Here is a 57,671-nt window from a genome sequence, read left to right as displayed (position 1 = left end):
TACCCGTTTGAGATCGCCTTTTTGCATCCGGTTCAATATATGTCCATACGTTACAGTCGCTGAGCAGCCGCAGCCGCTGCCGCCTGCTACAACGAATGGCTGCTTCTCCCGATCATAAATCATGAGTCCACAGTCATTAAACGTCGTTTGTTCCATGGGGATGCCTTCCTTTTGCAACAGTTCTTTCGTGATGGGGAGTCCAACGGAAGCCAAATCGCCAGTGACGATCAGATCATAATATCCTGGTTCAAGCCCTGTATCCCGGAAATGAGACACGATGGTATCTGCCGCTGCTGGTGCCATGGCTGCCCCCATGTTAAACGGATCCTTGATTCCAAGATCCATAACCCGTCCAATCGTTGCCCGCGTGACAACAGGGCCTTCCCCTGAGCGGGAGACTACGCCGCAACCGGATCCGGTCACGGTGTACTGTGCATAAGGAGGTTTCTGGGATCCATACTCGGTCGGGTAGCGGAACTGCTTCTCCACTGTGCAGTTATGGCTGACCGTACCAGCGAGGACATAGTCACCTCCACCTGAATCGACAATCAGGGATGCTAATGCAAGGCTCTCCATGGAGGTCGAACAAGCCCCAAATACACCGAGGTAAGGAGCTCCCAGTTTCCGAGCCGAAAAAGAACTGCTGATGATCTGGTTGAGGAGATCGCCACCAATGAAAAACTGCAGCTCTTCCTTTGTGATGTTTGCATTGATGAGTGCCAGCTGTGTAGCTTGTTCAAGCAGCTTGCGCTCCCCTTTTTCCCATGTTTTCTCACCAATCTCCAGATTGTCATAGACGTAATCGAAATCGGCGGACAGTGGTCCAGCTCCCTCCTCTGGCCCAACAACCGCAGCCCTGCCGATAATTCGAGGGCGATTCTCAAACTGCCAGGTTTGGCGACCGACAAGCTTCATAGATGCCCACCTCCTAAGCCAAGGAAGGCGTAAATGATACCTATAATAAAGGCTGCCACGACGCCGAATACGATAACCGAGCCGGCTAGCTTAAACATATTGGCTCCAACGCCAAGGACAAGTCCCTCCGCACGGTGCTCCAATGCTGCTGAACACATCGAGTTGGCAAAGCCGGTAACCGGGACCGCTGTTCCTGCTCCGGCCCATTGGGCGATTTTATCGTAGACCCCAAGGCAGGTGAGGATAACCGAGATCAGGATCATGACCGCAACCGTAGGGCTGGCCGCTTCCTTGGAAGTCATATCGAAGCCTGCCTTGAATGCTTCCTGGATAGCCTGTCCAATGATGCAAATGAATCCCCCGACAAAGAAAGCCTTAATGCAGTTCGCAAGGATCGGACGAGCGGGCTCATGCTTTTTGGCTACTTTCTTGTAATCCTGTTCGCTGATGGACAGGGATGATGATTTTTTTCCGTTACCGGATCCTTTGGTTTGAGCTGGCAAGATTCAGAACCTCCTTAGAAATTGAATGGGTCGCACAGCTTGTCGCTGTATCTCGTGTGGAATCCTATGTTCATTGTTTGTTAATCGTGGGAAGGTTATGTATCCGGCGAATTGCATCAATTGTTTCCAGTTGGGAGGAAGAGCAGCTTGGCATCCTAAAATCCAATACGCCGGATCAGAGAGAAGTTGAGCTAATCGTACAACAGTCAGGTGTGAAGCATTTCCCTATAAATAAAGAAGTACAATGACGAGCAAAATAAAAAGGACGATAAAAAGGATATCTTCATAACCTTCATGAGGTGGCTTCATCTGGTGTCCCAACTCCTTCCTGCCGTCAAGCAAAACGAGTAAAAAATCCCTGTTTATGGGAATGCAAGAGCGTCTCAAGTCATGCATATTCAATCATGCTGTGAAAAGCGTGAGGGGAAAGCCCAATTTAAAAGACAACTTCCCGTTCATTGTATTAACGTTCCCTCAGATACGTGACACAGACATGGACAATTAGGTGCGCAAGGTTCATACTATAATGTGACCAGTGGTTAATAATGTCCTTTATGAATGGAGGACAACAGTCCGCAGCCGTTCTGTCGAGACTGTCATACATACAAGCAGAGGAGTTGTCGACACATGAATGAAAAAACAATGGAGATGTTTCGTACGTTAACGGAATTCCCTTCCGCTTCCGGATTCGAACGCGAGCTCCGAGGATGGATGAAGGAGCAGCTCTCCCAATATACAGAGGAATTCGTTCAGGATCGTCTTGGAAGTCTTTTTGGCGTACTACGCGGTGAAGAATCAGGCCCCAAAGTTATGGTGGCCGGACACTTTGATGAAGTGGGCTTCATGACTACAGGCATTACGGAAACAGGCATGGTTAAATTCCGACCGCTGGGTGGATGGTGGAGCCAGGCAGTTCTGTCCCAGCGCCTTCAGATCATTACTCCAGATCGTCGTATTACGGGCGTTGTAGGTTCTACGCCTACTCACTTGCTGGATGAGTCCCAACGGAGCAAACCGGTTGATCTGAACCACATGTACCTGGATATCGGTGCAGATAACCGTGCGGAAGCCGAATCTTGGGGGATTCACCCAGGCATGCAAATCGTGCCAATCTGTGAATTCACACCCATGGCTAACCCGAAAAAAATCATGGCAAAAGCCTGGGATAACCGCTACGGAGTCGGACTTGCCCTTGAGCTCGTTGAGGCACTCCACCAAGAGAAGCTTCCAAACACGCTGTATTGCGGTGCAACAGTTCAAGAGGAATTGGGTCTTCGCGGTGCGCGTACAGCTGCCAATCTGATTGAACCAGACATCTTCTTCGCACTGGACTGCAGTGCAGCCAATGACATGACAGGTGACAAACAATCCTTTGGACATATTGGACAAGGGGCTCTGCTTCGAATTTTCGATCCAAGCATGTTCACTCACCGCGGCATGGTGGAATATGTGCAGGATACAGCTTCTTCGAACCAGATCAAGATGCAATACTTTATCTCACCTGGTGGCACGGATGCTGGACAAGTTCACTTGAGCGGTATTGGTGTACCTTCAACGGTCATTGGGATCTGTGCCCGTTACATCCATACTTCATCTTCCATCATTCACACCGATGACTATGATGCTGCCAAGGCACTGCTTGTTAAATTGGTGAAGGGTTTGGATCGTACAACCATGAACACCATTATTGAAAATGCGTAAATGCTGGAGCGAGTGACAGGATTGAAAAACTCTGCTTGACCTCCCTCCAGATAAAGAGGCATTCCGACTTTGGTTGGAGTGTCTCTTTTTTTTGCGTAAAAATAGATTAATAGTTCGAACATTACAGGAAATAACACATAAGATACAACAACGAAAGAGAACAAAACACCAAGCAGTGGGGGAACTGTTATGGCAGTGAGAAGGAATGGAAAATCGAATAAAGGCTCCAAAAAAACAAATGCTGCAAACTCCCTTCTCAATGGCAATCTTAAAGGTAGAAACCTGGAACTCATCGTTGCAGCATTGCTTGTTAGCGGTAAATTAAGAGTTGATGCGGTCACCTTGTTTCGTGAGGCCACTCTGGTCGTAGAGCTGGTTGGACAGTATAAAACACTAACAAACATTAATCCTTCGAATGCCGATAAACTGGTCCAATTTCTTGACGAGATGGGCGACGTGACTCTGGATGATGTGATGCGAGCTTTCCAAAAAAGAATGAATTCCTAAATGAATGGAATGAAATGAGGCTGGGATGATGTCTGACTTTGACTTTGATGGAACTGGATTTGCAGAGCTATTAATTGTAGTTATCCTTGTTGTGTTATTTGTATTTGGCTCTTCGGATATTGATACACTTACCGGCTCACCTACATCTACCTGATTATGTATTCACCCGCAGACCATTTTATAAAAGTGATTCCATATAACATACCGCAATCAATCCATTATAAAACTAAGAATCGAATAGAAACGCCAGTCCTTATTCCGGACTGGCGTTTTTGAAATTCATGTTGCTGTTCAGCACGTTAGCATGGTCTGATTCAAACTACGATGCCAATTGCTCAAAGTTACAGGAATAACGGCGAAAATGCGATCCATGCCAAAATAAGCGTAAGCACAATACATACATTCTCAACCACGGCTCCATGTTTGGTCCCCGTGCTCATCAAATTCACCCTGATCCTCCACTTGAGTGGCGGAAGCGGACGAATGCCGCGATTCGTCAATGAGTCTGCAAGCAGATGCATGGCATAGGCTACTCCTCCGGCAACCCAAATCTCCGGTCCCTGCTCATGCGTTGTGCTGTACAGCAGTCCTCCCCAAACTGCAGTTCCATAGACCGTATGGGTTAGACCTCTGTGGGTCAGCGTAGTACATAACATGAGCAGACTCCCTGCAATCAGGTTCCATGGTGCAAGGGCGTGACCATAGAATACAAGACCCAGTCCGATGGCAAACATCAACACTTTGCGGAGCGAACGCGATGGCAGGAAAGATACCAGCCCGACCAAAATGGCCAGCAGCAGATTCCAAGGCTTCGCCTGCACGTAAAAATACACAAATACGGCTGTAGGCAGCAAAATGGTTTGCAGCAGCCTGATCAAACTATTGGGCAGCGCCTTGGATACCAACAAGGAATTCGGCTCATCAATGTCCGGCAGCAGCGAGCCAATGAGCGCAACCGTAACAGCCGGTGCCGTGACTTGCTCACCCATCAGCTGCAGTACTGAAAGTGAAACGCCTGTTCCGATAATCAGGTGGGATCTTCCCATCATGATGCGAAAACTTCCTTTCGAAGAAATAGGGAACATCATATCCCATTCTCGATGTTACAACGAAAATAAAAAGAGAACAATAGTTCGTATTTCTTATTTTAGATAAGAGCCCCGACCTCATTACCTCCATTCTTCATGCTCATCTAAAAAAACAGTTTCCATGACCGGGCTCACACTTTTTAATTTGTGCTACTTATCTCTTTCTTAGTGAAATAAATCACATTAAGTGTTAGCAAATCACGGTATGATTCAAATATAAACCACTAAAAATGTTGATATTGTCCAGTGTTAAACCAAGGAGGCTTACACACATGAACGGAAACAGAGAAAAACTCGTCGTGATCGGTAACGGTATGGCCGGCATTAGTACAGTTGAACAAATTTTGAAATTAACTTCACGCTATGACATTACGGTCTTCGGCACGGAGCCCTATCCCAACTATAACCGAATCATGTTGTCCTATGTTCTGGAGGGCAGCAAAACCATTGATGATATCGTGCTGAATGATCTGCACTGGTATGAAGACAATGGCATTACGCTTCATACCGGGACAACCGTGTCCCGTATCGATGCAGATACCAGGGAAGTCGTTACAAGCGAAGGCACACGGGTGCCCTACGACAAAGTCATTATCGCTACAGGTTCCAGCTCCTTTATCCTGCCTGTTCCGGGTCATGATAAAGAAGGCGTTGTTGGATTTCGGGATATTGCCGATTGCAATATGATGCTGGAAGCAGCGAAGCAATATAAAAAAGCGGCTGTTATCGGGGGAGGTCTTCTCGGACTGGAAGCAGCCAAAGGTCTGGTACAGCTCGGCATGGACGTCACCGTAGTTCATCTTATGCAAGACTTGATGGAACGCCAGCTCGATCCACAAGCTTCAGCCATGCTAAAAGCGGAACTGGAGCGTCAGGGCATTCGTTTCAAGATGGGCGCACAGACAGCTGAATTGATCGGCGGGGAACGTGTGGAAGGCCTCCGATTTGCCGATGATACCGTGCTGGATGCAGACTTTGTCGTTATGGCTGTAGGCATTAAACCGAACACGATTGTAGCCCGCGAAAGCGGCATGGAAGTTAACCGGGGGATCATCGTGGATGACTACATGCAGACCTCACTCGAAGGCGTATATTCCGTCGGGGAATGTACCGAACACCGGGGAGTATGCTACGGCCTCGTTGCCCCATTATTCGAACAAGGCATGATTCTCGCCAAGCATATCTGCGGCGTGGAAACTGCTCCGTATGAAGGCTCTGTCGTATCTACCAAATTAAAAATTTCAGGTGTGGACGTCTTCTCCACTGGTGAATTTCTCGATAGTCCGGACCATACGGTGATCAGCCATAAAGATGACTGGAAACGGACCTACAAAAAAATTCTGCTGCGGGACAACATCATGGTCGGTGCCGTGCTCTTTGGAGATGTGACGGATTCTGCCGAATTGCAGAAGTTAATCAAACAGAAAACCGAAATGACGGATGAGCTGTATGCCTCCCTGATGGGTACGGGCTGTGGGGGTCACAAAAAAGCCGCTTCTGTTGAAACGATGGCTGAGGACGAAATCGTATGTGGATGTAATGGTGTAACCAAAGGAACCATTGTTGATGCCATCACGAATCAAGGTCTGAGCAGCGTGGATGAGATCAAAGCCTGCACAGGCGCAACCCGTTCATGCGGCGGATGTAAACCGGTAGTAGAGCAAATTTTACAATACGTACTGGGAGACAGCTTCACAAGCGGCGCCAAACAGGGCATTTGTGGATGCACCTCGCTCAGCCGGGATGAAATTGTAGCCGAGATCAAGCAAAAAGGATTGCAGACGACCAAAGAAGTGATGAATGTCCTAGGCTGGAGCCAGCCTGAAGGCTGTTCCAAATGCCGTCCGGCAATTAACTACTACCTCGGCATGATTGCACCGGATACGCATGAAGACGAGAAGGAATCTCGGTTTGTCAATGAACGTATGAACGCCAATATTCAGAAAGACGGCACGTATACGGTAGTACCACGCATGTACGGCGGCGTTACCACACCGGAAGAATTGAAACGTATTGCGGACATTTCGGTCAAATACGACGTAAAAGCGGTCAAGGTTACCGGCGGACAGCGTCTTGATCTGATCGGGGTCAAAAAAGAGGATCTGCCGCAGGTATGGGCGGAGCTGGATATGCCTTCCGGTTATGCCTATGCCAAATCGCTGCGTACGGTCAAAACCTGTGTTGGTTCCCAGTTCTGCCGTTTCGGTACCCAGGATTCCATGGCGATGGGTGCCCTGCTTGAACGCAAATTCGAGCGTCTTGATCTGCCTGCCAAATTCAAAATGGCGGTCAATGGCTGCCCGCGGAACTGCGCGGAATCATGTACAAAAGATATCGGGATTGTTGGTAACGATGGAGGTTGGGAGTTGTTTATTGGCGGTAACGGGGGGATCAAAGCCAGACTTGCTGACTCCTTATGCAAAGTGAAAACAGATGCAGAACTCATCGAACTCTGCGGTGCAATTATTCAATACTACCGGGAAACAGGCAACTATCTGGAGCGTACCTCGGAATGGGTCGAACGGATGGGACTTGAGCAGATTCGTTCGGTTGTGGTGGATAATCTGGAGGAACGCAAAGCACTGATGGAACGCATCGAATTTGCCCTAAACCATGTGGAAGATCCATGGAAAAAAGTACTGCGTAACGAAGAAGGCCAGACCAAACTATTCCAGGGAATTGAAGTTTCTGCTCGCCCTTAAGCTTAAATCCTTAAAATAGTAACGTTCTTTACTGGATCAATATGATATTCAATTTGCAGGGTGAACCTGCCATAGAAAAGGAGCAGTCCAAATGACAACCAAACAATCGGGCACCTATTTTCCGGCTGGAGAGATTGAAGAATTTCTCCCCCGGATCGGGAGAGTGGTAGAAATTGAAGGCCGACAGCTGGCTGTCTTCCGCGCCTCCGACGGTACCGTATTTGCGGCCGATAACCATAATCCCCACCCCAAGGGTGGTCCGCTCGCCGAAGGCATCGTATCCGGACATTATCTCTATGATCCGCTGTATGATTGGAAAATCGACTTAAGTACGGGTCAAGTGCAGGCACCAGATCAGGGCCAGGTTCAGATGTTTCCGGTGAAACTCGAGAACGGGCAGGTCTGGATTGCTGTATAGCTAGCTCCATGAGCCGGAACGAGATAGATCCACAATAATGGAGGAAACCAAGATGTTTACACCAGGTGTTGAAGGAATTATTGAAGCTGCCGTTAAAAAGCGGGATCAGATGAATGCCAGCTTGCCGCGTTACATGGTGGCTGCCTTAATGGCAGGAGCTTACGTAGGGCTTGGAATTATTCTGATCTTTAGTATCGGTGCACCGCTGCTTGCAGCCAAGTCACCCTTGCAAATGATGCTGATGGGTATGTCCTTCGGGCTCGCCCTCACGCTCGTCATTTTTGCAGGCTCGGAATTGTTCACAGGCAACAACATGTTTTTTACCATGAGCACGCTGGCGGGCCGGACCACGGTTCGGGAAACCTTGAAAAACTGGGGACTTGTTTTCCTCGGCAATCTGATCGGAGCCATTCTGCTCAGTCTGCTTATTGTAGGCAGTGGCTTGTTTAAAACAGCTACACCGGAGCACCTACTATTTGCCGTATCGGCCAAAAAGATGGCTGCACCCGTTACCGAATTGTTCTTCCGCGGTATTCTCTGTAACTGGCTCGTCTGTCTGGCCATCTGGATGGCGGCCCGTTCCAAAGAGGATATTGCCAAACTGGTACTAATTTGGTGGTGTCTGTACGCGTTTATCGCCAGCGGATATGAGCACAGTGTCGCCAACATGACACTCTTATCCCTGTCCTGGCTGCTGCCCAACCATCCCGATACGATCACGCTGGCAGGTTGGCTGCACAATATGATTCCCGTCACGCTGGGCAATATTATTGGTGGTGCATTGTTTGTCGGTATGGCGTATTGGTTTGTTTCCCCGGTTCGGAAGAAAGCCTGATCGGACATCGTACACATTTCATTCGTCGTGAATCATTAAAAATCTAAAAAAGCCACCATGAGTCAGCTGAATAAAAGTTCAGTCGACATGGTGGTTTTTTGGTTTTGTCCGTGGATATCCCTCCCTTTTGTCTCTTTATCCCTATGCTTATGTCCTTTCCCTTTCAAGGTTTATTTTTACCTTTCTCGCATACATCGTTAATCCGTGGTTAACATAATTAAAGTATAGTCGGATCATACTCAACCAACAAAGGATGATAGCTTAGATGGGAATTCATACGTACTTTAGGTCACTGAACGATCTTGAACGCATTATTCGGACGCCTGGCAAGTTCAAGTTTGAAGAACACTGTGTGTCTGCCCATTCCTGGAAAGTAGTACAGTATGCCAAGACACTGGCCGATATTGAAGAACAGCACGGAGTAAGCATCGATTGGAAAAAGTTATACGAAATCACCAGCAGCCATGATTATGGCGAAATCTTCATCGGTGATATTAAGACACCCGTCAAACATTACTCGTTGGAACTGCGTTCCATGCTGCTCCATGTGGAAGAAGCCATGGTTGAGCATTTTATCAACGAAAATATCCCTGAGGAATTTAAGGACATTTTCCGCAGGCAGCTGCGAGAAGGCAAAGACGATTCCGTAGAAGGCCTGATTCTTGAAGTGGCGGATAAAATGGACCAGGTCTATGAAGCCTTTGCAGAACTGCAGCGTGGCAATACGGAGAAGGAATTTATCGTCATGTATCGCTACGCATTGATCAAAATCAAAAATATCGACCTTCACTGTGTACGTTATTTCTTAGATAACATTCTGCCTGACATGATTGAAGAAGGCATTCGCTCCCCCTTCGATATCCGCAAAATCACCGAAGAAGCTCTGTCCCAATAATCAGCGCTGGCCATCTTGGTTCACCTGATCCGGGGACATGGCTTCTTTTCATTATGGATGGTGATCTGGAACTTGGATTTGACAACCTAACAATTTGTAACTATTATAGTTACAACGGTGGTGATCATCCATGAAACAAATCAGCAGCCGCTTTTCCATTGCGGTTCACACCCTGTCCTTGATCGCTGTTGCACCCCATGAGTGCACTGGGGATTTTATTGCTTCCAGCGTAAATACAAATCCCGTGATTATCCGGCGGATCATGTCCAAGCTGAAACAGGCCCGTTTGATCGAGGTCAGACCTGGTGTCGGCGGTGCTTCCTTATTAAAGGACCCGGCAGACATCACCCTTCTGGATGTATACCGGGCACTCGAAGTGGTCCAGGAAGGGGAGCTATTCAACTTTCACAAACATCCGAATCCGGATTGTCCCGTGGGCAGTATGATCGAACGTACCTTGCGTGCCGAGCTCATTGAGGCTCAGACAGCGATGGAACAGCGCTTGAACCGCGTAACCATACAGCAGATGATGGATCAGGTTCATGTGTCTGAATAAAAGAAGCTCATAGCGAGCTTTTTTTAACCCTTCGGTTGTAATCACATCTGTTATAACGGACTTGATTACATCCAAACTTTTTTTAAAATACTTAAACCATTGGAGGAATATCTCATGAAAATTTTGGTTACTGGCGCAACAGGTCATTTGGGTTCACTGGTCGTAGAAGCTTTATTAAAAACGGTATCCGCCGGGGATCTGGCTGTAAGTGTACGAAACCCGGAGAAAGCGGAAGCACTGCGTGCTCAAGGCGTCGACGTTCGTCATGGTGATTTCGATCAACCGGGTACACTTGCCAAAGCTTTTGCTGGTGTAGATCGCCTGCTGCTCATCTCCACAGATGGCGACAATGAGACACGTATCCGCCAACATCAAGCTGCAGTTCATGCTGCCAAGAGTGCAGGTGTTGGATTTATCGCGTATACCAGCGTGGTAAATGCCGAGAATAACACCCTTTCCCTGGCTGAAGTGCACCGTGCCACAGAACAGGCGATCCGCGAATCCGACATTCCCTATTCCTTCCTGCGTAACAACTGGTATCTGGAAAATGAAGCAGGCAGCGTACAAGCTGCTACCCAAGGTGCCCCATGGGTTCATGCAACCAACGACAGTCAAGTAGGCTGGGCTACGCGCAGCGATTATGCACAGGCCGCTGCAGCAGTCCTTACAGGTGAGGGACATGAGAATTCGGTATATGAATTGTCTGGTAAACTCCGCACGCAAGCTGAACTTGCAGCTATCGTTGGCGAAGTGCTCGGACAGGACATCAATGTGCAAAACGTGGGCGATGCCGCTTATGCCGACATCATGAAAGGTGCAGGTCTGCCTGACTTTGTGGTCTCCATGCTGGTTGATATGCAGAGTGCCATCCGTGAAGGCGCACTGGCTGTAGAGAGCGACACATTGGAGAAGCTGCTTGGCCGTCCGGCTCAACCACTGAGCGAAGGTGTTAAAGCGATTTTGGGCAAGTAAAACGTTCTTCAAATAAATATCCGCTATTAGAACGAAATTCTATTAGCTGGGTATCCAAAAGGGACACACCAACAAATGTTGATGTGCCCCTTTTTCTTTAACATGCTCTCATATTGAATCAATCATTGAATACATAACAGAATAACAAAATGATGATAATCTATTTCACTCGCGGGCAATATTCTTGTCAGCGGTCGATATAGCGTGCAGGTATGTGATCAGCGAGCCAGATATTTTCGTTACCATGATAAAAGAGGATCCCATCATTGGCTGCCTGCGCGGCATTAATTTTCAGGATTACAGGCTGATCATCACGTCTGCGTCCTACCTGTTCGGCCGTATTCATATCTGCCGACAAGTGCACATACTGCCGCTGTCGCGGCTGCAATCCCTGCTCCATAATCGAAGGCACCGCGCGAACCGGTGTACCATGATACAGCGTTGCCGGTGGGTCCGCAGGGGTTTTGGATATCTTCTGCGGAGTGGAATGACCATATAATGCCCGGATGCGACCGGAACGGATTTCATGTCGCTTTTTCTCCGATGTCTCAATCATCTGCTCCAGATCCGCTTCCGTTACTTCTTTCCACTGCGGACTTTCATGCAGTGCCACGAGCAACTGCGAGATCTCCACCCAGCCCTCTTCATCCAGCTCCAGCTCATATTCCCAGGGGGCATGCCGCAGTGCATAAGAGAGCTCTTTGCTTAGTTTCATCAAATCCATCCCGATCATCTCCCGAATCTAGTAACTCTCTTCTATCTCTCCGGTTGTACCGCAGTCAAAATCTCCTGAATATTGCGAGCCAGTCCTTCATCGTCTTCCTGGTTAAATTGACGGTGGCCGTCAATCCCACGATGAATAATCGTGTTCATTACTGGATGCGCCTCCCGGTCCGAGGCTACCCGGATCAGATCGTCGGCAAAGTCCACTGCCTGCTGCTCACTGTAGTTAAATGGCTTGATCAACATACGAATGCTCAGTGCGTGAGCCTGGGACTCTCCTAGTTGATCCCGATGAGTGATGCCGTATACAGCTCCAAAACCGAATGCAGCGATAACCTGCCGCTCCAGCTCTGTTGTCTGCCCCAAGGGCGTGCCGATCAATTCGCAAATCCGGTCCACCATCTGCTCCAGCTCGGAGGCAGCCGCTGCCAGAATGACGTCGTTAATATCTTCTGCGTTAATAAAATCAGTCATATTGTAGTTCTCCATTTCTCAGCCTTATTTGAGCCAACTCTCTCAGACTTTCTGACCACATTGTATCGGAGGTATAGTGCTCGTTTCAAATCATTAAAGTATAATCTGTCTTCTAATCTAGCGTTCAAACTTAAAATAGCTGCATTACCTCGTCTTTGTTGGTCTTGCGATTGGTTCAGCTTCCATATCTCCATTATAAATAAATATAAAAGCCAAATCTCCACGTTTCCGAGTCGGTTTGGCTTTTTGCTGTCCTAAATATACAAATTCCATATCTATAAAATCACTTTGTATCTTCTTGTATTTCACGCCGTCTCGTGCTTTTTGCCCGTTTCCAGGTCATAGACTTGAGTATGTTCATTCTCTGCGAGTGTCCATTCCAACGTGCCTGGTTTGCGTAATTTCCACATTAGCGCCTGAACCCGCAGAGATCTTCTCACCCAGGCGAGCGAAGCACAGCGTTTCTCGGAGCGGACCGTCAGTCCCCAGTGAATGACACGGGCAAGCCATGGGTTCACATAGGTATTGTGACTGCGAACAGATGGTAATTCATCCTGGAACAGCCGCTTTTTCACGTCCAATGGAGGCTGTCCGCATGTCCAATAGTGAAGAAGAGCTGACAGACTATAGATGTCTGACATCGGCCCCTGACTGGATTTTTCGGAATAGAATTCAAGTGGTGAATATCCGGAAGATGTGAAAATGGCCTGTTTATCCCCAGATTGCATCGGCCAGCGAGCAGCCGAACCGAAATCCAGCAGCTTCGGCGTTCCGTCCTCCATAATCATAATGTTGGAAGGCTTCACATCCCGGTGAAGAATGCCTTGTTTATGAATGTAATCCAGCGTATCGACCAGAGGTAGCAGTGTCCCTTGAATAAATGCAGGGTCCAGGGCATGATCATTTTCTTGCAAATACTCGTTCAGCATCATCCCACTGCAGTATTCGGTAATCAGATACCCTGTATCATTTTCTTCAAAGTGGTCTATGTACGTAATGATATGAGGATGACTCAGGCCGGACAACAATTCGCCTTCTACCAGAAAGGAAGCAAGCAGTTCCTGATACTGCCCGCCGAAACCGCGCGAAGAACAGTACACTCCCCGCTTGTCCGATTGCCGCGAAGCCAGCCTCTGCGGGAAAAATTCCTTAATGGCGATCTTTGCCCCTGTATTTTTGTCTCTTCCCGCATATACAATAGCCAGCTCGCTGCTGGCGAGTACCTGTCTTACCTGATATGTATCGTTTAGAATGACATTGCGCTGCAGTGCCATTTTGTAATTGTCTTTTCTCATAACAGACCCTCTTTTCAACCTTGTCAATCGGAAGACTTGCCTCATGTTGCATTACTCTGTTCTAATCAGCAGGCGTTTCATCGCCAACCATCTATATAAACCAATCATAGCCATTTGAAACACACTTATGTGGAAATATAAAATGAATTACGATACCCTACTCAATACTAGTATATACCTGATAGAATTACAAAATTTCAGTTGAATCTTAAACTACTTATCTCATTCTGTTATCGACAGATCGGGCGGATTATTTCAATAGACTTGAAACCTTTGATCCGCCCGTGCCTGTGCTATATTAATAGTTTTGTAGTAAAAACTTGCGAATCTCCTCGTTCATCTGAATGAGCACATCCTGTGAAGGAAAATGACCCGTGTCGTACTTGATCGCTTGTACATTCGGAATAATTTTCTGAGCTCGTTCAATGACCTTATCCCCAGGGAAAAAGACATCCTTCTCTCCGACCAGCAGCAGCGTTGGCGACGTATAATTCACCAGCTCTTCCCGTTCCGTAAGCTTAGGGTTATCCTGCTCCATGCTGACGTATTTGAAGATTTTGCCCATGATATTTTTATCCATTTCCTTCATGCAGTTGCATGACATGGTGCCTGTAATTTTTTGCAAAGAAGATGGCGAAGAAGTCATCCGGTATTTCACAAGTGGAAGAACAATGTCCTGAGCTGTTTTAAATTTCGAACCCACAGCCAATCCCGCAGGCGATACCAAAACGGAACATGCAATACGCTCCGGAATATAGGTAGCCAGTCTAAGGATAATCCCACCGCCAAAAGAAGGCCCGATAAACGCACTTTTTTCAATCTTATAGTGGTCCAGCAAGTCGGAAACCCAAAAGGCCAAACTGTCAAACCTCGCCGAGATTCGTGTCTCTTCACTGTAACCGGGGTGACCGATCGTATCGGGAGCAATAATTCGGTAATCCTTGAATAAGGAAGAAAACCAAGACAACGTCATCGGATTCACACAGTTTCCGCCTTGGAGAATAAACAGCGGTTTCCCGTTTTCCGGTCCTGTCAGCAATACATGCGTTTGACCAAAACGTGTCTCGACATATTCCCGCTCAACGCCCTCGCCCAGATTCTCCAGATAGGCTTCATAATCCTCCAGAATACTGCTCTTGCCTTCTTCACTTCTATAAATGGAACTCATGTCTGCCTCCTGCAATGTGTACTCTACCCTCTAATTTGACAAAAAGGGATGGACCAAAAAGATAAAGAGGGCCTGCAGATGACAGGCTCCTCCATATGTGTAACTTAACGTATTCAGATGATTATAGAATGGAAACTGGAAATTGTAAATATCGTTTCTAATAGACTACATATAATGGAACATACGTACAGGATCTTTACTTATTTCCGCCCATAATCCGCCTTGATTTCGCCCCACTGTTTCGTCTGCCATTTCAACACTTTATTGCTGTACGTATTCGTACGCAGCCATTGCTCCGCACGGTCTATCATGAGCCAGATCTCTTCCGTTGAGTTATCCCGAGCTAGCGTGGTGGATACTTTCTTTTGCTTCAGCCACTTCATGGCATTCACCGAATCGGTATACACGGTCTTGTTGCTTCCTTCTTTTTTGAGATGCGCCAAGGCATGGACGATAGCCAAAAACTCACCCAGGTTGTTCGTTCCCTTGGAAATCGGTCCTACGGAGAAAATAATCTCTCCCGTGCGTGTATCCACACCTTTATATTCTACAGGTCCCGGATTTCCGCGTGTGCCCACGTCAACCGAAATACTGTCGTAGTCCACTTCCTCCGATGTCTCCATCCCTGCGCTTCTGCCGCTGCTGACCGATTTGCTTTTGGAAGAACCACCTGCTCCACTCGAGCCCGTTCCCCAGTTCCCTTTCCACCCGGCACGATAGGCCTCTTCGGCTGCTGATCTGGATTCGTATGATTTATATTTTGCTCCGGTAAAATGATCCGTCTGTGCTTTGCATTCTGCCCACGTGTTATACACACCTGGCTTCTTGCCTTCCCAGACGACATAGTATTTCTGTTTCGCCATCGTTACCCGCTCCTTCGTTTGCTGCAATCAATACCCTATTGTAAACGAAAGGAAGGGGTGAATGAAAGCATTGGACAGACAATCGTTCAGTTCACCGTCACTTTTACTTCCAGCTCCGCACCATGTCCAAGGCTACGACGAGAAGCTTTCTTTCATTATGTCTGATTTGTTGCTCAATGACTTGCTCACACGTAAGTATTTGCTCGTCGGATAGCTTATTCTTTAGCTGCTCCAACAGCATAAATGATTGTGCACACACTTCTAGATTGGTATCACCTATAAACGGAATAATGTGCTCTATATGTAATATGTAATCCAAATGTTCAAGAGCGTATAAGAATGTTCCCCTGCTTCCCGATGTTCCGGGGTCCATGATCGCTTGAATCAAAGTCTCGACGGCTCTATCATCTTGTAACGCCTCTTCGGAATCTTCCTCGGAAAGAAGTTCCTGTATTATCTTCGTATGCATCGTACGTTGTATCACTCCTCGTTTGTTAGCAGAAAGGAACCTCCTTAATAACATCGGTCGTTTTCCTCATTTGAAACGTAGTATAATGGTCCTTTTGTTTTTGGGACTATTTTCCCCACCATCTGTGAATTCCTATTAACTGTATAATCCTTCCCTATCTCGAACAGGCTAAGCACAAAGCAGATACACGAGCTACTCCACTGATATATTTGAAGAAGTCAGCAAGGGCATTCACTCCAAACCTATCGACCCCAAATTGCAGTAACCCATTCTCGCAGCTCCACAAAAAGACCGTTCCTGCCAGCAACACAACATTGCTCATGCAGAATACGGTCTGTTTTTTATCCACTCATCTGTGGATCTACTCTTGTTTTACTTTTTTTGCATTAGCGTGTACTCAGATAGGCTATGCCCAATCCACCCGTAACCGGATTTTCGTAAATTTCACAATCTACTTCGAACACTTCCCCGATCATCTCACGTGTCAATATATCAGCGGGTTTACCATGAACCACGATCTGTCCCCGCTTCACCACATACAGATAATCGCAGTATTCGGCTGCCAGTTCGAGATCATGTAGTGCTGCGAGGATACCAATATCCAAGCCTCGTACAATATTAAGAATTTGAAGCTGGTACTTGATGTCCAGATGATTGGTCGGCTCGTCCAAAATGAGAAATTCAGGCTGCTGTGCCAGTACACGGGCCAGGATGACACGCTGCTTCTCTCCACCGGACAAAGACACGTAATTGCGGTCCGCATGTCCGGACAGATGTACCTTTTCAAGCGCCTGCTCCACAATCTCGACATCCTGCTGATTATCGGTTTCCAGCAGCTTTTTGTGTGGTGTCCTGCCCATCATGACCATCTCACGCACCGTAAAATCAAAGCTCAGTTCGTTGAACTGCCCCACAACACCCATATGCCGGGAGACGATCTTCGGACTGGATTTGAGAATGTCCTTATCGCCGAGTAATACGCTTCCCTGCTGTGGTTTGATCACTTTATAGATGCTCTTGAGCAGCGTTGACTTGCCGCAACCGTTCGGTCCAATGATTCCGACAAATTGCTTGTCGTTTACCTGTAACGAAATATTTCGGATGATGTCCGTATTCAGCACCGATATGGATACATTTTCTACGTTCAGTTTCATGGTTATTTTCCTCCAAAACCGTAGCCTTTTTTGACCAGCATATACATAAACATCGGTGCACCAATCATGGCCGTAATAATTCCAATCGGCAGTTCAACGCTGGATATCAGAGATCTTGCGATGACATCCGTCCAAATGAGAAAAATGGCCCCGAATAATACCGACACAGGCATGACTTTGCGATGGTCTGAGCCAACCATACCTCTTACGATATGCGGAATAATGAGTCCCACAAAACCGATCATCCCGCAGCTCGATACCATAACCCCCGTTACAAGTGCCGTTAACAGCATGTACAGTCTGCGATATACACTAAGATTAATGCCCAGCGTCACAGCCGCCTCATCCCCGAGCAGCATCGTATTAAGCACACGCGATTGCAGCAGGAAGAACAGAATCGCTACCAGAACGACAATACTGATCAGCGGGAGCTTGTTCCAGCCCGAAGCCGCGAGGCTGCCCATCGTCCAGAAGGTGACGGTTCGAATGCCTTCAGCATTGTTTGCAAAGTAAATGATAAAGTTCGAGAACGCACTGCACAGTGCGTTAATGACCATCCCGGCAAGTACCAGCTTGACGGATGTCATTTTGCCCCGGATCCCTGCAAGTGTAAGTACCAGCAAGGATGCACCCATGGCACCGGCAAAGGCCCAAAAGGCTACACCCGTTTGACCTAGCCAGCTAATGGAGCCGAATCCGATCAAAATCGCAAACGTTGCTCCGAGTGAAGCTCCTGAGGATATACCTAATATGTAAGGATCAGCGAGTGGATTCTGCACAGCAGCCTGCATGACGGCACCACAGAGCGCCAGGCCTGCTCCGATAAACATGGCCATTAATACACGCGGAAAACGAATCTGCCAGATGATATCGGTAAAGGAACCGGCTTCAATTGGCGCTGCTCCAAGCTGAAAGCCCGTTATTTTGTAGAGCAGAATACGATAGGACTCGGCCAGCGGAATATGCACCTGACCTATGGATACCGCTATCCCCACCGATACAAGCATGAATACAACCAGTGCTGCAAGAAGTAATGCGAAACCGGATTTGCTGTGAATCAAAGACTTGGGTTTACCCACGTGCTGTGTCTGCATCTGAACTGTTTGTGCCATTTCTTCCCCCATCACTTCCACGAAAATGTAAGATCTCAAAATGTAGCTATTTACAGTGCTTTTGATCGGATTATAATTGAGAATGATTATCTTTGTCAATTATAAAAACACAACAAATCCCTTGACAATGGTTTGATATAAAACTATATTGGGTTTATGAAAACAAGAGATGCTATATCACTCATATCCAAAATTAAAGAGAGTTCCAACCGTTTTATCGTATCCGAGATGACCAAGCACGGGGTTCAGGATATTGCCACTTCACACGGCGACATTATCTATGCTCTGTACCACCGACCTCAGATGACCATGGCGGAGATCGCCAAAAAAATTGGCAAGGACAAATCTACCGTCACAGCACTTGTCGACAAGCTGGTTCGCATGGGATACGTCATCAAGGAGAGAAGTGACGAAGATACGCGTGTTGTTCATGTTGCCTTGACATCTAAAGGCGAGGATCTCAAGCCCGTCTTCGAAGAGATCTCCCAGAACCTGCTGAATGTCTTTTACGCGGATATCACAGAAACAGAGAAAGAGGAACTGCTTCGAATTTTGATGAAAATTCACAGCAACTTCTAAATTTTTTTGGATAAATAGTTTGATATAAAACTAAATTGAAGGAGGAATTATACATGAAGGACTACACCAAGTCCCTGCCTGACCATACCGTACAATACATTGGGGAACAGGATTTGTATCTAGAGATCTTTGAGGGAGCTGAAATTAAAGGGAGAAGCAATCACAGACCCCCTCTCCTATTCGTTCACGGTGCCTATACAGGCAGCTGGATGTGGAGCAAATACATCCCTCATTTCGTTCAACAGGGCTGGACCTGTTATGTGATGAATCTGAGAAGTCACTACAAGAGCAGGGTGCAGGACATGACCCGGGTGACCTTCGAGGATTACCTGGAGGATATTCAGGAAATCATTACTGAGTGCGGGGAGCCGCCTATCCTCATCGGATTCAGCATGGGTGGCATTCTTAGTCAAAAGCTTGCAGAAAGCTCTCCCCTTCGAGGGTTGGTCGTGATCGATTCCAGTCTGAGCCAGGAGGTTCTTCGCTCCGTGCCATATGCTGAAGTGGATCGCATAACGCCTGGCCTCGTCGTTCCTGCGCCCGTTCATCATGAGCTGACCAGCATAGATGAATCGGCAGAGGACATCGCTTTCCAACGCAAATATTTGGCCATGGAATCGTCACTGGCCTTCAGCACATTCTCCGCGTTCTTTGGTGGTGAGGACGTGGTATCCATTAACGGTGAGTCCATTACATGCCCTAGTCTCGTAATCAAGGCCGTGTCCAGTGAGGAAGAGGACCTGCGAGGCAGATTAACTGCAGAGCAGCTTCGTGCGGAATATGCCGGTCTATGGCACACGACACATACCGGTTTGCTCGTCGGTCAAAGGTATATTGAAGCAGTCGAGATTATCCTAGAGTGGCTTCAGCGGAAAAAGAGTGATTTCTCCAGTTAACATTGGCGAAATATCCTTCGCCCCATTAGTGACTAGACTATGTATATGTTTTGGATAATAAACACAAAAGTTTCTCTTTTACATCTGCCCATTCATTGTCTATGATGCTGTAAAAAATATTGTCATGAACCGAACCGTCCTCCTTTATTCTGTGCTTACGGAATATGCCTTCTTTCTTGGCTCCGATTCGTTCAACGGCTCGTTGCGATCGGACATTTTGTCCGCTTACGGAGAACTGTACCCGCATTAAATTCAGTTCATCAAAGCAATATTGCAGCAAAAGATATTTACACTCTGTATTTACTCCCGTCCGCCAATAGTCAGGTGCAAGCCAGGTCCATCCAATCTCAGCATTTCGGTTCCCCATGTCAAGATCGCCTATTCGGGTAGTTCCAATGATCGCTCCTGTCGCTTGATCCACAATGGTGAAGGGAAGCTGTGATCCGTTCTCTTTATTGTCCAGTGCAAGCGTCAGTACTTGATCAAGTTCTTCAGGTGTATGGATCGTTCGCCAGGTGAATTCCCACACTTCTGGTGTGAATAAGACACGAAATTAATTCCGCCTTGTGGCTGTTTTCCATAGGTACAAGAGTTACCCTTTTCCCTTCCAGAACAACAACTTTTTCTTGCATGATCACTGTCCACCTCCTTCTGGTTTATATAAAACATATTACAAGTTAATGAGCTATCGGTATAGACTCCTTTTGGTGCAAAACGTAATCATTTTTACCGGGCAGTTGTAGGTGCTTCTGCATCCGATTCATCTCAAAATATGGCTACTAACTTCATTCAGATGAGAAATGGTCACTTTAAAAACATAAAAAACCGCCCATCAAGGATGGACGGTTTTCGTTTTACTTCTTCCAGAGTACACGGTATCTCATCCGCATTGAGACCGTTAGCGCATTAACCTTGCGTTGTGGTTGCACTTCTTTTTTGGAACAGATAGATCCCTGCCATGAGAATAAACCACACCGGCGTAACAAACAGCGCCACCCGCGTATCCTCTGCCAATGCCAGAACAACCAGCACAAACACCAGGAAAGCCAAAATCAAGTAGTTGGAAAATGGATAAAGCGGCAGCTTGAAGTGACTCCGGCTAGCGATCTCCGGCTGGGTACGGCGGTATTTCAGGTGACAAATCACCATAATGCCCCAGACAAAGATAAAGCAAACGGTCGATACACTGGTGATCAGTGTGAACACGCCCTCTGGCATGACATAATTCAGGATAATGGCAACCAGAATAACCAGCGTCGAGAAAAAGAGTGCATTGGAAGGTACCTTTCGGCCATTCAGGCGGGCAAGGGATTCTGGTGCATTCCGATCCTTGGCCATGGAGAAGACCATACGGCTTGTACTGAAAATGGCACTGTTGCACGCCGAAGCTGCAGATGTCAGCACCACGAAATTCACGATCCCGGCGGCGGCCGCAATACCTACAGCTGCAAACACCTGTACAAAGGGACTTTCACTCGGCACAATCGCTTTCCACGGATAGATGCTCATAATAATCAGCAATGCACCCACATAGAAGAGCAGCACACGGATCGGAATTTGGTTAATGGCTTTCGGAATAACCTTCTCCGGATTCTCCGTCTCCCCTGCGGTCAGTCCGACCAGCTCCATGCCGACAAAAGCGAACACTACCATCTGGAACGAAATAATGAAGCCATGCATGCCATTCGGGAACCATCCCCCATGACTCCACAGATTGGTGAAGCTTGCCGTCCCCTGATCTGTGGTAAAACCTTTAAATATCATATATAGACCGACAACAATAAGGGCCAGAATGGCAATGACTTTGATTAAGGCAAACCAAAATTCCATCTCGCCAAACAGCTTCACCGTTGCCAGATTCATGACTAACAAAATGACCAGTGCAATTAAACCGGGCATCCATTGCGGTACATTCGGAAACCAGAACTGCGTATACATGCCGACAGCCGTAATGTCCGCCATAGCGATGGAAATCCAGCAGAACCAGTAGGTCCAGCCTGTAATAAACGCCGCCATATTTCCCAGGTAATCACGCACGAAATCCACAAAGGAGTGATACTGCAGGTTGCTTAACAACAGTTCCCCCAATGCACGCATGATCAAAAACAAAACCACACCTGTGATGATATACGCCAGCAGGATGGACGGTCCTGTCAGTTGAATCGTCTTGCCCGCCCCCAGAAAAAGGCCTGTCCCAATCGCACCTCCAATCGCCATAAGCTGGACATGCCTGTTCTTTAATCCCCGTGTTAATGTTTCTTGCTGCATGGTAAACCACCACTCTCTTTCTGCACATGCTCTCTAGGTTGCTGAAACTTGTATACAACACATCATATAATAATCTGACCAGAATACATATCCTTCATTTATGATTTTTTTCACGCCAAAGGGGCCACCTCTTCTAACAAGGCGCCCTCTACTTTGGGTCATCGTTATTTTTGCTTATAGAACTCATGATACAGTTTCATTAGCGCCCGTTTCTCGATCCGTGAAACATACGAACGGGAGATGCCGAGTTCCTTGGCAATTTCGCGTTGGGTCCGTTCTTCCCCACCTGCCTCGAGGCCGAATCGGCCAATGACGACTTCCTTCTCCCGGTCATCGAGAATGTCGAGATTACGGTAGATTTTACTTTTTTCAATCTTAAGCTGCACCTTGTCTACGACATCATCCGCTTCGGTTCCAAGGATATCGATTAACGTAATTTCATTGCCCTCTTTGTCCGTTCCAATGGGATCATGAAGGGAGACGTCTTTGCGTGTTTTCTTCAGGGACCGAAGGTGCATCAGGATTTCATTCTCTATACAGCGGGCCGCAAATGTGGCGAGTTTGGTTCCTTTGCCTTGCTGAAAGCTTTCGATGGCCTTGATCAATCCGATCGTTCCGATCGAGATCAGATCTTCCAGATCTTCACCCGTATTGTCGAACTTCTTGACGATATGCGCAACAAGGCGCAGATTGTGTTCAATGAGCAAGTTGCGGGAGTGGGCGTTGCCTTCAGCCATGAGGCGCAGGTGTTTGGCTTCTTCGTCCTCAGCCAGGGGCTGGGGAAACGCATTATTTTTGACATACGAGACGAGCAGCGTTAACTCCTTGATGAACAGGGCAATTGCGGTAAACAATCCGGGCACAGATGACACCTCCTGCAGTTTTACAACGATCTGGCCTGAGCACGTGAAGGAACAGGGTCGATCTATTGTATGTAGGCAGGGGCCCAGAAGTGCACGTACACTTGAAAAAGGGAACGTTTCCTCGATGATTTAATGGATATTTAAGGGATATTTATGATGGAGAACGCTGCTGCTTAATGCTTGCCTTTGTCAGTCTATCCTATGGCATGAGTATTACGTACTCACTTCAACAATGGAGCCAACCTTCTGCAGGAGCAGAAATTCTTTTTGGACACTCTCAATGAAATACTTTTTCTCTCCCAATATCACAACATCATTCTCGGCTAATGGCACATCGCTTTTGAAATAGATAAAATTATCTGCGCCTCTGAATGCGCCTTTATAGTAGTACAAACGGTCACCTTCTCTTGGAAAAAATGATATTAATGATTATTAAGCTTCTGGATATAAGTCTAATCGGTTCTCCGCTAATGACCCAAAATCCACCTCTTAAAGAGGCAACTCGCAGGATACAAAATGTTTAATAAAGGGAGTTAGTTGATTTTTCGACAATAAAACTAAACTTTCGACAAATTATGACGATATTATCTATGTTCCTTGCGTAATCATGTATATATTTCATACATGCAGAAACGATAAATTACTCCGAAGGGGAAGTCAGGTCAAATGTTCTCAACGCTCAAAAAAAAGGTAAGCACTCTGCTTGTAACCGTACTGACGGTTACTTCTGCCTCTGCTGTTTACGCAGAAGCAGGTACAAATTCTCCGGGGGACAGTACATCACTCGTTAGTACCACCATTACGATCCAGAGTACGCGCAACCCAGCCACAGAAACCGATCCTGTCACCTTTGTAGCATCGATCCATCGGGATAGTTCTTCTACTGTTCGTGAGGATCCAACGGGTACAGTGACTTTGAAAGATGGGGACACCGTAATTGGCACTGCAAGTGTGGTAAATGATTCCATCCCTAGCAGAGCACTGATTTCGGTAAGAAATCTGGAGGCCGGAGAACATCAGATCACAGCCGAGTATAGTGGCAACAGCACATTTAACGGCAGTATCTCCAATCCAATTTTACAAACGGTTTCCACTACAGCGACATCTCCTTCAGAACATCCGACGGTTACGGAAGTTACTTACCTCAATCCTCCACGGTCTGGGGAACCGTTTACGCTTGACATTAGCACCCAAACAAACCCGCAATTTTACCAGGATATCGCTGGAACGGTCATCCTTATGGACGGCGACAAGGAATTAGCTGCGCTTCCGATGTTTCCTAAAGGGGTTTCCAACGGTCATGCAAGAACGTCATATACGTTAAGCGACCTAAGTGTTGGAGAACACCACATTAGAGCTAAATATTATGGTGATACCAGATACGGTATCGCTGATAGTGTCTCAGATATAGTGCTCCAAGTGGCCGAAGGAAATGGTACCAATACGCCAGTGCCAACCCCTACACCATCAAATGGAGAAGGCACAATTCCTCCGGAGAGTAGTGAAAACCTGTTTAATACGACCGTTACGATTGAAAGCACACGTAACCCGGCCTCAGAAGGAGAGCCCGTTGCGTTTATGGCGAGAGTCAGCAGAAACTATAAGGATACGTACGACATGCCTACAGGCACGGTTACATTCAAGGATGGGGATATCGTACTGGGTACTGCTGAGGTCGGAACGGATGTAACCAAACCGGATCTCGCATTTTATTCCGTAAGAAGCTTAAGTGCTGGAGATCATCAGATTACCGCGGAGTACAATGGAAACCGCACCTTCAAGGGCAGCACTTCAGCTCCGCTAACCCAAACGATAACAGCTGAAGCAGCTTCTGCAACAGAACACCCGACGGTGACGAAGGTTACCAGTTATCTGAACCCATCCAAGTATGGAGACGCGGTAACCTTTTACGTAAGAACAGAAACAAAACCACAAATATCCCGAGATATTGCAGGATCTGTAATCCTCATGGATGGCGACACGGAATTAGCTACACTTGCCATGTGGCCGGACGGTGTTGCGAATGGTGTGGCCAAAGCCTATTTCACTACAAGTGATCTAAGTGTCGGAGATCATCCGATCACGGCTAAATATTACGGCGATGTCAGACACAGTGTAGGTGACAGCACCTCTGAAGTAATGGTGCAGGTTGTACAAGGAAGCGGTGGCACACCGTCCAATCCACCATCAGTACCAGGTGGTGACACAACTCCATCCAGTCCAACGACAGGTTCGAGTTCAGGTTCAGGTTCGACCCCAACTGCTCCTGTTAGTTCTAAACCGCAAGAACCAGCTCTACCTGGAACAACAACGGAGCAGCCAAGCACGCCGGAACAATCCGAGGATTACCAGGATCCCAACGATATTTTCAGAAGCCGGGTGGTGAACGCAGATAGCAACGTAATTGCCGGTGTTCAAGCCAGAATCGCTGAGATCCTCAGCAAAGGTGATGACTTCGTAACCTTACAGTTTGGTGATGTTCAACAACATTGGGCGATACCGTCTATCGAAAAATTGACCAAGCTGGGCGTAATCAAAGGTTACCCTACTGGCGGGTTCGAGCCTGATGAACAGATTACCCGCGCAGAATTTGCAGCCATGATCAATCGTGCGTTTGTGGATATGGCATCACGTGAAGTCAACCTGAATGAAGAGGATTTCGCAGCATACGGTGATATTAATAATCGTTGGTCTACCAATGACCTCAAGAGACTTGTAGCCGTTGGCGTATTGAACGGATACGAGGACGGAACCATCCGTCCGGAAAAAACCATTTCCCGTCAGGAAATGGCTCTGATCATCACACGTGTATTGAATTCACTTATCCTAAATATTGATACAACCAATGTACAATTTGCTGATTTGAATGGAGCATTTGGTGCAGATGCCATCCGAAAAGCTGCTGCTCTGGGAATCTTCGAAGGTAAAAATGAGCGTTCCTTTGACCCCAACGGCGGAGCAACGCGTGCAGAAGCAATTGAAACCATTTTGAAGACTTATCGTTTAAGTCCAGCCATCAAAGAGTCATTGGAAAGTTTGAAGTAAGGATTCCAGTTAAGACAAAGAAATCTTTCCAATATCTATTTTAACTGCTTTATAACATTTCAAAAACCGCTAACGAAAGATGACGTTAGCGGTTTTTTATTTCGTTAAAGTATTCCCCGGCATACAAATGCCTTGCCATCCGCTTACATCACATTGTCCATATGTATTATCACCGACAGCAACCAACGTACCGTCTGATTTAAGCCCTACGGTATGGGCACAACCTGCCGCTACGGCAACAATATTGCGCCAGTCACTTACATTACACTGGCCATACGTATTCCAGCCTGCAGCCGAAACTGTACCGTCCGCTTTAAGGCCGATGGTATGATTACTCCCCACCGCAATCGCCACCATCCCGTGCCAGCAGTCTACATCGCATTGACCATGTTTATTACTACCCACAGCGAGCACCGTACCGTCTGATTGCAGACCAGCGGAATGGAGATAACCCGCAGCGACCATTACAACATTACGCCAGCCACTGACTTCACATTGGCCATATCGGTTATTGCCTACAGCCAGCACTGTTCCATCTGCTTCTAGGCCGAGGGTATGCCAGTCCCCTGCAGTTACCGCCACCATATCATTCCAATGGCTTACCTGGCATTGACCTTCTTGATGCCGACCCACAGCAACCACCGTACCATCCGACTGAAGACCGATGGTATGGCGCCAACCCGCCGCAATGGCTACAATATCGTACCAGTCGTTTACCTCGCACTGGCCATCCTTATTCCATCCGACAGCCGTCACAGTGCGATCCGATTTCAGTGCGATGGTGTGGACATTGCCTGTATTTGTCGCCATATGTACATTACCTGCTGCGACCGCAATGATATCCCGCCAGCCGCTGACTTTACATTGACCCATTTTATTATCACCAACAGCCATCACCAGACCGTCAGATGTAAGCCCAACGGTATGACGGCGTCCCGCCGCGATCGGATCTTGGGGCCACTTTTTCACCTGCAACCTCGCTTTATTCAGCGAACCATGTTCCATGCTGAAGTACCTCCCTTGAGGCGAAGTCTCCTTCGCAGCCATTTCTAAACTAGCTTACCTGGAATTACTCCTCTTTTTGTCTGAAACACATCTTGCCCAGAAGAAGTCCTGTGCCCGAGGAACAAATCAAATATCCAAAGAACAAAAAAACCAAGAAAACAGCATGAAGATCTTCAGGAATCTGAAGTACACCTTCAAACCAAGCCAAACGAAAAGGATACAGTAGTGCTACCCAGATGATCAGCAAAACTAGAATAAAATTAATGATTTTCCTCACTGTAATGATCCTTTCAGGGCCTGTATGGTGTCCGTTATGTTATACCAATAATACTTCAATCAGGATGGTTTGTCTTTTTCTAGTTAAAACTGCAAAGAAGCCTCCACTCCACATTACTGCGGAGCAGAGGCTGCATCCTTCCATCTACTTCCCCTAATCTCAACTGAGCGTTGCAGGCTCCACAACGTCCGGGATTTCCGGCAAACGCTGTTTGCGTTCCATCCCCAGACTGATCACAAGCCCAAGCAAACCCAGAGCCGCGATGACTGCTGCGTACAATGGGACGGAAATAAGTCCCGTATGCGTAATCGCGAACCCGCCAATATAGGCTCCACCTGCATTCCCCAGGTTAAACGCGGAGTGGCTCGATGTGGTCGCAAGCAGCGGGGCTTCGCGAGTCATATTCATGATTCGAATCTGCAGACCCGGCATGATCCCGAACGCCGCAACACCCCAGCAGAAGATTGTAATGACCGCCAGATATGGATTCTCCAGCGTCAAAGTGAGTGCAGCCAAAAGTACAGCCAGCACGCCGAAGTTGACCATCAGGGACGGCATCAGTTTCCAGTCGGCCAGCCGGCCGCCCAGCATGTTCCCGAGCGTCACACCAACGCCGAACAGTACCAGTATCCATGTTACACTCTGCTCCGCAAATCCGCTGATATCCACTAACATGGGTGTAATATACGTAAATACCGCGAAGAGGCTTCCACAACCCATGGCACCAATGAGCAATATTAATAGTACCTGAGGACGAACAAGATTACGGAACTGCTGTCCGAGGTTCGCCGGCTCCCCTTGCGAAATAACCGGAATGAATCGAATGATGCCAATCAATGAGATAATGCCCAGGATCGTAATGGCACCGAATGATGATCTCCATCCGAGCTGTTGGCCGATAAATGTACCGAAGGGTACCCCAATAATATTCGCAATCGTAAGTCCTGCAAGTACAACGGAGACGGCGCCTGCTCTTCTCTCGGGTGCAACCAGGCGGGTTGCCATGAGTGAACCTACACCAAGAAACGTACCATGTGCAAATGCCGTCAAAATGCGTGCTGAAATCAGCAAGCCATACGTTGGTGCAATAACGGAAAGTGCGTTACCGATGATAAAAATGCACATCAGCAGGATCAGCAGTTTTTTCTGCGGTATCTTATGGGTAAACACGGTCAGAATGGGTGCGCCAACCGCGACACCCAGGGCATAGCCCGTAATCAACTGCCCTGCTTGAGGAATGCTCACATGCAGATCGGCAGCCACATTCGGCAGCAATCCCATAATGATAAATTCAGTCATTCCAATGGCGAATGCTCCTACCGTCAGGCATAGAAGGGATAACGGAAATGCCCCTCCTTTTCCCGATTTCGAAGCACGTCGTTCTGTCTTGTTCATATGATCTTCTCTTCTCCTGTCCATCTTCTGTCTCTTTTTTTGGATATTCCTAGTTACGATTTCAGGATGACATTTGGGCTGCTTTTAGCCACATCGCCTCGTTTAAGGACTCGAACGTTTCCAACATCGCAAGCTTGTTCTGCCACTGTGCCGGGATGCCGGTCCGACCATAATAAGCACCAGCAATCTGACCGTACACCGCACCGGTTGTATCCGCATCATCACCGAGATTAACGGCTAGCAGTGCACCTTCTTCAAATGTGGAAGATTTATGGAACGCCCACAAAGCAGCCTCCAACGAACGGACAACATAGCCGCTTCCCTGAATTTCAGGCGGTTCCTTATCGCGGTAAGATCCACGCACAACCTCTTCAATCGCAGGGGTAAAAGAAGACTCACTCCTCCACTGACGGCATGTCTCGGGCAGCAGCATGGTGTGTTTGTCTGCTCCGTGCAGCCCTGCAACCAGAATAGCCGCAAGCACCTCGCAAGCTTCCAGGCTTTCCGCTGCTGCGTGTGTCGTGCGGGAGCTCAGCCTCGCATAATGTACAGCATCCTCCGGATGGTTGGCATACACCATAGCGACTGGTGCAAGCCGCATAATTGATCCGTTACCAGCCGTCATCGGATCGGTAGATCCGCTGTAAGGCTCTCCGGTCTTCCTGAACCTTTCCAGCGCATTTCGCGTAGCCCCGCCGATATCAAAGCATGTTCCGGTACTGCTCATGTAGCCGACTTCATACCAATTCGTGTATCTGCGCATCTGATCCGCCGGATCAAAATGTTCTTTTCTCACCAGACTTTCGGCCAGACATAGCGCCATTGACGTGTCATCCGTCCACTGTCCGGGAGCCAAGCCAAACACACCGCCCCCCACAATATCGGTTACAGGCTCAAATGTGCCTGGGCTGCTAAACTCCACTGTCGTTCCCAGTGCATCTCCTGCCGCTAGTCCAAGTAAGCATCCATTGAACCGATCCTTATCCAGCATCGCCGGTCCCTCCTCTGCGTTCTTATTTACAACATATCTCTTCCATTCTCCCACAGGGGCTGTTCTGTCGTAAAGAATTTTAAAAAGATGCAGCATGGCTTCTTCGAATCGTACAAATGTCCATAGGCTTTCTTCTATTATAAATGTGTCGAAAAAGGGGTAACGCTTGTTACACTCCTTATCTCAAAAAAAAGTTTATTTTTTTACAACGAAGAAAACCGTTTTTTCAGTACACCGCTTACATGCATAGGTCATAACGCTTTGCCTCGTTCGCCATTTTCTGAAAACACGTCATTTATGTGCAAATTTTCAATGTAAACAATCATGACGCGCTTGACCCCTCACTTTGTCCCATGTTACGGTTTTATTAGCTTCAACGCATTATTTTTTCCATATTTATATTTTCCAACACGCTTTCACGTTAACTAATCTGCCGCAAAAGCAAATGTAACAAAGAAGAAGTTTGCGATTTTTTCATTTGGTTTTATCCCAAAACAAATTCTGAAACAGGAGGAACAAATTTATGATTAAGGCACTGGTTTTTGATTTCGATGGAACGATTATTGATACGGAGACAGCATGGTATATCGCTTTTCGTGATGCCTACAAGGAACACGGCGTGAACTTGACCCTGGAGATGTATTCGCAATGCATCGGTACCAGTCTGAAAACATTCAATCCCTATGAGTACCTCATCACAGATTTGAATCTTCCGATCGATCGGGAAGCGTTCAGGGAATCGGTTCAGCTGCAGCATGCTGCATTAATGAACAAGGAGCAGGTAAGACCAGGCATCCAGAATTACCTCGAAGCAGCACGGGAGGCTGGATTAAAACTGGCCGTTGCCTCAAGCTCCAAACGGGAGTGGGTCGAACAGCATCTGGAACAACTGAAACTGAAGGATTACTTCGAAGTGATTCGAACAGCCGACGATGTGGCCCATGTGAAGCCTGACCCGGAATTATATAACCAAGCCCTGGAAGCGCTTGGAGTAACTGCAGACGAAGCCGTAGCGATTGAGGATTCACCTAACGGCGCACGTGCAGCTGCTGCAGCTGGTATTCACTGTGTCGTAATCTCCAATACCATAACAGGAACGCTGGATTTCGATATGCCGCACCAACGGCTGTCCTGCCTGACCGACCTCGAATTTAACGATTTGATTTCGAAACCCCTCGTCACCACCGTCTAGGTCTGTACGAATTTCGCATTTCAAATTTTAAAGGGGGAGTTCACTCATGAAAGCTGTACATTTTGGAGCGGGCAATATAGGCCGCGGATTTATCGGTCATATGTTGTCCGCATCCGATTATGAAGTCTGCTTTGTCGCACGTAACCCGAAGAAGATCTCCATGCTGCAAAAAAGAAAAGAGTATCCCATTACACTCGCTAATGCAGATCAGCACACAACCATGGTCAGCAACGTCACGGCCATTCATGTGGGCGAACAGGATCGCCTGGCTGAGCGGATTGCATCGGCTGATCTCATTACGACAGCGGTCGGTGTATCTGCACTTGAGGATATCGCTGAACCCATCGCCAAAGGCATATATCTCCGCATGAAAAACAATAATCAGGCTCCTCTCCATATCATCGCTTGCGAGAATGCCATCGGAGGCAGCACCCGCCTGAAGAAACGGGTATATCCGTTTCTGGATGAACAGACCCGTACCAAAGCCGACCGCTATATCTCGTTCCCCAATGCAGCAGTAGATCGGATTGTTCCAGCGCAAGACCACAAGGATCCGCTGCAGGTCACCGTTGAACCTTTTTATGAATGGGTCGTTCACCGTCCGGCGCTGTTGGATGGATTCAAGGAGATTGAAGGCGTACACTACGTCGACTCCCTTGAGCCTTACATTGAGCGCAAAATGTTTACCGTGAATACGGGCCACTGTGTGGCTGCCTACTTCGGATATCTCGAAGGATTCAAGACGATCAGGCAAGTCATGAGTAACGCAACACTGCGTGCCAAGGTTAAACAGGTCATGGAGGAAACGGGAGCCATGCTTGTGAAAAAACACGGGTTTAATCCTCATAAACACAGTCAATATATCGATACCATTCTCGAACGCTTTGCCAACCCCAACCTGACAGATCAGGTTACCCGGGTCGGACGTTCACCCCTTCGCAAGCTATCGCCTTATGACCGGCTTGTTCGCCCAGCGATGCAGGCCAGCGAATTCGGAATTGAAATTCCCCATCTTACTTCCGCTATGGCTGCCGCAATGCTCTTCGATCACGAGCAGGACGAGGAAGCCATGAAGCTCCAGCACATGATTCGTGAAGATGGCGTGCCCGCCTTCATTCGTGAACGCATGGGAATTCCCGACAAACACCTCATTCATCAGCATGTTGTCGCCCGATACGAGGAACTTAAAGGGCACAAGGGATCAACCCTTTTAACCTGACACCTCAGGTAAGATGGTAGGTTATGCACAACTGAATAGAGACGGCAAAAAAGCCGGGAGGAACCCATGCCAAGCATCGTTCCTTCCGGCTCTTTTTATGTTATTTTGTAGTGCTTGCTTCATTCATGATGGAATTCAGGGATACATACGCCATCGGCAGGAATCCCTCAGATGGTTCACCCACAGGTGCATCAATGTGGAAAATGAAACCATTACCATCCAGTTCTTTTACAATGAAATACTGAGTCTTTTTATCGTTTTGAGCCATCATATACAGTCTTGCATCCTTCATCGGGCCTTTGTTCAGCTCTTCCTTGCTCAGTTCCTTGACCTCTCCCGTTTCGCTCAGCTCTTCCTTGGCATCCATCTTCAGCGCATCCAGATTGAAGTCTGAAGGAAGCTTTTCGATCTCCACTTTGTAGTCAGGATCAATCTTCATGGTCAATTCGTCGCCCTCTGCATCAAAGGCCATGGGTTCAAACACATAAAGCGAGTACCCCTCACCTTGAGCAAGTTCAGCTGGACGTTTCTCCGTCATGCCTTCCACCGTTACTTCCAGCTCTGTTGTTTGGGGACGATCCGATGTCACGTTATCGCCTGCATTGGAACCGTTCGGTTCATCTGCTTCGATCTTCGCGATTTCCGTAAGCACCAGCTGCTTGGTTGTATTCTCGCCGCTCTCAATCGTTCTCTCTACATATTTGAATTGTACTGAATCTTCATCATCAATGTCATCGAAGGATTTCTGCACATTCTCTTCAACCTGGAAAGCCATCGGAACCTCCTTGACACGGATCTCTACCGTGTGAGGATCTGCCCACCCCGTCAATATGCCCTCTGCTTCGATCACCGCACTGTCATTCGGCTGCTGCTCCGGTGCTGGCGTCTGTTCCCCTGTATTATTGGTTGGTGGCTGTGCTGCAGGACTGCTGTTACCACAGGCCACAAGTGAGAATCCCATGAGTAAAACGAGTAGTGATGCACTAATATTCATTTTATTTCGCATATGAACACCTCCGTTAGCTTATACGCAATGATGCTTGTCCATGTTGCTTCAGGCTGCTTACTAGTACTTACACGGCTGAATGCCAGCTCAATCAGATAGATAAATAGAAGAGGTGGGAATCAAGCACATCTCTAACTCGCTTGTTCCATTTGAACAAGCCTCGCGTTGGCCCCGTTAAACGCTTTTGTCTGCTTGTTGAATTGCTTTCTGATCTCGGCAAGCTGCGCATATTGGATGTTGCGTTCCCGGATGGCGCGCTTAATTTTCACCAGATTCGGATCCACACTGCCTCTCATTAAGGAATAGAGCCGTTCATCGGCATCCAGACTTTGCTGATACGAGGTTACAAATTCCTCAAATGTCCGGGCTCTTACTTCATACTGGTCCAGAACGGTTTGTGCCTGAACCAGCGTCTCTTCTTTTTCAAAAGACAATCGTTCCACGGAATCCCGTATAGCAGGTGTCTGTTCCTGTGTCTGCTTCATTAAGGTCTCCGCCTGCTCCAGAAGTTTTCTCCGCTCGGCTATATGTTCTTCTGCCTGATCCAGCAATGATTCCAGGTCACTGTTTTTGTTTTTTCCCTTATTCAAAATCAACGTGTACAGTTCCATTTCCTCCCGTTCATGACGGGCAAGCTCCTTCAGATTCTGAGCCATCTCCTGATCATTCCGGATCAATTCGTTCACCTGGTTCGCAGCCGGCTCCTGCGGCTGGCCGCAGGCACTGGTGAGCACCGCCAGCGTCAGGCCGACGGCAGCCAGTGCTGATTTTTTCCACGTACGCACTCGGTCGTCTCCTCTCCGTTTGTATTATCGTCTCTAAGTTACAAGCGGGTATCTCCGCTAAAATTGGCAGTCCAATGTGCATTCGGGTCGTAGACCTCGAACTCATAACCCCGATCTTCAAGCAATTTCAGAATACGCGGCAACGCCTGCACCGTCTGCTCCCGCTCATGCATCAGAATCACTTCTTTGTCCCGGTGCACACTTTTTCTGACACGCGCCACGATTTTGTCCGGCTGACCCGGAAGATTCCAATCCAGAGAGTCTGTTGTCCAATCCCACATTTTGAATCCGGCTGCGGCAATGTCACCCCTGAACGATTCACCGATCTGTGGACTGCTGCCGTAAGGAGCGCGAATCAGATGCGGCGTAAAGCCAATCAGATCCTGCACCATCTTCTGCTCCTTCTTGAATTCCTTTACGAAATTCGCGGAGCTTCCGCTTTTGTACAGGGTGTTATAGTTATGTGTCATACTGTGGAGCCCCGGGTAGCTGCCCTCCTGAACCAGCCGCTCTACTGCGGGCTTATGCTGATTCAACTGACGGCCAATCATGAAAAAGGTTGCCTTGGCCTCATGCTCTTTCAAAATATCCAGCAGTTGTTCCGTATATTCACTCGGTCCATCATCAAACGTTATGTATGCCAGCTTGCGAACCTGTCCCTGAAACCGTGCAGGCTCTTCCTTCACATCCGGAGTCATTTCAATCATGCCCAGCTTGGTTGGCTGTTCAATGACAGCTACCGGGGGCGGGGCTACATAGCCCTTAATCCAGTGGGTCATTCCAATCAATGCATATGTTAAACCGGTAATGATCAGTGCAATCAGCAGTAAGGCTGCACTCAATCTTCCGTACCGGATTCGTCTTCGTTTGTGTGTCTTCGTTCGGCTGGTTCTGCTCGCAATGCCGCCATTTTCTCCTGCTGTCTGTTGTTGAACTCTCACTTTCCATGCCACTTCCTTAATTTCCCGATTATTGGTATATTATATCGTTTCATGTCTCTATATAGAAGATTAATAGAAAAGCGGCATGGGTGAATGACAGAATAGTTACAAGCCCGGTTACAATCTGCTTATCTATTTTTCTTTCCTCGCTTTTCGAACAGCTGCGTTCTCCTGTATAATGAATTGATTTACGCCATTTGACTTCAAGAAGGAGCTACATCCATGACAAGCTTGTTTCGTGCCGGCAGATCCATTGAACTTCTGTTCGTTGTCGGCATTATTGCTATCTCGTTTTCTTCCATTTTCGTGCGCTGGTCCAGTGCAGATGTGGCTGTTATCGCCATGTATCGGCTGTTTCTCACCAATCTGCTGATGCTTCCGTTTGTCTGGAAATACCGGCATGAGATGATGCGCCTTAACTTCAGGCAGTGGGGGCTGCTGCTTGCATCCGGTGTGATGCTTGCCCTTCATTTCCTGCTGTGGATGGGATCGCTCAGACTTACGAGTGTGGCCAGCTCCACGGTCATTCTCGCACTTGAGCCCATAATTATTCTCGCCGGTTCTGTCTGGCTGTTCAAAGCCAAGATTAACCGCATGATGATTATTGGCATGGGCATCGCCCTGCTTGGATCCATCGCGATCGGAGCTGGAGATTTTCAGTTAGCCGGTACGGCACTGCAAGGAGATTTACTATCTCTGCTGGGAACAATTGCAGTAGCCATCCATATGCTGCTTGGACAATTTCTGCGTTCCGGACTCAGTGCCTTCTCTTATAACTTCTGGGTATTTTTCGTCGCTGCCTGTACGCTGGCGGTATATAATTTGGCCATGGGGCATCCGTTCGGGGGTTATGCCGCTTCGGAGTGGGGAATTTTCCTGCTGCTCGCGATCGTGCCGACGATCTTCGGGCACTATCTCTTCAACTGGCTGCTTCAGTATATGAATGCCACCACGGTATCCATGGGCGTGCTCGGTGAACCCGTATTCTCCTCACTGCTGGCCTGGATGCTGCTTGGTGAGTCCCTCAGTGCCATGCAGATGATTGCCGGCGTCGTTATTATCTTTGGGGTATGGATTTTCATTCGTTATGGCAAAACCAAACCGGAACCCATTCCCGCTGACGCGACTGTCGGCGGTCAAGGACCTGCTGAACCTACGGCGGTGTAATTCTACCGCAGCATATGGCATGGCAAAAAGAACGATTGGAGTCTGATACGCGACAGACCCAATCGGAATCCAATACTCTTCATAAGGCGGTGTATTTTCATGAAAAACATTGTATCCATGCGCTGGCTGCTCGCCAGAATGTACGAACCCGATGTGGTCATTGCCGACTGCAGGTTCCTGCTCGGTCAACCGGATGCAGGACGACAGGCTTACGAGGCTGGACATATTCCAGGTGCGGTTTATCTCGATCTCGAACAGGATCTGTCCTCTCCCGTTTCGGCCCATGGCGGACGCCATCCGCTCCCTGACCCGGCAGAACTGGCAAAGCGTCTTTCAAAAGCGGGAATCGGCTCAAATGCTCGTATTGTTGCCTACGATGATCAGGGTGGTATGAATGCCTCAAGATTATGGTGGCTGCTTCGTTACCTGGGTCATGAACAGGTGTACGTGATGGACGAGGGCTTCTCAGCTTGGCAAAACGCCAAGTTCCCGGTAACCGCCGATGTGCCCGTGCGGATTCCGTCCACGTTTGAAGCGAATGTGCAACCACACATGCTCGCCAGCGTGCAGGATGCACAGCACGCTTCGGTCAATAGCTCAGCCGTGCTGATCGACTCTCGTGATGCCCGCCGTTATGCGGGGCTGGAAGAACCGATCGATGCCAAGGCTGGACATATTCCGGGGGCGGTGAATTATTTTTGGAAAGACGTACTGAATGCAGAAGGCCGGTGGTCCGACGTGAGTACATTGGAGGAACGTTTCGGGAAGATCGCGAAGGACGAGCCCATCATCGTATATTGTGGTTCAGGTGTCTCCGCCTGCCCGAATGTAATTGCGCTGGAGGAAGCCGGATATACCAATGTGAAGCTGTACGCCGGAAGTTGGAGCGACTGGATCAGTTATGAGGAGAATGCAGTGGAAACTGGGGAAGAAGTTTAGGATTTTGATACATTGTGGATGATTTGGAATAGCTAAGCGGAAATGCCGCCTGGGTCTAAGGACTCGTGGCGGCATTTTATCGTGTTTTTTCTCCTATTCAATACGAGGAGCACGGTTTTGGTAGGGATTGAAGAATGAGGTAAGCTGTCGACTTTGAGAAACGTGTATAAAAGATTGCTTTAAGAGCGTCATGGGGCTAATCTGTTTCTGCAGAGACCATCGGCATTACCATAGACGATTAGTAGGAGAATTTTTCGCGCACGATATTGAGGCGATATCGCTTGTTACGACTCGGTCCCACGTCGAATACCAATTCGAGAAAGAGACCGTCCAAACCTTTCCTTATTGGTATTATCCCCTTATTCTCTTATAATGAGTAATTTAGCGACCAATATACAATTTTAAGGAGATGGAGTATGAAAGAGAGTAAGGTAAGCTTTGCCACAAAGTTTCTGATCGTAGTAGCTATGATTTTATTTAGTGGGTTGCTACCGATTACAGGTGGAAAAGCAGAAGCAGCACAAGAGCGGTACAAATCCGATTTCGAATTTGAATTCAAGTATGAGGAAGAAACATCCAGAGTTATACCTCAGGTTCGTGTAACGAAGTTTTATTTTGATGACGGTCGTGTAGAGACTGAACTTCATGAATTTCCAAAGCAGGCACGTGCAGTATCGAAAGACGCTCAATATTCGGAGAGCGCTCGTAAAAAAAATGATCCAGCGCTGAAGCAAACATTTTATCCAGGCTGCGGTTGGGGCTTTGGCACACATGTGATAAATACAGAGAAAGGTCCGCTAGCTTTTACGATTTATTGTGATTCAACGACAGACAAACAACCAGATGCAAAAGGTGAAAAGAAGTCAGTAAGCAATCATGTTATCTATAAATATGACCTCGAACGCAATCTTCTAAGCGTGTTGAATCAAGTACAAACGTTCGGGGAAAGCCGGCCTCCGTTCCGAATGTATTATGACTTTGGAGGCTATACCTTGCAGGAAGGTAACGGAGAAATAAACTATGAAGCACGAAATATTCGAGTCTATTCACTGCTCAGTAACAAACTGCTGGCGCGTATTGCTGAATATCCACAGGAAATCGACCAAACCTTAAGATACACCGAGTACACAAAAATATCCAATGATCCAAAAGTTCTCGCTAAAATCGGCAATTATAATACATATGGGAATGATAATTTCTCGGTAGAAACATTCATTTTGAATTCAGACGGAACCCGAACAAAAAGCAAGATTCCCGCCGCACTACCAAACAATGTTCTTTATGAAAATAAAATCGGTTCATTAACCTATGTCTCGTATAAAAATCCAAAAAACGAAAATACCATGGTAGGTTATCGAACTTCTGCAAGTGCAGCAATCAAGCCATTATCTCGCGTAAATGCTTCAAGTTCCATACGATTCAGTAAATATAAACGTTACGTTCTGATTCATCAGCAAACAGCCAAAGAAAAAACGATCAGAATCGTTGATGCAAAAACGGCAAAAGTTGTATCCGAAATTCCGGATATCGGCGGTGGAGTATATAAGGAAGTAGGCAATTCAATTCTTTTATTCCAAGCCGAAAAGAAAGATTACTACCTGCATGTGCCAACAGGAATTGTTACCCGTAATATGGAAAATTCTCAATTGGTACAAGCCGATACAGGTGGGTACACGGGTGACCAATCGAAACTGATCTCCATGCAAGCTCCACCACAAATGCTCGTAAACGGCAAACCGATGCGTTATGCCGGCCAAGGCCCCTTCCTGACGAAGGACAATCGCTGGTACGTAGAAGTGAATGATTTTGCAAAGGTAGCGGATGCTACAGTGTCCAAAACTTCCAGTGGATTGACGATCAATCGTGGTAATTATAAAATGACCGTCTCCAAAACTGATAAAACGGTATTAACCTGGGCTGGGCAGACCTTCGTACCATTGGAGACACTGAACGAAAAATTGGGCATGGCTGGAGGTTTCTTGAATTCCCTTTTAGGTAAAGGCTACGAATACAAAGTGCTCCATGTTTTTTCCAAGGATCTGAAAGAAGCAGATGTTATCGCTCGCCCTGATCTGTACGAGGCCATCCAAAATGATTCAGGGAATTATTATTCAATGGAAAATGGTAAACCTGCCGCAAGGCCGCTGTCAGAAGCCAACAGGTATTATTATGATGGAACTAATCTCATCTTCAAAGATGGCTTACTCGTAAATGTAGCTTCTATATACAATGCGGGTGGCCGTACGTTGCGAAATATTCTCTTCGATATCAATAAACTAAAGCATGTCATTGCCGTCTATGGAACACCGAATGCAACCATGACCGGAGGACAAATGGTACGCTGGTACGAGGTGGAAGGTAACGTGCTGGTATTCGAAGGTAACTCTAATTTGAAGGGTGCTTATTATATTTCACGATAAACACGAGGTGATATTCTGTGCTCCAAGCCCGTTTCCAAATAAGGACCCGGGCTTTTTTTATTTAGGCTGAAAGAATCCCGAGTCCCCAGTTTCCATAACCCAATCACAAATCTATGACTAACCTATTATCACACTCTAAGAAGAAAAAATTATGGGTGCCGTCGAGGAAGAAAGAACGGTTGAAAGGCCAGTTGCCCGTGCAGTTTGAAATCCCTTCGGCCGTGAAACAGAACTGAATACAGAAGGCCGGTGGTCTGACGTGAGTACATTGGAGGAACGTTTCGGGAAGCTGGCGAAGGACGAGCCCATCATCGTATATTGTGGTTCAGGTGTCTCCGCCTGCCCAAATGTAATTGCGCTCGAAGAAGCCGGATATACCAATGTGAAGCTGTATGCCGGAAGCTGGAGCGACTGGATCAGTTATGAGGAGAATGCAGTGGGAACTGTGGACGAGTAGGTACGGAGCACGGGTCTACAGTATCTCAAAGACGAATACACCGCCATACAGGCTGATGCCCGGGGCGGTGTATTTACAGTGCATGAGCGTCAACAGGAAATTAACATGTTGAGGGTGAAGCCACATTCACTGTAATAAATATTACTAGGCTGAAGGCAGCCAATTTGAATGCTTGTTAACATCCTGAAATACGCGAGAGATAAAGTCATTTTTGCACAAGCAGACTTATCCAGTTCCTTTCCCCTCAGTGAAATAAAATCTGCAACAGAACATGAGGGGAAGCATTGATGAGTCCGTGAACCAAGATAATCACCCACACTCTACGATAGCGGGCCCATAAATAACCAAGAAACAGACCCGTAACCCCATGATTTGCAATCACTGTTGCCACATCAATATCCCACTGACCATATCCTTGAATGGCAACATGCCAGATGGACCATAGTATTGAAACGAGTAGTATGGCAGGCCATCTTCCAAGCAATGCCTCCAACCGGGTTTGCAGCCATACCCGATAGAAAACTTCCTCCAATACGCTATTGATCATAAAACCAATGAACACCAAGAGAAATAATTCTGTCAAATCAGTTGCTTCGATTACTCCTTCTGGCTGTGCAATTGGGGAATAGAACTTTAGATAACCCCAGACCACAATGATGATTAGTGGTGCAATGACGCTTCTGCGAGAGCGGGGCTTTGCCGAGATAATTTCTTGCTGCGCGCCAGTCGTTTTGCGATAAATTAGCAAGAAAATCAGCGGAATGCACAACAGTGTTGTCAACTTGAACGCCAAATAATATAGCTCGAAATGTAATCCTTGTGGACCTATCGTTACAAGAGCAGCCGTAAATAAAACACCTGACATCAGTAACACAATCGATTGAACCACCAAGTGATATCTCTCCATTTGTTGGAAATACGAATGATTTTGACTTTTATAAGGAATCAGACGGATTAGTAAAATACCAAGGAATGCCGGCAACCAACTATGCCATATTGGAATCACTCCCTCATGATCGGCCGTGTACCTTATACTAAAGTTTCCGGTCCACACTAACCACATTACAGCAGCAAACATAATTATCATGCACAATAAGCCAATTGCCTTTCCCCATGCCGGAAGCATTACTTTGAATTGCTGGTTCATTCCCTTTGCACTCCTTTGAGTCCCATGCGGCATTTGCCCCATTCTTTTTTTAACTCAGTTGAGTTAAATAAACTTTAACACATTCCATCTTAATCGTCTATTTAATTCACTTGAGTTAAATAATATGATATTCTGTGTGTATGCCAAAAATCGTAGACCATGAGAAAATGAAGAATATTATCGCTGAAGCAACTTGGAAAATCATTAGCGAGAAAGGCATTCATCAGGCAACCTCAAGAACGATTGCGAAGGAGGCCGGATTATCTCAAGGAGCCTTAAGACACTACTTTTCAAAACAAGAGAGCCTATTAGCGTTTGCGATGGAGTTAGTTAAGGAAAAGGTTCTTATTCGGTTAAGAAATCTGAATGCAAGAGAACTGGCGCCTCAAGAAAGAATTGTTGAATACTTGCTTGAGCTAGTCCCGACTGATGAACAAACATTATTGGAAATGGAGGTTTGGTTTGCATTTGTAACCTATGGAAAAACGCAAAAAGGGTTCGATACCAATTATGAGGACCTCCAAAACGCAATCAAGAATTGCATTATATACTTGAAAAATGAAGGTCTTCTGCGCACTTCCGATGAAGAGAAGGAACAGGAAAAACTGTATGCCTTTATGAATGGGATGGCTCTCAATTTGTATCTAGAGCCGGATAAAATCAATCGAACACGAAGCAAAGAAATGATAGAAGACTACATCCATTGGATTATACGTTAAAGGAAAGCTTGATGCATAAATCGAGGAGTTTACGTCAGCTGGCCAGAGCCAAGCAGAATACACTTTGCGTGCCTGTGCCTATTCGGGCGTGCATGGATTGATAGTCTCTTGGGGTCCACAGTTGCCTGATGTGTAACCAACTGCAGAACCCAATCTACAGCTGGAGAGCGACTGGATTAGTTATGAAGAGAATTCGGTGGCTGCGGGGGAAGAATAAATGAAAGAAGCCCACATCTAAACGATGCGGGCTTATGGTCTTCCAACTTGATGGCAATGGAGGAGAGGCTAGCCTTCATCCGTATTGACTGATAATTAGACGTATTATTATAGAAACAGTCCGACCCATGCCACCTATTAATCGAAATATTTTATCTGCAGGTTGCTAAATACTGCCGTCCCCCCTTCAGCATACAGTGTGATCCCGCGGTCATTCCATTTTGGAAAAATAATATTGGATAACACCAAAGAACCATCATCAACGAAGACCTCGATACTGGTCTTGTCTACCAGAATCTTGAGATGAACTTTGTTCTTCTCCGGAGCGAATGCCGCTTGACTCTCCAAGTCTCGGCCACTCCTGTCAGGATTCCCGGTATAGGTCCGGTTCACATAGACATAGCCACCTTCTACATTGACGCCTGTATCCACATGTCGGCTCTGGTCGTTGGATTCACGAAGCCTTAATCCAATATTATTGATCTTGGTCCATGATATATCGGCCTCAAGCTGATACGAATCTCCCGTCACATGAAGTGTATGAGATCCCTTCACTGTAATCGGTTTAAAGGCCGTCTCCGAGATCACTGCCTGTTCCAGAGACTCAATCGGTCTTGAGATCAGTCGATACTGACCTGTTTTCGATGCAATAAGTTTAATTTCACGAACAATCGAATCCATGCCGTTGTAACCTTCCTTCAGTGTCGGCGTATTGTTGGCATAGCTCCAGTTATTCATCCAGGCGAATGCGTAACGGTGACCGGTTTTGTCAGGGCTTGCCCCATCTTCAAATGTAACTCCTCCATACCAGTCGAAGCCATAGTCCAGCCATTGTGGTTCTTGAAGGTCGGAAACAAATTCTTTGCCATTAAAGCTTCCGGTCCAGTAAGCGTAGGTATTGGGTTGTCCTGATGATCTGCCGTTGGCGCTTACGCCGAGCACCCATTTATAGGTTCCGTTATCTGCCCGCATCACAAATAGATCAGGACATTCCACCAACCCCACGTTTTCCGTGAAGAAGCCGCCGGTATATCGCCAATTTTTCAAATTAACCGACTCATAGAACCCAATCTTCGTCCCTTCAGCCAGAGCCATAACCCATTTTTTGGAGGGCTCATCCCATATGATTTTAGGGTCCCTAAAATCCTTTTGTCCCGGATTCTTAATCACCGGTCGATCTCCATAAGGCTTAAACGTTTTCCCTTGATTGGTGCTGTACCATAAATATTGTTCCTGCTGTCCGCTGCTGGCAGAGGGCTGCGTCATGATCGCAACAATTGCTCCCTTGCCGAAGCCGGCTGTACCTGACTCATCCACAACCAATGAGCCAGACCATGGATCACCGTTTCGGTTTGTGTATTTGGGGATTGCCACGCCTTCATCCTTCCAATGAACCAGATCGACCGATGTGGCATGCCGCCATTCCGTACCATTGCCTTTAGGGTAATCACCGTTGTACAGATAATAATAGTGGTACTTCCCGTCCAGATATATCGGCCTTTGGGGATCATTCTTCCACTTGTCTGGCGTCGTAAAATGAAAGCTGGCTCGCAGACTCGCGCTAGGAGAGGCTACTCCCGTGTCCACTGTAGGCCATGGGCTGTTGGTCAGAATCGGAATGACAGTGAAGGCGAGCGTGATCACACCACAGACAGCAGACCATATGACCATCTTCTTTCTGATGTTGTTATTCATAACAGTTACCTCGTTTGTAAAAAAAGAAAATGCCAATAGTTATCGACATTTTCTTTCTTTTAGACTCTCTGTGGAATCGGTTTATTCCACTGTCAATTGTCCTTGTGCCAGAATGCTATCCTTCACTACGGATGTTTTGGATCCTTTGATATTCACCAGGAAACTTGGTGCGAAGGTAGAATGATGATCTTCAAACATTCCTCGGTTGGTCATATAACTAGTGATCACTACGTTGTTGCCTTGAACCTGCGGAATAGCAAAATGTGCGTAAGTCCAGGTAACATCCTTAGGATCCAGATCATGATGCAATACAAGTCCGGTACCATTCAACGGCTTGTATGGTCCTGTCAGAGAATCGGATACATATCCCAACATGTAGATATCTTCAGCATCAATACCATCCACAACCATTTTGGCTCCCCTTGTATCCGTGAACAAATACCATTTTCCATTCAACTTAAAGATATTTGCGCGTTCAATTTCATCGGTTACCGTATTGGATGCAATCAGCGGCTTCATCACTTGTTTTAAGGTATAATCGTCATTCAGTTCAATGATCCCCAAAGCACCATTGGCTAAGGAAGCAAGCTTTTTATTAGGGCTTTGCAGCAATTTCTCCCTCTCGGCCTGGAAGAACTTCTTGCTTCCTTCGTAGAAGGTCCTGTTATTGAATGCATCCTCGCCCTGGTAGCCCGTCTCTGTTCCAGTATTGGCTTCGAAAACAAGGTATTTGCGACCATTATCTTCCACATAGTGAGGATCTCTTAGCGTATGATTGTCGGAATAATCCCCACTTCTGAAAGCCTGCTCCACGGTTTGATACATTTTGCCGTCACCATCAAAGATCGACTTGAAATCTTCAACACCGTCCACTTTAAGCGTGTCCTCTGTAAGTTCGGAGACATTGATTTGAGCAGTCGTCAGGGTTTGCTTGCCATAAAATCCGTTGGCCGGGTCCCAGCCATGACGATTGGTGTAGAACAGACGAATATGGCCATCCGTAGTCAGCGTAGAAGAGCCGGACCATTCCTCTGCCTGATGATTCAGAATTGAGTCATTCGGAACGTCCTTGTCGGTGTTTTTGAACACTCTGCCTGCATTTTTCCAGGCATCAATGGATGTGTCTCCTGTTTTTTTGTAGAACATATAGATGAATGTGTCCCATCCCCGATCTGGGTCACCCGCCAGGCCAAAGACGATTTGATAACCATGATAGTCAGCTACGGTACCATCTGCATTCTGCAGTGGCCAGGTATCCCACACATCCATGTCGATGACGTTACCATTCTCATCATATCCTTTTGCAGAAGGAAGGTTTTGAATGGTAGATGCGTCAAACTGAGGAACCTTGAATTGTGCTTTGATTTGTTCCGCAGGGATTTTCAGGGCGTCTGTGCGTGTAATATGCGAGAAACCATAACTTTCTTTGTAGTCTGTACTTTCTTTTGCCAAAGCCGAAGCTCCCCCACCTGCCAATAGTGTTGTTGCAAACGTTACTGCTGTCACTCTTCTTACAATTTTCTGGAAATTCATTAGATGTATCCCTCTCTCTTGTCATTTTTTTCCGGAAAACAGAAAAAGACCTAAAAATCGTTAGGGTATGGTGGATACACCGATCCCAACGGACTTTTAGGTCTTGCCTGCTTACCAGTAACAATCCCGACATATTCAACTGTCGATAACTATTCTATATGGTCGGATCAAAATTTGGCTATAGATCGAAACTCCCGATTCGAATCAAGGACCAGGGACTCAGTTTATCAAGTATCAGAATCAATCCGAGGATGGATGAAGTCGATGATCTATCCGGATGATTTCCATGGCGATCACAACCAGTTGGCTTTCGGTAAACGCATATCCATAATCCTCTTCAACCATTTCACCGATCTCGCGGGCCTGTGTATATGCTTCGGTAAAATTCATCTTTGCCATCGCTACAAGCTCCGGATTCAGTTCATTGCGGAGTCTGCCTGATTCATCCGTTTGCAGCATATTCTCAAGCTGGGTCAAAAGTCGCTCATAGTTCGCAGACCGTCGATCCAGTACACCGGCAACATGTCCTACACCTTCCGCGATATCCCTGATCATGGCCGTCTTTTCCGGAGCCTTATGGCGCATGCCCGCATTCTTCCAGGCCGTATGGATATGCATGGCGATATAACCAACCTCATCTTCCGGGATGACCACCTGCAATTTCTCGTAGATCAAACGCTTGGCATGAAGCCCAAGCTGGAACTCTCTTGGATAGAGGATACGAATCTCCTCAAGCAGCGTATTCCGAATTTCGATTCCCTTGCCAATCCGCTCCAAGGCAAAGGAGAGATGGTCTGCAAGAGCGATATGGATATGCTCATGAAACGTAACACCCAATGCTTTCTCGGCGAAAGTGATGATCTGCTGGGTGACTGCAATTTCTTCTTCAGGCAGGGTCCCCAGTATTTCCTGAAGGTGGTTATACTGCTTCGGATCAGTCATCACAAACACTTTTTCAACAAGGCTTGGGTCTACAATATCATTTTTTCCTTTTTGGAAAACAACACCCGGCCCCATGACAATTTTCTCTTCTCCATGATCGGTAACCACAGCGGCGTTATTGTTAAGTATTTTTTTGATCTTCATGTTAGTCTCCTATGCCTGTTCGTTAAGTTTATCAGCTTCTGGTCGAACAACGCGATCCACACCGAGCAGCAAGGTAACAGTAAAAGCCGTAGCCAGAGCAAGCACAAAACCTATGAGATAATGAACAAGATTCATCAACCCGGGCTGTACAACAAAAGCGATCATCGGCAATCCGGTTAGCCCCAATGAATTGGCCACAACCTGATGAAAAGCGACATATGCCCCTCCGACGGCTCCTCCTGCAGCAGCACCCAGAAAGGGGCGCGCAAGTTTAAGATTAACACCATAGATGACTGGCTCGGTGATACCGAACAGCGCTGTGATCGAGGCAGGCAATGCTATCTTCCTCACTGCTTGGTCCCTGGTTCTGGCATACACTGCAAGACCGGCACCTGCTTGCGCAAAATTCGCCATGGACCAGATCGGAAGCAAGAAATTGAAGCCGATATCCGGATTGGAAATCAGTCCAACTTCGACAGCCTGAATCCCGTGATGAAGACCGGTGATCACAATAGAGCTGTATATCCCTCCAAGCAGAAGGCCAAAAAGCAAGTTCCCGTAGTTGAAGACGTGTTCCAGAATACTTCCCAGCGAGCCGCCCAGACCAAGAGCAAGGGGTTCAATAACCAGTACCGCAAGGCTGCCCGCGATGCTAAAGCTCAAAAAGGGAACGAGAAGAACAGCTCCGGATGACGGTATCCATCGGCGTAGTCTTTTCTCAATTATCGTTAGCATGAATGCCGCTAGAACGGTTGGGATTATGGCTCCCTGATATCCGAATTGCGGTGATATGGGCAAAGCCTGAGCAAAGGCTGGATCTCCACCGATGTCGGTGAACGGAAGAATCGCCGGATGAGTCATGACAATCCCAACAGCGGCACCAAGCGCCGGGGTTCCACCGAACCGCTTGGCCGTGTTGTATCCGAAAAGAACAGCCATCAGCTGGAACGCTGAGCCCGTCAGCAGTGACAGAATCCGGAACCACGTTTGGCCTGGATCATCCCAGCCGAATGCCCTCGCAAGTCCCAAGACACCCAGCAGCAGCCCTGCCACGACGAAGAGCGGAATAATGGGCACAACGATATCAGAAAAAAATTGGAATGCGTCCATCAACCTGTGTAACAATGCTCGTGAATGAAGCCCCTTATCATTGGATGGTCTGCTGGTGGTAGACACGGACGGCAGTGGACAGGAATCCGTATGATTTTCTCCGTGTAGCCGCGGTGTGATGGGTCCAATCGGTTCGTCTTCTTTCGGTATGGAAGAAGCAGCTGACTGAAGTATGACATTCACCTGGCGATTAACCTTCGAGACAAGAACGGGACCCAGGATAATCTGCAGTTGTCCAGCACGAACGTGCACCCCTTGAATTTCCTGCATACCGTCAAGACGTTCTTGTTCCACCAGATCACTGTTCTGCAATCGGAGTCGGAGTCGTGTCGTGCAATGGGTGCTTTCGATAATATTGTCCGTTCCTCCAGACCATTCAATAAGTTGCGTGGCCAATGCCCTTGCGGAACTACGCCCCTTTGTAATACTCCGGTCATCCTGCTGCATGGATGCTCCTCCCTGTTACTTAGCATTAAAAGGACATCGAAGGATCGATGTCTATCGTTGAAAGTTGATCTTCTACAAAAATAACAATTTCGTCATTTATGGCAATATTACTATTGTGACCACTTCACTTTCCAAAATCAATGGTCAGTAAATACCACTACTCTGAGAACAATGGCTCATCTTGGCCATGCATTTAGTTCTACCAGATCGCCCCTTTTCTCCAGAATTCGAATATCCTCTAATGGAATCAATAGATTATATTTCAATAAAATCCTGATAGTTGCGGGGAAAAGTAAGCAAAAAGAGCCCGCGTCGGAAGCAGGCTCTTGGTTTGCAGCAATGATGGTGTACGTGGACTTGGGGACATGGACGCTAAGGTTCTCAATTGAGGGAAGCACCTTCATATTCAACGCCAATTTCGGCAATCAAGCATACTTACGGATATAACGAATGTAATCTTGAGCACTTTGGTTTATCTCTTCATCTGTAGCCTGAAATGATGCACCGAAAACCGCAAAGTACGGTAACGCTATCGCACCCACATGATTGATGCTGGCTTTGAAAGGTGCAATCACCTCATCTACCGTAAAAGAGACGGAACCTTCCGGCGTGTAATTTTCTTTTTTATCACCAATGGACATGGCGAGGCTCAGCTTTTTCCCGTGCAGTTTATTGCCTGATGATCCATACGCCCATCCGTAAGTAAAAACATCATCAAACCACTTTTTGAGCAAAGGCGGATAGCTGTACCAATATAGCGGAAACTGCAGGATGATATGGTCATATGCTTCGAGCAGCTTCTGCTCTCGGGAAACATCGATGTTCCAATCAGGATATGCTTGGTAGATCTCATGAATTGTAATATCAGTCGCATGCTGCACAAGCTCTTCTTTCCATCGCCGATTTACTCTTGAAACGTCAATATTCGGATGTGCCAGGATCACGAGTGTTTTCATTGTTGAACTTCCTTTCTTGGTTCAGGCTAAATCTTCTGTTTGAATAACGCCATTATCATATAGGCCCAGCAAAAAGAAAATACACACAATAAAGTAAGATGGTTACTTCAAGGTGTGTATGGACTTCATCGGCAAAGTTGTGAGAAAATGAACAGTTATACCGCATCAACAAGATGTAACCTGAACGAGGTGAACGGTCATGAAACAATATAATCTGGGAATCGAAGCAACACTCGAGATTATCGGTGGCAAATGGAAAGCGCTAATTGTATGCTTATTAATGTCAGGCGTGAAACGGACAGGTGAGCTGCAGCGCAGTATCGACGGCATTTCACAAAAGGTCCTGATTCAACAACTACGTGAGCTGGAGAGGGACGGCCTTGTCAGAAGACTTGTGTATCAACAGATGCCGCCAAAAGTCGAATACAGTCTTACGGAATATGGAGTTACTGCCAACAAGATTGTGGATGTGATGTGTGCATGGGGACGAGAAAATATAGTATTAAGACAGCAGCAGGGAGAAGAAATTATGCTTTTGGAAAATAAAGAGTCTGTTCTTGACTTGCTACCCCTTGATTCGATAATTGAAAAGAAGGAGAACTTGAATTGAAAAACTATCTCGTATTTGGCGCAAGCAAAGGACTTGGAGATGCCTTCGTCAGAGGTGTCCCCGAGCAGGGAGACAAGGTCTGGGTCATCTCTCGCAGCAGACCTGACAATGTAAACCTGAATGACGGCGTTGAACGCATATGGATCCAGGCGGATCTGTCTGATCTCCATGCAGCCCAAGTGATCACAGACGCGCTCCAGCACGAAACACTGGATGTTCTCATATACAATGTAGGCATTTGGGAAAAGGAAGGCTTCGAGGATCACTACTCGTTTGACCAGGATGCTCCTGCTGATATCTCGAATCTGATTCATGTAAATATAACATCGGCGATTGTATGTATTCAGGCATTACTGCCCCATCTCCGGCAATCGACAGCCGGCAAAATCATTCTGATTGGCTCGACTGCAGGTCTGAACAATTCGAATAACACTCAGGTTTCATTTGTAGCTTCCAAGTTCGCCATTCGTGGAATTACGGAGGCCTTGCGGGAGCACACGAGACACGATGGCATTGCCGTAACATGTATTAATCCGGGGGAGCTTGCAGCTGAAATACCTTATGAAGAGGGAAGTGAGCGTGCACTCGCTGAATATAATGGCACACGTATCCCCCTTCAGGATATGGTTTCCATCGTCAAATGCATCGTGAACCTGTCCAAGGCAGCCTGCGTAAAAGAAATCAATATGCCTGCGATCACGGATACCAACGCATAATGGGGGCTTGATGGGATCTTTTATTGCAGTCCCCATCTAATCATGGAGAACCCTTATAGCAACCAAGGGATAGCAGACGGATTCAGATTCAATACAGTAAAAAGCCCGTTACTTAACGGGCTTTTTACCTTTTCATTATGGAATACCATTTCAAGCAGACAAGTCACTTCGAAGCGGCCATCGTCAGCTGCTCCACCAGTGCCCGCAGCGAATAATCGGAGGTTGAACATAGCTGTATGCTCCCGGCCTGCTGAGGCAAAGCGGCGTCATCATACGGATTGCGCAGCACCAGATTCAGTAAGGGCTTAACTGAAGCGAGTGCCTCGGCCAATACCAGCTGACCTGTGAACAGATGAGCATTAAGCGTGCCCTGAATCACAACATCCGTACCAGCCGCCTGCTGTACGAGTAACGTGATCTCGTCCGCATCCGGCCTCATCGAACAGTGGTGCGTCATCACAGTTAATCCTGCATCCTTCAAAAGCGATGCCAGTCTGATCTCGGCTGCACCGCTATTATCGGCCTGCGTCAGCTGCTCCTGCTTCGGCAGAATCAGCAAATAGTTCAGCGAAGTCCTGAGCGGAAGTAATTGCTGTGGATCTCGGGTGACTTTCACGGTTTTACGAGCCAGATTCAATGCCTCCTCATCCCACTTCTTCCTCGGAATAGGCTGGGCAGACGCTTGGTATTGTTGAAATTTACCGTATAGCTGCCGTATACGATGAACGGACTCGTCAATTCGCGCCTCGTCGATCCGCCCATCCTGCACAGCTGCCAGAATCCCCGCAATAACCCGGCTCTGATACTCAGGGGTATGACACATTAAAATCATATCGTTTCCTGCCTGTACGGCCAGGACGCCTACTTCATCCGGACTGAAATGGTTACGGATTGCTCCCATCTCAATATCATCAGTGCAGATTACACCTTCAAATCCCAGCTTGGTACGCAGCAGCTCTGAGGCAAAGAAAGAACTGAGCGAAGCAGGAAGCCCAGCGGACTCGGGAATGTTGGGAAACACCAGATGCCCCATCATGATTGAATCCGCTCCGGCATCGATTGCCTCCATGAAGGGAAGCAGCGGCCCCTCCATCATTTGCGCAAGTGTTAGCTCACACGCAGGCAGGACCACATGCGAATCCCCGCTTACTTGGCCGTGACCCGGAAAGTGCTTTGCCGTCACGGCCACACCTGCTTCATGCATCCCCTGAATATAAGCCCGACCGAATTGGGCTACCAGCCCTGGGTCCTCTCCGAAAGAACGGACACCAACGACGGGATTATCCACATTGGTGTTCACATCCAGTACAGGTGCCCAGTTCATCGGAATCCCCAGCGCGTTCAACTGACTGCCGATGAATTTACCGAGGAGGTAGGCTGTTTCGGGGTCTTCGCTTAATCCAACTGCCCGGTTACCCGGGATATAGGGAAAGAAGGTTTTGAACTTGGACAGGGTGCCTCCTTCTTCATCTACCGAAATATAATAAGGCAACGAGCTGCCAAACTCTCCGGCTATCTTCTGAATTTCTTCGAGTAGTGCCAGCGTCTGCTGCTCACTCTCAACATTATGAGGAAAGATACCGATTCCGCCAAACCGCTGCTGCGACATTCTCTTCTGAAATTCCGGTTCGGCACAGGTCGATGGTGTACCAACCACACACATCATGGCTATTTTATCTTCCAGACTCATCGCCTTCGGTTCAGATTCCGCATAGGCCGCGTCCAGTCCCAGTTCATGATAAAGTGTACGCTCCAGATAGTCATGCAGGTAGAACCTCGACTTCACAAAATGCTCCGCCATAGCAGACGGCTGGTAACGTTCCAGCGCAGCCTTCATGCGAGGCAGAACCTTCTCGCGTCCGCGGCGGTTTCTCGTGTAGTTATTCTGCAGGGAGCGCCACTCCGCATCGTCTCCAGAATACAGCTCCCAGCGGTAGGCGTACTTGTGGATCGCTCGCGAACGGTCTGTTGCTACCTCAAAATCATGCATAATGGCAACCAGTTCCGCTTCTTCCTTATGCTCCTGCACCTCGTCCAGCAGCTTCCAGATGATCTCATAATAGTCCTCCAACTGATAATGGCCGAGGCACGTATGCCCGGTAACCGGATCAATGCCATGAAACCGTTCCAGGAATCGGTCAATGAAGGTGGAAGCATTCGCCTTGCGATTCCAGGCCAGGTCCGCATGCAGCAACATAGGGTACCACGTCGTTTCAAAAATGCCATACGGAACACCAAGACTGAACGGCCCCGTCCAGTTGGTGGCAACAATACAGTCAAGATCCAGCTTGCCGGCTGTTTCAGCCCACTGAAGCAGGTTGTCCGTCCGGTTCGATAATACCGGATAGTTCTGATGCTCTGCCCAGTCAAAGCTGCGAACGGCTGGAGCTCCCATGACTTCGATGCCCAGCGATCTGAATTTGTTCGTATGCGAAGTAACCTCTGCTTCAATGTTGCGTCCATTATAAATCCAGATCATGGCTGCACTTCGCTGATCCAGCTTAGCCAGCTCTTCCGGCGGACATTTATCCAGCATGTCGTGCCAGAAAATCGGCTGCTTCCCCCGCTCTGTCGTATAGGCGATCAACCGGTTCAAAAAGGCGATAAAGGCTCGTTCCCGTACACCTTCATATTCAACTTGACAGCGTTCGCATTCACATAGGCTGTAGACCTCGTCACAGCCCAGATGGATATATCGCGATTCCGGGTGGGCGTCGATCATCTCCCCAAGCAGTGTGGTCATCAACCCGAAGGACTCCGGGTGCGACGGGCAGATTTCCCCGGTGGACTGCTCTGTTTCGCGGAGGTGCCGCCAGGCTTCGTGGCGCAGTACATACTCCAGGTGTCCGAAGCTCTGCTGAAGCGGAATAATCTCGATAAAATGTTCATGAGCAGTACGCTTCAGTTCTTCAAGCTGCGACAGGCTTAATGCATGTTTGGGATGTGCAAGCTCTGGGTGTGTCCGAAATGGAAATTTATCCTCATATTCAATCAGCACGGCGTTCGTCTTATATTTGGCAAACTCCCCCAAATATTCGATCAGCAGTTCCGGCTTCGAGAACGTCTGGCGTAAATCCAGATTCATGGCCCGCACAGCCGTATCCGGCCAGTCACATATAGATACGGCAGGGATGTCTCCATCTGAGCTACGCAGTTGAACCAAGGTCTGTAATCCATAAAATAGACCCGCAGCATCCAGTGCCCAGACCTCCGCTCTACGGGCCGACACTTCCAACGTGTAACCTTGCGGCTTCCCTGCAAGACAAGCCCATTTTTCTTCCCTTTCTGCATCGATTGAAGTAACAACAGGGGCGCGCGAGCTCTTCCCCTGTTCTCCCTGGACTTCATCAACAGTCAGATCGTTGATCTTAGGCTCATGGTCTACCTGGTGTAATTCTTGCCCTACGAAACGTTCTATAACAAGCCAATAACCTTTTTCTATTCTTGAGGACGTATATTGAAGTCCCGGAAATGCCCGGCGGCAATGGATTGCGAGCCGAGGATCCTCCTCCTCCATATACATTCTTATCCTCGCCTTGTCATCCAGCCGTAAGGTTCCTTCCTGAATTGCTGTAAACTGCTTCGGTTGTGGTATCAAGCTCTGCATCGCTCTCCTCCTATTCGTTACCCTGTGGCCGCAGTCGGCCATTCTTCCAGCATTGCAGCATGCTCAGCTTCCCATCGTTCATGTTGAAGCTGACCAGATCCGCAGGTGCTCCTGCCTCAAGTCCTGCGGTCTGTTGAAGTCCAAGCAGCTTCGCCGGATGCGCCGAAGCACAATCCCAGGCATCGGCAAGTCCGGCAAGTCCTGTTTCCACGAGATAGCTCACCTGATCCGGCAGCATCATTGCTGAGCCGGCCAGCAGCTGCGGCTGCCCGGCAAGGTGCAGCCGCCCTTCTGCTGTCAACACCACGTCGCCGCCGATGTGCAGACGGTAAGAACCTGATGGCATGCCGCTCAGTGAGACGGCATCGCTAACGAGAATGGCCTTTTTGCGCTTCATTCGGAGAATCACAGACAGCACGGATGGCGGAAGATGATGCCCATCTGCGATCATACAGCCATACAGCTCATCTGCTGCCAGCTGCTCCCACAGGTAGTTCGGATGGCGCGGAAGCATGAGATGCGCACCATTGCCAAGATGGGTGGACATGACGGCCCCCGCCTGAACAGCTTCCCGGATCTGTTCAGGCGAAGCTGCCGTATGCCCAATCGAGACCCGAATGCCAGATTCACAGCACCGGGCGATAAATGAAGCTGCACCCGGCCACTCCGGGGAAAGGGTCACGATACGGATTAGCCCACCTGCTGCCTCCTGCCAGCGGCACAAGGCATCCCAGTCCGGAGGAACGATATGCTGCCGCGGATGTGCACCGCGCGGTCCGTCCTCGGGTGACAGGAACGGACCTTCCAGATGAATGCCGGCTATGCCCGCGGCCGCATCCGCGTTTACCCGAACAGCCTCTGCAATAGCGGATGCAGATTCAGCGAGGCGATCATAACAGTTTGTAATCAATGTAGGGCAATAACTCGTGACTCCTTGACTCCGCAGCAGCATGGTCAGTTTCAGCACCGTATCCGGATACAGCGGAGCCTCATTCAGATCCAGACCCCAGCCACCGTTCACCTGCAAATCAACCAGACCGGGGGCAAGCCAGGGAAGATGATCCGTGGAAGATGTCACGGCGAGTTCAGTAACGGCAGCAATCTTTCCCTCTCTGACTCTGACCTCAATGGGCAGCCCCGTCCGGTAGTGTCTACCAATAATGGGCATGCTCACAGGCCGAAGGCTTCCCGGTCCGTAAACATCGTAATACCGGGATGTGTACGCAGGATCGTAGCGGGACATGCCGTGCTTATCGGATCATGTAAAGCTGCCTTGAGCGCCCGACGTTTCAACGTCCCTGGTACAATGGCGAACAGTTTCTTGCCTGCCATCAGCGCCGGCACCGTCAGAGTCAGAGCCTGTTCAGGTACATCATCCAGCCGGGCAAAACAGCCATCGTTTACCTGCTGACGGCGGCAGGCCTCATCCAGCTTCGCTACTTTTACAGTTACCGGGTCATTAAAATCAGCAACAGGTGGATCATTGAAGGCAATATGTCCATTCTCTCCGATCCCAAGACAGATGATATCCATAGGAGCAGCACGGAGCAGCTCTCCATATCTCCGGCACTCCTGCTCCATATCGCCCAGTCCGTTCAGCAGTTCCACCCGCCCCGGATGAATTCGGCTGAACAGACGTTCCGTCAGATATCGGCCGAAACGCTGCGGAGCCTCCTCCGGTAAACCAATGTATTCATCCATGTGAAAAGCACAGACCCGTGACCAGTCGATGTCCTGCTCCCGTGCCAGCCCCTCATACAATTCGTTCTGTGAAGGTGCTGCAGCGAAGACGATACGGACCTGACGCTCTGAATCCTGCAGCAGCTGTCTTAATTGATGCCCAACCGCGGCTGCTGCAGCTGCCCCCATCTGATCCCGATTGGCATAGATCTGTACAGACATTCGATCAACGACTTGAGTTTCCAGTGGCTGTGTCAAGCCATTTGCCTTCATGCTTCTCATCCTCCTTCAGACGGCTGCTCACCTGATTCTTCATGACCCGCATTCTGCATCAGCAGTGTCGCATGGGACAGATCATGCCTGCTTGCATAGTAATAACCGTTATAACGGATTCGGCGAGGTTCGAAACCAACCTGTCTTCCCGGTATCACCGCTTCCGAGCCAAGTGTGACATTTCCATCTGCTCCAGTGATGCCGCTGGTATACCGTCCTGCTGAATACGTAAACCTTCCCTCCACCTTCGCATCCGTTAGTACCGCACCCGTATCGTAATCCCTGACCTTCAGGGTGACGGATACTGCTGATCCGCTATACACCAGATTCATGTCAGAGACAATTAGAGGCTTCAGCGTGGTGCTTCCCGTCGTAGCTGAGACTTCATCCGTGAGTGGTCCGATGTTGCCCTGCAAGTCGCGGGCTGCAATGCGGTAGTAGTACGTCGTATCCGGCAGCAGTCCCTTATCCTGGTAGTTCAGGCCCCGGGCGAGTCCGGCGATATCTGAAGCAGCAGGCATGAAGCCTTGAACCGTACTCCGATAGATTACATATCGCTCCACTTCCATGTTATCGGAAGCCATTCCATAATTCAGTTGTATGGTCTGATAACTGGTAGCATCGATGGAGGGCATTCCAGCAAGGGCCGAAGGGGCCTCCTGATCATCCGTCGCTGTCCAAAATGTGCCGCCAGGGCCCCAGTAAGATGGCAGTGCCCGGTAGGAATCATAGTGATGGACGGCAATGCCACCGAAGGCGCTGTTCTGCCCGTAAGCTGTATAGACCTTATCTAGTTCGGCTTCCATATGGCTGCGGCCTTCTTCCCAGAACGTGATTGTCTCGGGATCGCCGCTATTCGCGATATCCAGCGTCTCCACCCCAACCACCACCGAATTCGGCTTGCCGATCTGGTCTGCGTAGGCCAGTTCTCCAGCAGCCCCGGCAATAATGCCAGCGGAGCCATCCGCCGTATCCCGGTAATCCATGATGGTGATATAGTCGGAGATATCCTGAACATGCTCGGAGAGCCACTTGCTGGAGCCATTCCAGACAATATTCGCACCCTGATCCGACGTGTCATACCACTTGGGAACAGCTGGGCCGAACGGCAGCCGGATACCTGCCATATCCCGGCGATCCATCATTTTTTGCAAGACATCCAGGTATTCCTGCTGCAGGAATCGGCTTGGATCTCTAAAGTCAGGGGAAATGTAAGGTTCAATATCCACATTGATGCCGTCAAACTTCTCCGAATCTGCTGCTGCAAGGTTGTAATTGATGACCTGTTCCATCTCCCTTACTGCATGACTATGATATTTCTCGTATGCGCCCATGTATGCCGGGGAAGTGCCGCCAGCAATGAGAGCGTGCACCTGCAGATTTTTGCTATGAGCCCAGCTAAGGAACGAACGCAGTTCATCCACCTGTTCTTCCAGCGCATTGTACCCCGCATATTTGCCCACTGCGAGATACAGCGTCTGGACTGGATCTTGCCCGAATGTCTGTGTATCCGTAATGAATGAATTAAGCACCTGGCGCGAACCGGGATTCAGAAGCAGCTTGTAGCTTTCCGGTTCCCAGATCCACATGGCCCGGTCCTGATCGGGCAGAGGGACAGCCGGTTCATGCGTCCCGTTTCCAACCTGAGCATATACGGTTGGACTATAGCCAGTTCGTTCCGGTCCATTGGTCGCTCTGGCCTCCAGACTGACGGTACGATCGCCCATTCCCGTTGTGTCCCACACGAAGACATACGCCGAACCTTGCTCGGTCGCCTGCTGCCAAGGCCCTCGATTCACCCTCACCTCTACCATTGTGACCGGAATAGGCGAGCTGGTCACGATGGTGACCTCTACCTGACCGCTTAATGGCACACCTTCGGATGGTCCTGTGATTGTGACGACTGGGACAGCTCCTGCCGGATTATCAACGGTAAGCATGGCGGGAGTGCTCCATACCCCGTAGCGGGTGGACGTATCCAGCCCGCGGACCACCAGTTCCACTGTCCCGTTATAGCTCGAGGTATCGAGCATGTAAGACCAAGTGCCGCTGTCATCCCCATCGGGATCATTCAACAGCAC

Annotated in this window: 51 protein-coding genes and 1 pseudogene (2 of these 52 only partly in view); 21 read left to right on the top strand and 31 right to left on the bottom strand. The window is 48.0% G+C overall.

The genetic code is table 11. The features are described 5' to 3' along the window. Together spoVAD and spoVAC are read right to left on the bottom strand one after the other, a co-directional pair. A protein-coding gene (gene spoVAD / locus CHI14_RS17495; RefSeq protein WP_095289793.1) for a stage V sporulation protein AD crosses the window boundary here: on the bottom strand, positions 1–915 show its 5' portion. It extends 102 nt beyond the left edge of the window; 915 of the gene's 1,017 nt are visible here — the first part of the coding sequence; its start codon is at positions 913–915; the stop codon falls past the left edge of the window. After that, complete coding sequence (spoVAC, locus tag CHI14_RS17490) at positions 912–1,418, bottom strand: stage V sporulation protein AC (RefSeq protein WP_170948175.1); 507 nt, start codon at positions 1,416–1,418, stop codon at positions 912–914. The genes spoVAD and spoVAC overlap by 4 nt, the downstream gene beginning before the upstream one ends. A 627-nt stretch (positions 1,419–2,045) precedes the next feature. On the opposite strand from spoVAC, the gene CHI14_RS17485 reads away from it, so the two are divergent. The 3 genes from CHI14_RS17485 (at position 2,046) to CHI14_RS30675 (ending at position 3,780) form a co-directional block, all read left to right on the top strand. Continuing rightward, positions 2,046–3,119, top strand: coding sequence for a M42 family metallopeptidase (locus CHI14_RS17485; protein WP_095289790.1), 1,074 nt, complete (start codon positions 2,046–2,048; stop codon positions 3,117–3,119). A 189-nt stretch (positions 3,120–3,308) separates the two neighbouring features. Beyond that, positions 3,309–3,626, top strand: a complete 318-nt coding sequence (locus tag CHI14_RS17480) for a hypothetical protein (protein WP_095289788.1) — start codon at positions 3,309–3,311, stop codon at positions 3,624–3,626. Between the two features lie 28 nt (positions 3,627–3,654). Then, positions 3,655–3,780: a hypothetical protein gene (locus CHI14_RS30675; protein WP_283163872.1), complete on the top strand. Its 126-nt coding sequence runs from the start codon at positions 3,655–3,657 to the stop codon at positions 3,778–3,780. 187 nt (positions 3,781–3,967) lie between these two features. On the opposite strand, the gene CHI14_RS17475 is transcribed toward CHI14_RS30675, so the two are convergent. Beyond that, positions 3,968–4,675, bottom strand: coding sequence for a metal-dependent hydrolase (locus CHI14_RS17475; protein WP_095289787.1), 708 nt, complete (start codon positions 4,673–4,675; stop codon positions 3,968–3,970). Between the two features lie 311 nt (positions 4,676–4,986). On the opposite strand from CHI14_RS17475, the gene nirB reads away from it, so the two are divergent. The 6 genes from nirB to CHI14_RS17445 all read left to right on the top strand — a co-directional run bounded on the left by nirB (position 4,987) and on the right by CHI14_RS17445 (position 11,092). Then, a complete protein-coding gene (nirB, locus tag CHI14_RS17470) occupies positions 4,987–7,416 on the top strand; it encodes a nitrite reductase large subunit NirB (RefSeq protein ID WP_095289785.1) in 2,430 nt (809 codons plus the stop codon). Between the two features lie 91 nt (positions 7,417–7,507). Continuing rightward, on the top strand, positions 7,508–7,834 hold the full coding sequence (nirD, locus tag CHI14_RS17465) for a nitrite reductase small subunit NirD (RefSeq protein WP_095289784.1): 327 nt from the start codon (positions 7,508–7,510) through the stop codon (positions 7,832–7,834). 52 nt (positions 7,835–7,886) lie between these two features. Beyond that, a complete protein-coding gene (locus tag CHI14_RS17460; RefSeq protein ID WP_095289782.1) occupies positions 7,887–8,669 on the top strand; it encodes a formate/nitrite transporter family protein in 783 nt (260 codons plus the stop codon). Positions 8,670–8,934: 265 nt separating this feature from the next. Continuing rightward, the gene (locus CHI14_RS17455) at positions 8,935–9,564 is read left to right on the top strand and encodes a YfbR-like 5'-deoxynucleotidase (protein WP_095289780.1); all 630 of its coding nucleotides are present in this window, start codon (positions 8,935–8,937) and stop codon (positions 9,562–9,564) included. Between the two features lie 130 nt (positions 9,565–9,694). Further along, a complete protein-coding gene (locus CHI14_RS17450; RefSeq protein ID WP_095289779.1) occupies positions 9,695–10,120 on the top strand; it encodes an Rrf2 family transcriptional regulator in 426 nt (141 codons plus the stop codon). A gap of 114 nt (positions 10,121–10,234) precedes the next feature. Continuing rightward, entirely contained in the window at positions 10,235–11,092 is an 858-nt protein-coding gene (locus CHI14_RS17445; RefSeq protein ID WP_095289777.1) for an SDR family oxidoreductase, read from the top strand. Positions 11,093–11,279: 187 nt separating this feature from the next. Here the strand turns inward: CHI14_RS17445 and CHI14_RS17440 are convergent, their stop codons facing one another. From CHI14_RS17440 to CHI14_RS17405, 8 genes are all read right to left on the bottom strand, one after another. Then, positions 11,280–11,816: an RNA 2'-phosphotransferase gene (locus CHI14_RS17440; protein WP_095289775.1), complete on the bottom strand. Its 537-nt coding sequence runs from the start codon at positions 11,814–11,816 to the stop codon at positions 11,280–11,282. A 32-nt stretch (positions 11,817–11,848) separates the two neighbouring features. Continuing rightward, on the bottom strand, positions 11,849–12,289 hold the full coding sequence (imm48, locus tag CHI14_RS17435) for an Imm48 family immunity protein (protein WP_095289774.1): 441 nt from the start codon (positions 12,287–12,289) through the stop codon (positions 11,849–11,851). A 305-nt stretch (positions 12,290–12,594) separates the two neighbouring features. Next, positions 12,595–13,584 carry a serine/threonine protein kinase gene (locus tag CHI14_RS17430; RefSeq protein ID WP_095289772.1) on the bottom strand — a complete coding sequence of 330 codons (990 nt, stop codon included), beginning with the start codon at positions 13,582–13,584 and terminating at the stop codon, positions 12,595–12,597. A gap of 298 nt (positions 13,585–13,882) precedes the next feature. Further along, positions 13,883–14,752, bottom strand: coding sequence for an alpha/beta fold hydrolase (locus tag CHI14_RS17425; protein WP_095289771.1), 870 nt, complete (start codon positions 14,750–14,752; stop codon positions 13,883–13,885). A gap of 200 nt (positions 14,753–14,952) precedes the next feature. After that, the gene (gene rnhA / locus CHI14_RS17420; protein WP_095289769.1) at positions 14,953–15,615 is read right to left on the bottom strand and encodes a ribonuclease H; all 663 of its coding nucleotides are present in this window, start codon (positions 15,613–15,615) and stop codon (positions 14,953–14,955) included. A gap of 103 nt (positions 15,616–15,718) precedes the next feature. Next, positions 15,719–16,084: a hypothetical protein gene (locus CHI14_RS17415; protein WP_141236701.1), complete on the bottom strand. Its 366-nt coding sequence runs from the start codon at positions 16,082–16,084 to the stop codon at positions 15,719–15,721. A 386-nt stretch (positions 16,085–16,470) separates the two neighbouring features. Further along, positions 16,471–17,238, bottom strand: coding sequence for an ABC transporter ATP-binding protein (locus CHI14_RS17410; protein WP_095289765.1), 768 nt, complete (start codon positions 17,236–17,238; stop codon positions 16,471–16,473). A gap of 2 nt (positions 17,239–17,240) precedes the next feature. After that, positions 17,241–18,332 carry a FecCD family ABC transporter permease gene (locus CHI14_RS17405; RefSeq protein WP_212677003.1) on the bottom strand — a complete coding sequence of 364 codons (1,092 nt, stop codon included), beginning with the start codon at positions 18,330–18,332 and terminating at the stop codon, positions 17,241–17,243. A 174-nt stretch (positions 18,333–18,506) separates the two neighbouring features. On the opposite strand from CHI14_RS17405, the gene CHI14_RS17400 reads away from it, so the two are divergent. Together CHI14_RS17400 and CHI14_RS17395 are read left to right on the top strand one after the other, a co-directional pair. Beyond that, positions 18,507–18,929, top strand: a complete 423-nt coding sequence (locus CHI14_RS17400) for a MarR family winged helix-turn-helix transcriptional regulator (protein ID WP_095289762.1) — start codon at positions 18,507–18,509, stop codon at positions 18,927–18,929. A gap of 53 nt (positions 18,930–18,982) precedes the next feature. Then, positions 18,983–19,825, top strand: a complete 843-nt coding sequence (locus CHI14_RS17395) for an alpha/beta hydrolase family protein (protein ID WP_095289760.1) — start codon at positions 18,983–18,985, stop codon at positions 19,823–19,825. A 37-nt stretch (positions 19,826–19,862) separates the two neighbouring features. On the opposite strand, the gene CHI14_RS17390 is transcribed toward CHI14_RS17395, so the two are convergent. The 4 genes from CHI14_RS17390 to CHI14_RS17375 form a co-directional block, all read right to left on the bottom strand. Further along, on the bottom strand, positions 19,863–20,354 hold the full coding sequence (locus CHI14_RS17390) for a GNAT family N-acetyltransferase (RefSeq protein ID WP_249281157.1): 492 nt from the start codon (positions 20,352–20,354) through the stop codon (positions 19,863–19,865). Positions 20,355–20,731: 377 nt separating this feature from the next. Next, positions 20,732–22,093, bottom strand: coding sequence for an amino acid permease (locus tag CHI14_RS17385; RefSeq protein ID WP_095289759.1), 1,362 nt, complete (start codon positions 22,091–22,093; stop codon positions 20,732–20,734). 164 nt (positions 22,094–22,257) lie between these two features. Then, positions 22,258–22,956 (bottom strand): RNA polymerase sporulation sigma factor SigK, encoded by a 699-nt coding sequence (gene sigK / locus CHI14_RS17380; protein WP_095289757.1) that lies wholly within the window; start codon positions 22,954–22,956, stop codon positions 22,258–22,260. Positions 22,957–23,169: 213 nt separating this feature from the next. Continuing rightward, positions 23,170–23,349 carry a hypothetical protein gene (locus CHI14_RS17375; protein WP_095289756.1) on the bottom strand — a complete coding sequence of 60 codons (180 nt, stop codon included), beginning with the start codon at positions 23,347–23,349 and terminating at the stop codon, positions 23,170–23,172. A gap of 273 nt (positions 23,350–23,622) precedes the next feature. Here CHI14_RS17375 and CHI14_RS17370 point away from each other — a divergent pair, with 273 nt between their 5' ends. Next, positions 23,623–26,001, top strand: coding sequence for an Ig-like domain repeat protein (locus CHI14_RS17370; protein ID WP_095289754.1), 2,379 nt, complete (start codon positions 23,623–23,625; stop codon positions 25,999–26,001). 96 nt (positions 26,002–26,097) lie between these two features. On the opposite strand, the gene CHI14_RS17365 is transcribed toward CHI14_RS17370, so the two are convergent. The 3 genes from CHI14_RS17365 to CHI14_RS17350 all read right to left on the bottom strand — a co-directional run bounded on the left by CHI14_RS17365 (position 26,098) and on the right by CHI14_RS17350 (position 29,669). Further along, positions 26,098–27,006, bottom strand: a complete 909-nt coding sequence (locus CHI14_RS17365; RefSeq protein WP_095289753.1) for an RCC1 domain-containing protein — start codon at positions 27,004–27,006, stop codon at positions 26,098–26,100. A gap of 436 nt (positions 27,007–27,442) precedes the next feature. Then, positions 27,443–28,678 (bottom strand): MFS transporter, encoded by a 1,236-nt coding sequence (locus CHI14_RS17355; protein ID WP_095289749.1) that lies wholly within the window; start codon positions 28,676–28,678, stop codon positions 27,443–27,445. A gap of 61 nt (positions 28,679–28,739) precedes the next feature. Further along, positions 28,740–29,669, bottom strand: a complete 930-nt coding sequence (locus CHI14_RS17350; protein ID WP_095289747.1) for an ADP-ribosylglycohydrolase family protein — start codon at positions 29,667–29,669, stop codon at positions 28,740–28,742. Positions 29,670–30,192: 523 nt separating this feature from the next. Between CHI14_RS17350 and CHI14_RS17345 the strand changes: the two genes are divergently transcribed. Both CHI14_RS17345 and CHI14_RS17340 read left to right on the top strand, forming a co-directional pair. Next, the gene (locus CHI14_RS17345; protein ID WP_095289745.1) at positions 30,193–30,861 is read left to right on the top strand and encodes an HAD family hydrolase; all 669 of its coding nucleotides are present in this window, start codon (positions 30,193–30,195) and stop codon (positions 30,859–30,861) included. Between the two features lie 46 nt (positions 30,862–30,907). Continuing rightward, a complete protein-coding gene (locus tag CHI14_RS17340; protein ID WP_095289743.1) occupies positions 30,908–32,080 on the top strand; it encodes a mannitol-1-phosphate 5-dehydrogenase in 1,173 nt (390 codons plus the stop codon). 100 nt (positions 32,081–32,180) lie between these two features. Here CHI14_RS17340 and CHI14_RS17335 read toward each other — a convergent pair whose 3' ends face one another. From CHI14_RS17335 to CHI14_RS17325, 3 genes are all read right to left on the bottom strand, one after another. Next, complete coding sequence (locus CHI14_RS17335; RefSeq protein WP_095289741.1) at positions 32,181–33,086, bottom strand: hypothetical protein; 906 nt, start codon at positions 33,084–33,086, stop codon at positions 32,181–32,183. Positions 33,087–33,217: 131 nt separating this feature from the next. After that, the gene (locus tag CHI14_RS17330; RefSeq protein WP_095289739.1) at positions 33,218–33,871 is read right to left on the bottom strand and encodes a YkyA family protein; all 654 of its coding nucleotides are present in this window, start codon (positions 33,869–33,871) and stop codon (positions 33,218–33,220) included. Positions 33,872–33,909: 38 nt separating this feature from the next. Beyond that, the gene (locus CHI14_RS17325) at positions 33,910–34,812 is read right to left on the bottom strand and encodes a polysaccharide deacetylase family protein (RefSeq protein WP_249281156.1); all 903 of its coding nucleotides are present in this window, start codon (positions 34,810–34,812) and stop codon (positions 33,910–33,912) included. Between the two features lie 222 nt (positions 34,813–35,034). On the opposite strand from CHI14_RS17325, the gene CHI14_RS17320 reads away from it, so the two are divergent. The 4 genes and pseudogenes from CHI14_RS17320 to CHI14_RS17305 form a co-directional block, all read left to right on the top strand. Next, the gene (locus tag CHI14_RS17320) at positions 35,035–35,979 is read left to right on the top strand and encodes a DMT family transporter (protein WP_095289737.1); all 945 of its coding nucleotides are present in this window, start codon (positions 35,035–35,037) and stop codon (positions 35,977–35,979) included. A gap of 99 nt (positions 35,980–36,078) precedes the next feature. After that, complete coding sequence (locus CHI14_RS17315; RefSeq protein ID WP_095289735.1) at positions 36,079–36,918, top strand: sulfurtransferase; 840 nt, start codon at positions 36,079–36,081, stop codon at positions 36,916–36,918. Between the two features lie 416 nt (positions 36,919–37,334). Beyond that, positions 37,335–39,338, top strand: a complete 2,004-nt coding sequence (locus tag CHI14_RS17310; protein ID WP_095289733.1) for a hypothetical protein — start codon at positions 37,335–37,337, stop codon at positions 39,336–39,338. A gap of 241 nt (positions 39,339–39,579) precedes the next feature. Next, positions 39,580–39,795: pseudogene (locus CHI14_RS17305) on the top strand (sulfurtransferase); the annotation flags it as partial. A gap of 244 nt (positions 39,796–40,039) precedes the next feature. Here CHI14_RS17305 and CHI14_RS17300 read toward each other — a convergent pair. Then, entirely contained in the window at positions 40,040–40,942 is a 903-nt protein-coding gene (locus CHI14_RS17300; RefSeq protein ID WP_249281155.1) for a CPBP family intramembrane glutamic endopeptidase, read from the bottom strand. A 140-nt stretch (positions 40,943–41,082) separates the two neighbouring features. Between CHI14_RS17300 and CHI14_RS17295 the strand changes: the two genes are divergently transcribed. Then, on the top strand, positions 41,083–41,661 hold the full coding sequence (locus CHI14_RS17295; protein WP_095289732.1) for a TetR/AcrR family transcriptional regulator: 579 nt from the start codon (positions 41,083–41,085) through the stop codon (positions 41,659–41,661). A gap of 354 nt (positions 41,662–42,015) precedes the next feature. Here the strand turns inward: CHI14_RS17295 and CHI14_RS17290 are convergent, their stop codons facing one another. The 5 genes from CHI14_RS17290 to CHI14_RS17270 all read right to left on the bottom strand — a co-directional run bounded on the left by CHI14_RS17290 (position 42,016) and on the right by CHI14_RS17270 (position 48,704). Then, the gene (locus tag CHI14_RS17290; RefSeq protein ID WP_283163870.1) at positions 42,016–43,572 is read right to left on the bottom strand and encodes a glycoside hydrolase family 32 protein; all 1,557 of its coding nucleotides are present in this window, start codon (positions 43,570–43,572) and stop codon (positions 42,016–42,018) included. An 81-nt stretch (positions 43,573–43,653) separates the two neighbouring features. After that, positions 43,654–45,105, bottom strand: a complete 1,452-nt coding sequence (locus tag CHI14_RS17285) for a glycoside hydrolase family 68 protein (RefSeq protein ID WP_095289731.1) — start codon at positions 45,103–45,105, stop codon at positions 43,654–43,656. Positions 45,106–45,345: 240 nt separating this feature from the next. Then, a complete protein-coding gene (locus CHI14_RS17280; protein WP_095289730.1) occupies positions 45,346–46,191 on the bottom strand; it encodes a PRD domain-containing protein in 846 nt (281 codons plus the stop codon). A 9-nt stretch (positions 46,192–46,200) separates the two neighbouring features. After that, the gene (locus tag CHI14_RS17275; RefSeq protein ID WP_095289729.1) at positions 46,201–47,748 is read right to left on the bottom strand and encodes a PTS transporter subunit EIIC; all 1,548 of its coding nucleotides are present in this window, start codon (positions 47,746–47,748) and stop codon (positions 46,201–46,203) included. A 425-nt stretch (positions 47,749–48,173) separates the two neighbouring features. Beyond that, entirely contained in the window at positions 48,174–48,704 is a 531-nt protein-coding gene (locus tag CHI14_RS17270; RefSeq protein WP_095289728.1) for an NAD(P)H-dependent oxidoreductase, read from the bottom strand. Between the two features lie 199 nt (positions 48,705–48,903). On the opposite strand from CHI14_RS17270, the gene CHI14_RS17265 reads away from it, so the two are divergent. Then, positions 48,904–49,314: a winged helix-turn-helix transcriptional regulator gene (locus tag CHI14_RS17265; RefSeq protein WP_095289727.1), complete on the top strand. Its 411-nt coding sequence runs from the start codon at positions 48,904–48,906 to the stop codon at positions 49,312–49,314. Further along, positions 49,311–50,030: an SDR family NAD(P)-dependent oxidoreductase gene (locus CHI14_RS17260; protein ID WP_095289726.1), complete on the top strand. Its 720-nt coding sequence runs from the start codon at positions 49,311–49,313 to the stop codon at positions 50,028–50,030. Before CHI14_RS17265 ends, CHI14_RS17260 begins: the two co-directional genes overlap by 4 nt. Positions 50,031–50,193: 163 nt before the next feature. Here the strand turns inward: CHI14_RS17260 and CHI14_RS29755 are convergent, their stop codons facing one another. The 4 genes in view from CHI14_RS29755 to CHI14_RS17235 are tightly spaced (at most 10 nt apart) and all read right to left on the bottom strand, a layout consistent with a single transcriptional unit that may run on beyond the window. Continuing rightward, positions 50,194–53,637: a glycoside hydrolase family 3 N-terminal domain-containing protein gene (locus CHI14_RS29755; RefSeq protein ID WP_170948174.1), complete on the bottom strand. Its 3,444-nt coding sequence runs from the start codon at positions 53,635–53,637 to the stop codon at positions 50,194–50,196. Positions 53,638–53,647: 10 nt separating this feature from the next. Beyond that, entirely contained in the window at positions 53,648–54,805 is a 1,158-nt protein-coding gene (locus CHI14_RS17245) for an N-acetylglucosamine-6-phosphate deacetylase (RefSeq protein WP_095290154.1), read from the bottom strand. A gap of 2 nt (positions 54,806–54,807) precedes the next feature. Beyond that, on the bottom strand, positions 54,808–55,590 hold the full coding sequence (locus tag CHI14_RS17240) for a glucosamine-6-phosphate deaminase (RefSeq protein ID WP_095289725.1): 783 nt from the start codon (positions 55,588–55,590) through the stop codon (positions 54,808–54,810). A gap of 5 nt (positions 55,591–55,595) precedes the next feature. Beyond that, positions 55,596–57,671, bottom strand: partial view of an Ig-like domain-containing protein gene (locus CHI14_RS17235; protein ID WP_170948173.1) — the 3' portion only. Its footprint extends 234 nt past the window's final position; only the last 2,076 of its 2,310 coding nucleotides appear in the window; its start codon lies off the right edge, out of view; its stop codon occupies positions 55,596–55,598.

The sequence above is a fragment of the Paenibacillus sp. 7516 genome (genome assembly GCF_002272715.1).
GTDB lineage: Bacteria > Bacillota > Bacilli > Paenibacillales > Paenibacillaceae > Paenibacillus > Paenibacillus illinoisensis_A.
This window is presented reverse-complemented; position numbering and strand designations above follow the sequence as displayed.

Excerpts from the sequence above, each read along its gene's own strand:
- CHI14_RS17355 (WP_095289749.1), bottom strand. The coding sequence starts at position 28,678 with ATGAACAAGACAGAACGACGTGCTTCGAAATCGGGAAAAGGAGGGGCA.
- CHI14_RS17350 (WP_095289747.1), bottom strand. The coding sequence starts at position 29,669 with ATGCTGGATAAGGATCGGTTCAATGGATGCTTACTTGGACTAGCGGCA.
- CHI14_RS17395 (WP_095289760.1), top strand. The coding sequence starts at position 18,983 with ATGAAGGACTACACCAAGTCCCTGCCTGACCATACCGTACAATACATT.
- CHI14_RS17245 (WP_095290154.1), bottom strand. The coding sequence starts at position 54,805 with ATGCCCATTATTGGTAGACACTACCGGACGGGGCTGCCCATTGAGGTC.
- CHI14_RS17270 (WP_095289728.1), bottom strand. The coding sequence starts at position 48,704 with ATGAAAACACTCGTGATCCTGGCACATCCGAATATTGACGTTTCAAGA.
- CHI14_RS17315 (WP_095289735.1), top strand. The coding sequence starts at position 36,079 with ATGAAAAACATTGTATCCATGCGCTGGCTGCTCGCCAGAATGTACGAA.
- CHI14_RS17415 (WP_141236701.1), bottom strand. The coding sequence starts at position 16,084 with ATGCATACGAAGATAATACAGGAACTTCTTTCCGAGGAAGATTCCGAA.
- CHI14_RS17320 (WP_095289737.1), top strand. The coding sequence starts at position 35,035 with ATGACAAGCTTGTTTCGTGCCGGCAGATCCATTGAACTTCTGTTCGTT.
- CHI14_RS29755 (WP_170948174.1), bottom strand. The coding sequence starts at position 53,637 with ATGCAGAGCTTGATACCACAACCGAAGCAGTTTACAGCAATTCAGGAA.
- CHI14_RS17280 (WP_095289730.1), bottom strand. The coding sequence starts at position 46,191 with ATGAAGATCAAAAAAATACTTAACAATAACGCCGCTGTGGTTACCGAT.
- CHI14_RS17460 (WP_095289782.1), top strand. The coding sequence starts at position 7,887 with ATGTTTACACCAGGTGTTGAAGGAATTATTGAAGCTGCCGTTAAAAAG.
- CHI14_RS17410 (WP_095289765.1), bottom strand. The coding sequence starts at position 17,238 with ATGAAACTGAACGTAGAAAATGTATCCATATCGGTGCTGAATACGGAC.
- CHI14_RS17365 (WP_095289753.1), bottom strand. The coding sequence starts at position 27,006 with ATGGAACATGGTTCGCTGAATAAAGCGAGGTTGCAGGTGAAAAAGTGG.
- CHI14_RS17440 (WP_095289775.1), bottom strand. The coding sequence starts at position 11,816 with ATGGATTTGATGAAACTAAGCAAAGAGCTCTCTTATGCACTGCGGCAT.
- CHI14_RS17240 (WP_095289725.1), bottom strand. The coding sequence starts at position 55,590 with ATGAAGGCAAATGGCTTGACACAGCCACTGGAAACTCAAGTCGTTGAT.
- rnhA (WP_095289769.1), bottom strand. The coding sequence starts at position 15,615 with ATGGCGAAACAGAAATACTATGTCGTCTGGGAAGGCAAGAAGCCAGGT.
- nirD (WP_095289784.1), top strand. The coding sequence starts at position 7,508 with ATGACAACCAAACAATCGGGCACCTATTTTCCGGCTGGAGAGATTGAA.
- CHI14_RS17295 (WP_095289732.1), top strand. The coding sequence starts at position 41,083 with ATGCCAAAAATCGTAGACCATGAGAAAATGAAGAATATTATCGCTGAA.
- CHI14_RS17290 (WP_283163870.1), bottom strand. The coding sequence starts at position 43,572 with ATGAATAACAACATCAGAAAGAAGATGGTCATATGGTCTGCTGTCTGT.
- CHI14_RS17335 (WP_095289741.1), bottom strand. The coding sequence starts at position 33,086 with ATGCGAAATAAAATGAATATTAGTGCATCACTACTCGTTTTACTCATG.
- CHI14_RS17310 (WP_095289733.1), top strand. The coding sequence starts at position 37,335 with ATGAAAGAGAGTAAGGTAAGCTTTGCCACAAAGTTTCTGATCGTAGTA.
- CHI14_RS17400 (WP_095289762.1), top strand. The coding sequence starts at position 18,507 with ATGAAAACAAGAGATGCTATATCACTCATATCCAAAATTAAAGAGAGT.
- imm48 (WP_095289774.1), bottom strand. The coding sequence starts at position 12,289 with ATGACTGATTTTATTAACGCAGAAGATATTAACGACGTCATTCTGGCA.
- CHI14_RS17370 (WP_095289754.1), top strand. The coding sequence starts at position 23,623 with ATGTTCTCAACGCTCAAAAAAAAGGTAAGCACTCTGCTTGTAACCGTA.
- CHI14_RS17455 (WP_095289780.1), top strand. The coding sequence starts at position 8,935 with ATGGGAATTCATACGTACTTTAGGTCACTGAACGATCTTGAACGCATT.
- CHI14_RS17405 (WP_212677003.1), bottom strand. The coding sequence starts at position 18,332 with ATGCAGACACAGCACGTGGGTAAACCCAAGTCTTTGATTCACAGCAAA.
- CHI14_RS17385 (WP_095289759.1), bottom strand. The coding sequence starts at position 22,093 with ATGCAGCAAGAAACATTAACACGGGGATTAAAGAACAGGCATGTCCAG.
- CHI14_RS17445 (WP_095289777.1), top strand. The coding sequence starts at position 10,235 with ATGAAAATTTTGGTTACTGGCGCAACAGGTCATTTGGGTTCACTGGTC.
- CHI14_RS17425 (WP_095289771.1), bottom strand. The coding sequence starts at position 14,752 with ATGAGTTCCATTTATAGAAGTGAAGAAGGCAAGAGCAGTATTCTGGAG.
- CHI14_RS17485 (WP_095289790.1), top strand. The coding sequence starts at position 2,046 with ATGAATGAAAAAACAATGGAGATGTTTCGTACGTTAACGGAATTCCCT.
- CHI14_RS17345 (WP_095289745.1), top strand. The coding sequence starts at position 30,193 with ATGATTAAGGCACTGGTTTTTGATTTCGATGGAACGATTATTGATACG.
- CHI14_RS17340 (WP_095289743.1), top strand. The coding sequence starts at position 30,908 with ATGAAAGCTGTACATTTTGGAGCGGGCAATATAGGCCGCGGATTTATC.
- CHI14_RS30675 (WP_283163872.1), top strand. The coding sequence starts at position 3,655 with ATGTCTGACTTTGACTTTGATGGAACTGGATTTGCAGAGCTATTAATT.
- CHI14_RS17265 (WP_095289727.1), top strand. The coding sequence starts at position 48,904 with ATGAAACAATATAATCTGGGAATCGAAGCAACACTCGAGATTATCGGT.
- CHI14_RS17450 (WP_095289779.1), top strand. The coding sequence starts at position 9,695 with ATGAAACAAATCAGCAGCCGCTTTTCCATTGCGGTTCACACCCTGTCC.
- CHI14_RS17275 (WP_095289729.1), bottom strand. The coding sequence starts at position 47,748 with ATGCAGCAGGATGACCGGAGTATTACAAAGGGGCGTAGTTCCGCAAGG.
- CHI14_RS17480 (WP_095289788.1), top strand. The coding sequence starts at position 3,309 with ATGGCAGTGAGAAGGAATGGAAAATCGAATAAAGGCTCCAAAAAAACA.
- CHI14_RS17475 (WP_095289787.1), bottom strand. The coding sequence starts at position 4,675 with ATGATGGGAAGATCCCACCTGATTATCGGAACAGGCGTTTCACTTTCA.
- CHI14_RS17430 (WP_095289772.1), bottom strand. The coding sequence starts at position 13,584 with ATGAGAAAAGACAATTACAAAATGGCACTGCAGCGCAATGTCATTCTA.
- nirB (WP_095289785.1), top strand. The coding sequence starts at position 4,987 with ATGAACGGAAACAGAGAAAAACTCGTCGTGATCGGTAACGGTATGGCC.
- CHI14_RS17300 (WP_249281155.1), bottom strand. The coding sequence starts at position 40,942 with ATGAACCAGCAATTCAAAGTAATGCTTCCGGCATGGGGAAAGGCAATT.
- CHI14_RS17285 (WP_095289731.1), bottom strand. The coding sequence starts at position 45,105 with ATGAATTTCCAGAAAATTGTAAGAAGAGTGACAGCAGTAACGTTTGCA.